At 67.8% G+C, this 56,209-nt stretch carries 56 protein-coding genes and 1 tRNA gene (2 of these 57 only partly in view); 39 read left to right on the top strand and 18 right to left on the bottom strand.

The features are described from left to right. The 5 genes from EV666_RS00535 to EV666_RS00515 form a co-directional block, all read right to left on the bottom strand. Window positions 1-866: the 5' portion of a helix-turn-helix domain-containing protein gene (locus tag EV666_RS00535; protein WP_165909843.1), read on the bottom strand. 325 nt of this gene lie to the left of the window's left edge; 866 of the gene's 1,191 nt are visible here — the first part of the coding sequence; it begins with the start codon at window positions 864-866; its stop codon lies beyond the left edge, outside the window. A 93-nt stretch (window positions 867-959) separates the two neighbouring features. Beyond that, on the bottom strand, window positions 960-1,310 hold the full coding sequence (locus tag EV666_RS00530; RefSeq protein WP_132001314.1) for a dATP/dGTP diphosphohydrolase domain-containing protein: 351 nt from the start codon (window positions 1,308-1,310) through the stop codon (window positions 960-962). Then, window positions 1,303-1,518: a hypothetical protein gene (locus tag EV666_RS00525; RefSeq protein WP_132001311.1), complete on the bottom strand. Its 216-nt coding sequence runs from the start codon at window positions 1,516-1,518 to the stop codon at window positions 1,303-1,305. Before EV666_RS00525 ends, EV666_RS00530 begins: the two co-directional genes overlap by 8 nt. Before the next feature lie 4 nt (window positions 1,519-1,522). After that, a complete protein-coding gene (locus EV666_RS00520; RefSeq protein ID WP_132001308.1) occupies window positions 1,523-2,023 on the bottom strand; it encodes a phage regulatory CII family protein in 501 nt (166 codons plus the stop codon). Next, on the bottom strand, window positions 2,020-2,271 hold the full coding sequence (locus EV666_RS00515; RefSeq protein ID WP_132001305.1) for a hypothetical protein: 252 nt from the start codon (window positions 2,269-2,271) through the stop codon (window positions 2,020-2,022). Before EV666_RS00515 ends, EV666_RS00520 begins: the two co-directional genes overlap by 4 nt. 383 nt (window positions 2,272-2,654) lie before the next feature. On the opposite strand from EV666_RS00515, the gene EV666_RS00505 reads away from it, so the two are divergent. The 9 genes from EV666_RS00505 to EV666_RS00470 all read left to right on the top strand — a co-directional run bounded on the left by EV666_RS00505 (window position 2,655) and on the right by EV666_RS00470 (window position 7,457). Continuing rightward, window positions 2,655-3,539, top strand: coding sequence for a S24 family peptidase (locus EV666_RS00505; RefSeq protein ID WP_245514129.1), 885 nt, complete (start codon window positions 2,655-2,657; stop codon window positions 3,537-3,539). A 569-nt stretch (window positions 3,540-4,108) separates the two neighbouring features. Further along, window positions 4,109-4,372, top strand: a complete 264-nt coding sequence (locus EV666_RS00500) for a hypothetical protein (protein WP_132001299.1) — start codon at window positions 4,109-4,111, stop codon at window positions 4,370-4,372. Next, window positions 4,369-4,635 carry a hypothetical protein gene (locus EV666_RS00495; RefSeq protein WP_132001296.1) on the top strand — a complete coding sequence of 89 codons (267 nt, stop codon included), beginning with the start codon at window positions 4,369-4,371 and terminating at the stop codon, window positions 4,633-4,635. The genes EV666_RS00500 and EV666_RS00495 overlap by 4 nt, the downstream gene beginning before the upstream one ends. Beyond that, entirely contained in the window at window positions 4,632-4,757 is a 126-nt protein-coding gene (locus tag EV666_RS18745; protein WP_280990817.1) for a hypothetical protein, read from the top strand. The genes EV666_RS00495 and EV666_RS18745 overlap by 4 nt, the downstream gene beginning before the upstream one ends. A gap of 143 nt (window positions 4,758-4,900) precedes the next feature. After that, window positions 4,901-5,152 (top strand): DUF2312 domain-containing protein, encoded by a 252-nt coding sequence (locus EV666_RS00490; protein ID WP_132001293.1) that lies wholly within the window; start codon window positions 4,901-4,903, stop codon window positions 5,150-5,152. Between the two features lie 5 nt (window positions 5,153-5,157). Beyond that, window positions 5,158-5,502 (top strand): hypothetical protein, encoded by a 345-nt coding sequence (locus EV666_RS00485; protein ID WP_132001290.1) that lies wholly within the window; start codon window positions 5,158-5,160, stop codon window positions 5,500-5,502. Next, window positions 5,499-6,608, top strand: coding sequence for a DNA polymerase III subunit beta (gene dnaN, locus EV666_RS00480; RefSeq protein WP_132001287.1), 1,110 nt, complete (start codon window positions 5,499-5,501; stop codon window positions 6,606-6,608). Before EV666_RS00485 ends, dnaN begins: the two co-directional genes overlap by 4 nt. Window positions 6,609-6,743: 135 nt before the next feature. Then, on the top strand, window positions 6,744-7,196 hold the full coding sequence (locus EV666_RS00475; protein ID WP_132001284.1) for a deoxycytidylate deaminase: 453 nt from the start codon (window positions 6,744-6,746) through the stop codon (window positions 7,194-7,196). Window positions 7,197-7,199: 3 nt separating this feature from the next. Next, entirely contained in the window at window positions 7,200-7,457 is a 258-nt protein-coding gene (locus EV666_RS00470) for a hypothetical protein (RefSeq protein WP_132001281.1), read from the top strand. Here EV666_RS00470 and EV666_RS00465 read toward each other — a convergent pair. Beyond that, window positions 7,379-8,707: a tyrosine-type recombinase/integrase gene (locus tag EV666_RS00465; protein WP_165909842.1), complete on the bottom strand. Its 1,329-nt coding sequence runs from the start codon at window positions 8,705-8,707 to the stop codon at window positions 7,379-7,381. The genes EV666_RS00470 and EV666_RS00465 overlap by 79 nt on opposite strands. Before the next feature lie 118 nt (window positions 8,708-8,825). Continuing rightward, window positions 8,826-8,912, bottom strand: a tRNA-Leu gene (locus EV666_RS00460). A gap of 245 nt (window positions 8,913-9,157) precedes the next feature. On the opposite strand from EV666_RS00460, the gene EV666_RS00455 reads away from it, so the two are divergent. After that, window positions 9,158-9,625: an acyl-CoA thioesterase gene (locus tag EV666_RS00455; RefSeq protein ID WP_165909841.1), complete on the top strand. Its 468-nt coding sequence runs from the start codon at window positions 9,158-9,160 to the stop codon at window positions 9,623-9,625. 110 nt (window positions 9,626-9,735) lie between these two features. Here EV666_RS00455 and EV666_RS00450 read toward each other — a convergent pair whose 3' ends face one another. The 5 genes from EV666_RS00450 to obgE form a co-directional block, all read right to left on the bottom strand. Continuing rightward, a complete protein-coding gene (locus EV666_RS00450; RefSeq protein ID WP_132001272.1) occupies window positions 9,736-10,185 on the bottom strand; it encodes a (deoxy)nucleoside triphosphate pyrophosphohydrolase in 450 nt (149 codons plus the stop codon). A 94-nt stretch (window positions 10,186-10,279) separates the two neighbouring features. Continuing rightward, window positions 10,280-11,038 (bottom strand): SIMPL domain-containing protein, encoded by a 759-nt coding sequence (locus tag EV666_RS00445; protein ID WP_132001269.1) that lies wholly within the window; start codon window positions 11,036-11,038, stop codon window positions 10,280-10,282. After that, a complete protein-coding gene (gene argJ / locus EV666_RS00440; protein WP_132001266.1) occupies window positions 11,035-12,276 on the bottom strand; it encodes a bifunctional glutamate N-acetyltransferase/amino-acid acetyltransferase ArgJ in 1,242 nt (413 codons plus the stop codon). The genes EV666_RS00445 and argJ overlap by 4 nt, the downstream gene beginning before the upstream one ends. A gap of 173 nt (window positions 12,277-12,449) precedes the next feature. Then, complete coding sequence (locus EV666_RS00435) at window positions 12,450-13,502, bottom strand: peptidylprolyl isomerase (protein ID WP_245514169.1); 1,053 nt, start codon at window positions 13,500-13,502, stop codon at window positions 12,450-12,452. Between the two features lie 201 nt (window positions 13,503-13,703). Beyond that, window positions 13,704-14,738, bottom strand: a complete 1,035-nt coding sequence (obgE, locus tag EV666_RS00430) for a GTPase ObgE (protein ID WP_132001263.1) — start codon at window positions 14,736-14,738, stop codon at window positions 13,704-13,706. Window positions 14,739-14,945: 207 nt separating this feature from the next. Between obgE and EV666_RS00425 the strand changes: the two genes are divergently transcribed. The 13 genes from EV666_RS00425 to EV666_RS00365 all read left to right on the top strand — a co-directional run bounded on the left by EV666_RS00425 (window position 14,946) and on the right by EV666_RS00365 (window position 31,941). Beyond that, window positions 14,946-15,914 carry a DMT family transporter gene (locus tag EV666_RS00425; RefSeq protein ID WP_132001260.1) on the top strand — a complete coding sequence of 323 codons (969 nt, stop codon included), beginning with the start codon at window positions 14,946-14,948 and terminating at the stop codon, window positions 15,912-15,914. A 345-nt stretch (window positions 15,915-16,259) separates the two neighbouring features. Beyond that, window positions 16,260-18,035: an ABC transporter ATP-binding protein gene (locus tag EV666_RS00420; protein WP_132001257.1), complete on the top strand. Its 1,776-nt coding sequence runs from the start codon at window positions 16,260-16,262 to the stop codon at window positions 18,033-18,035. Window positions 18,036-18,280: 245 nt separating this feature from the next. Next, entirely contained in the window at window positions 18,281-18,631 is a 351-nt protein-coding gene (locus EV666_RS00415; protein WP_132001254.1) for a diacylglycerol kinase, read from the top strand. A 103-nt stretch (window positions 18,632-18,734) separates the two neighbouring features. Then, window positions 18,735-19,700, top strand: coding sequence for a DUF808 domain-containing protein (locus EV666_RS00410; RefSeq protein WP_132001251.1), 966 nt, complete (start codon window positions 18,735-18,737; stop codon window positions 19,698-19,700). Between the two features lie 172 nt (window positions 19,701-19,872). After that, the gene (locus EV666_RS00405) at window positions 19,873-20,847 is read left to right on the top strand and encodes a hypothetical protein (RefSeq protein WP_132001248.1); all 975 of its coding nucleotides are present in this window, start codon (window positions 19,873-19,875) and stop codon (window positions 20,845-20,847) included. 193 nt (window positions 20,848-21,040) lie between these two features. Continuing rightward, a complete protein-coding gene (locus EV666_RS00400) occupies window positions 21,041-21,871 on the top strand; it encodes a polyphosphate kinase 2 family protein (protein WP_132001245.1) in 831 nt (276 codons plus the stop codon). A gap of 833 nt (window positions 21,872-22,704) precedes the next feature. Beyond that, window positions 22,705-23,781: an ABC transporter ATP-binding protein gene (locus tag EV666_RS00395; protein ID WP_207906314.1), complete on the top strand. Its 1,077-nt coding sequence runs from the start codon at window positions 22,705-22,707 to the stop codon at window positions 23,779-23,781. Between the two features lie 2 nt (window positions 23,782-23,783). Then, window positions 23,784-24,845, top strand: coding sequence for an ABC transporter ATP-binding protein (locus EV666_RS00390; protein WP_132002698.1), 1,062 nt, complete (start codon window positions 23,784-23,786; stop codon window positions 24,843-24,845). Window positions 24,846-24,930: 85 nt separating this feature from the next. Then, the gene (locus EV666_RS00385) at window positions 24,931-26,487 is read left to right on the top strand and encodes an ABC transporter substrate-binding protein (RefSeq protein WP_245514127.1); all 1,557 of its coding nucleotides are present in this window, start codon (window positions 24,931-24,933) and stop codon (window positions 26,485-26,487) included. Between the two features lie 107 nt (window positions 26,488-26,594). Continuing rightward, window positions 26,595-27,524 carry an ABC transporter permease gene (locus EV666_RS00380; RefSeq protein ID WP_376886177.1) on the top strand — a complete coding sequence of 310 codons (930 nt, stop codon included), beginning with the start codon at window positions 26,595-26,597 and terminating at the stop codon, window positions 27,522-27,524. Further along, the gene (locus tag EV666_RS00375; RefSeq protein ID WP_132001236.1) at window positions 27,524-28,402 is read left to right on the top strand and encodes an ABC transporter permease; all 879 of its coding nucleotides are present in this window, start codon (window positions 27,524-27,526) and stop codon (window positions 28,400-28,402) included. Before EV666_RS00380 ends, EV666_RS00375 begins: the two co-directional genes overlap by 1 nt. 53 nt (window positions 28,403-28,455) lie before the next feature. Next, window positions 28,456-30,180: a class I adenylate-forming enzyme family protein gene (locus EV666_RS00370; RefSeq protein WP_132001234.1), complete on the top strand. Its 1,725-nt coding sequence runs from the start codon at window positions 28,456-28,458 to the stop codon at window positions 30,178-30,180. 30 nt (window positions 30,181-30,210) lie between these two features. Continuing rightward, a complete protein-coding gene (locus EV666_RS00365) occupies window positions 30,211-31,941 on the top strand; it encodes an AMP-binding protein (RefSeq protein ID WP_132001231.1) in 1,731 nt (576 codons plus the stop codon). A gap of 39 nt (window positions 31,942-31,980) precedes the next feature. Here the strand turns inward: EV666_RS00365 and EV666_RS00360 are convergent, their stop codons facing one another. Further along, window positions 31,981-32,748 carry an enoyl-CoA hydratase/isomerase family protein gene (locus EV666_RS00360; protein WP_132001228.1) on the bottom strand — a complete coding sequence of 256 codons (768 nt, stop codon included), beginning with the start codon at window positions 32,746-32,748 and terminating at the stop codon, window positions 31,981-31,983. A 264-nt stretch (window positions 32,749-33,012) separates the two neighbouring features. Here EV666_RS00360 and EV666_RS00355 point away from each other — a divergent pair, with 264 nt between their 5' ends. From EV666_RS00355 to EV666_RS00295, 13 genes are all read left to right on the top strand, one after another. Next, the gene (locus EV666_RS00355; protein ID WP_132001225.1) at window positions 33,013-33,627 is read left to right on the top strand and encodes a ribonuclease D; all 615 of its coding nucleotides are present in this window, start codon (window positions 33,013-33,015) and stop codon (window positions 33,625-33,627) included. Window positions 33,628-34,023: 396 nt separating this feature from the next. Beyond that, window positions 34,024-34,776, top strand: a complete 753-nt coding sequence (gene lptC / locus EV666_RS00350; protein ID WP_132001222.1) for an LPS export ABC transporter periplasmic protein LptC — start codon at window positions 34,024-34,026, stop codon at window positions 34,774-34,776. After that, on the top strand, window positions 34,773-35,507 hold the full coding sequence (gene lptA, locus EV666_RS00345; RefSeq protein WP_132001219.1) for a lipopolysaccharide transport periplasmic protein LptA: 735 nt from the start codon (window positions 34,773-34,775) through the stop codon (window positions 35,505-35,507). The genes lptC and lptA overlap by 4 nt, the downstream gene beginning before the upstream one ends. Before the next feature lie 64 nt (window positions 35,508-35,571). Next, the gene (lptB, locus tag EV666_RS00340) at window positions 35,572-36,384 is read left to right on the top strand and encodes an LPS export ABC transporter ATP-binding protein (RefSeq protein WP_132001216.1); all 813 of its coding nucleotides are present in this window, start codon (window positions 35,572-35,574) and stop codon (window positions 36,382-36,384) included. Between the two features lie 161 nt (window positions 36,385-36,545). Further along, entirely contained in the window at window positions 36,546-38,072 is a 1,527-nt protein-coding gene (gene rpoN / locus EV666_RS00335) for an RNA polymerase factor sigma-54 (protein ID WP_132001213.1), read from the top strand. A gap of 158 nt (window positions 38,073-38,230) precedes the next feature. Beyond that, window positions 38,231-38,839, top strand: a complete 609-nt coding sequence (hpf, locus tag EV666_RS00330; RefSeq protein ID WP_132002692.1) for a ribosome hibernation-promoting factor, HPF/YfiA family — start codon at window positions 38,231-38,233, stop codon at window positions 38,837-38,839. Window positions 38,840-38,995: 156 nt separating this feature from the next. Beyond that, window positions 38,996-39,481 carry a PTS IIA-like nitrogen regulatory protein PtsN gene (gene ptsN, locus EV666_RS00325; protein ID WP_132001210.1) on the top strand — a complete coding sequence of 162 codons (486 nt, stop codon included), beginning with the start codon at window positions 38,996-38,998 and terminating at the stop codon, window positions 39,479-39,481. Window positions 39,482-39,859: 378 nt separating this feature from the next. After that, window positions 39,860-41,491, top strand: a complete 1,632-nt coding sequence (locus tag EV666_RS00320; protein ID WP_132001207.1) for a fumarate hydratase — start codon at window positions 39,860-39,862, stop codon at window positions 41,489-41,491. Between the two features lie 3 nt (window positions 41,492-41,494). Then, window positions 41,495-41,827, top strand: coding sequence for a hypothetical protein (locus tag EV666_RS00315; RefSeq protein WP_132001203.1), 333 nt, complete (start codon window positions 41,495-41,497; stop codon window positions 41,825-41,827). 174 nt (window positions 41,828-42,001) lie between these two features. Further along, a complete protein-coding gene (gene aroA / locus EV666_RS00310) occupies window positions 42,002-43,354 on the top strand; it encodes a 3-phosphoshikimate 1-carboxyvinyltransferase (RefSeq protein WP_207906304.1) in 1,353 nt (450 codons plus the stop codon). A gap of 1 nt (window position 43,355) precedes the next feature. Further along, window positions 43,356-44,039: a (d)CMP kinase gene (gene cmk / locus EV666_RS00305; RefSeq protein WP_207906303.1), complete on the top strand. Its 684-nt coding sequence runs from the start codon at window positions 43,356-43,358 to the stop codon at window positions 44,037-44,039. A 104-nt stretch (window positions 44,040-44,143) separates the two neighbouring features. Further along, window positions 44,144-44,989 carry an MIP/aquaporin family protein gene (locus tag EV666_RS00300; RefSeq protein ID WP_207906302.1) on the top strand — a complete coding sequence of 282 codons (846 nt, stop codon included), beginning with the start codon at window positions 44,144-44,146 and terminating at the stop codon, window positions 44,987-44,989. A 181-nt stretch (window positions 44,990-45,170) separates the two neighbouring features. After that, complete coding sequence (locus EV666_RS00295) at window positions 45,171-45,806, top strand: DUF2939 domain-containing protein (RefSeq protein WP_165909840.1); 636 nt, start codon at window positions 45,171-45,173, stop codon at window positions 45,804-45,806. Window positions 45,807-45,876: 70 nt separating this feature from the next. On the opposite strand, the gene hrpB is transcribed toward EV666_RS00295, so the two are convergent. Then, window positions 45,877-48,408, bottom strand: a complete 2,532-nt coding sequence (gene hrpB, locus EV666_RS00290) for an ATP-dependent helicase HrpB (RefSeq protein ID WP_132001194.1) — start codon at window positions 48,406-48,408, stop codon at window positions 45,877-45,879. 298 nt (window positions 48,409-48,706) lie between these two features. On the opposite strand from hrpB, the gene EV666_RS00285 reads away from it, so the two are divergent. After that, window positions 48,707-49,045 (top strand): con-10 family general stress protein, encoded by a 339-nt coding sequence (locus EV666_RS00285; RefSeq protein WP_132002682.1) that lies wholly within the window; start codon window positions 48,707-48,709, stop codon window positions 49,043-49,045. 220 nt (window positions 49,046-49,265) lie between these two features. Here the strand turns inward: EV666_RS00285 and EV666_RS00280 are convergent, their stop codons facing one another. The 4 genes from EV666_RS00280 to EV666_RS00265 form a co-directional block, all read right to left on the bottom strand. After that, a complete protein-coding gene (locus EV666_RS00280; protein WP_165909839.1) occupies window positions 49,266-50,147 on the bottom strand; it encodes a phosphodiester glycosidase family protein in 882 nt (293 codons plus the stop codon). Window positions 50,148-50,359: 212 nt separating this feature from the next. Then, window positions 50,360-51,178 carry a hypothetical protein gene (locus EV666_RS00275; RefSeq protein ID WP_132001188.1) on the bottom strand — a complete coding sequence of 273 codons (819 nt, stop codon included), beginning with the start codon at window positions 51,176-51,178 and terminating at the stop codon, window positions 50,360-50,362. 370 nt (window positions 51,179-51,548) lie between these two features. Next, window positions 51,549-54,662: a DNA polymerase I gene (gene polA / locus EV666_RS00270; protein ID WP_132001185.1), complete on the bottom strand. Its 3,114-nt coding sequence runs from the start codon at window positions 54,660-54,662 to the stop codon at window positions 51,549-51,551. 162 nt (window positions 54,663-54,824) lie between these two features. Beyond that, window positions 54,825-55,418, bottom strand: coding sequence for a TetR/AcrR family transcriptional regulator (locus EV666_RS00265; RefSeq protein WP_132001182.1), 594 nt, complete (start codon window positions 55,416-55,418; stop codon window positions 54,825-54,827). A gap of 148 nt (window positions 55,419-55,566) precedes the next feature. On the opposite strand from EV666_RS00265, the gene EV666_RS00260 reads away from it, so the two are divergent. Beyond that, window positions 55,567-55,974: a PaaI family thioesterase gene (locus tag EV666_RS00260; RefSeq protein WP_245514126.1), complete on the top strand. Its 408-nt coding sequence runs from the start codon at window positions 55,567-55,569 to the stop codon at window positions 55,972-55,974. Window positions 55,975-56,000: 26 nt separating this feature from the next. Beyond that, window positions 56,001-56,209: the 5' portion of a PaaI family thioesterase gene (locus tag EV666_RS00255; protein ID WP_207906301.1), read on the top strand. Its footprint extends 226 nt past the window's final position; the window shows 209 of its 435 coding nt (coding positions 1-209); its start codon is at window positions 56,001-56,003; its stop codon lies beyond the right edge, outside the window.

The following is a 56,209-nucleotide window of genomic DNA, read 5'->3' as shown; positions in this document are numbered from 1 at the left end:
GCCCGCCACTGCTCCGACCCCTCGCCTGCCAGAAACCCGTTGGCCGATGCGCCGGCCTCACCGGCCTTGCGCAGCTTCCGGGCCTCGGCCACGTCCAGCCAGACGCGCCGGGCGATCCAGTTGGCGATGTCGATCGGCATGGTGCGGCCAGCAGCCTTGCGGCTGTCGAGGTATTCGCCAACCGCCGCCAGCGCCGCCCGGCGATCCGATCGCGACAGCCTGCGCCACGCCTCCCGGGCCTGGCTGATCCGCATGTCGGCCGTCGCCCCGTACCGGGCCAGCAGATCCGCGAACGTTTCGTCGGCATGCTCCCGGTCGTCTTTCCGGCCAGCCTCTCTCTCGCCCGCGCCCCGCGCGGAGAGTGAGGGTTCCCTTTGGGTTCTTTTGGGTTCCAGACTCCCGCGCGCGTGGTGTCCCCTATTTTTGTCACCCATGTCCCCTATTTCTGTCGCAGATGTCACCTTTCTCCCGTCGTCAGACCCATCGCCGGAAATAGGGGACATTTCCGCCACCTGTTCATCGTAAGTATCTGATTTTGTTGACGCCGATTCTGCGATAGGTGACACCATGTCCCCTTTCATCGCAGACATGGATTCCGCGCCGATCAGCATGCGGTAGCAGCTGCGGCGGCGGTCGCCTTCCAGCCGGCCAACCTCGATCAGCCCGGCCTCGCGCAGGCCGGCGATGTAGCGCTTGACCTGCCGCTCATCGACACCGGCCTCATCCGCCAGCAGGGCGATCGACGGCCAGCAGGTATGGTCATCGTCATTGGCCCGGTCGGCCAACAACAGCAGCACAAGGCGGATGCCCGGCCCGTCCAGCTTGCGGGCCTGCGCCTTGGCCCAGGTCATTGCATTGATGCTCACGGCGATACCCATTCGACGCACAAAAGCGCCGGCAAAAATCCGCTTGGCGGACCCCGTTACAAATCAGATGGTTAGGTTCAGTTCAGGGGGAGATCAGCTGCCCGGCGGCCCTGTCGGCGGGCAGGTCAGGCGCGGCCGGTCATCCTGCTCCGGGTAGCGCAGCACGGAGGCCGCCAGCATCATGGCGCGCGCCGCAATGTGCAGCGCCTGCGCCTGGCCGCTTTCCGGGTCCGTATCCGCCCCGGCCCAGAAGGCCAGCAGATGCCGCTGCAACGAGGCGTAATCGGCGCTCCACGGGCGCGGCGCGTTGATGTCGCGGCCGGCGTGCTTGGCGGCGCTCGCCGCGAACAGCCCGGCCACGGCCAGCAGCACGTCTGGCGGCAACAGGTCGGTCGCCGGTTTCGGCGCGCCGGCGACAGCCTCGCCATATGCCCTGTCAGCCATGCCGGCCTCCCCTGCGCCATTCGGCCTGCGCCGTCAGCGCCGGCAAGCCCAGCCGCGCCCGCGTGGCGTTGCGCGCTGCATGAATCTGGTCGCGCAGGCCGCAGTTCTCCTTTGCGCACGCGCCCGGCGGCGTGGCGGCCGGCCATTTGCAGACCCAGCACACGTCATCTTCCTGCGCCGGGGCGGCGCTTTGTTTCAGGCGCGCCATCGCCCTACTCCTGCTCTGTCAGGTCAGCGCCGCCGCGCGCCTTGATCACGGCCATGTCCTGATGGAAGCGCTGGCCGCTGGAGATCATGTCGCCGATCGTGCGGGCGATGATTTCGGCTTCCGCAGGCGTCACGATCCGGTCGGCCAGCGCGTCGGAAACGGCGCTCTGCATGGCGGCGGATTTGGCGGTGACGCAGGCGAAATTGGCGAGGATTGACCGGCGCATGGCGTCGCCCGGGCTTTCCGGCGCGGCGACCGTGCGCCCGTTCAGCGCCGCCAGGGCGGACGTGACGGTGGGCAGGCCGCAATCCGCCTCCAGCACCACAACCGCCGGCAACGGAATGGTCGCGGTTTCGCCGGGGCACTGCCAGCGCGAGGCCTGCGTGTCGCTGTAGCCGGTGAGCTGGGCGCAGCGCTCGATGCCGCCGCACAGTCGGATCAGATCGCGCGTCGCGCCCTTGATGCGATGGCGGATGATGTCCGGGGTCAGGATGGTGGCGCTCATGCCGCCTCTCCCGCCCCGACCACGCCGAAATGCGCCAGTTCCGGCACGATACGGAGCAGTTCGTCGCTGGGGCGCACATGCGCGGCGATGACGCCGTCGCCCGCCTGCGAAAACGCGACCGTGCAAATCCCGTCGCGCGCCGCCAGTTGCTCGACGCCGAGCATCTGCATGGGCGAGAGCGACGAAAAATCGAACATGTGCAGCCAGTCCGGCCGCGGGAAGGTGATGGTCGCAGTCATGTGCGCCATGGCGGGCTCCAGCAGGAATGAGAAACGGGGGAATCCGGGCGCGCATCCCCGCTGCGCGGCGGGGTTGAGTGCGCGATAACCGGATGGGGGTGGGCAAAAAGGCCGGAGGCGGCGAAGCCTCCGGCCAGTTCAGCCAGGCCCGCGAGGGAGGCAGACGACGGGCCGGCGTTCGGAGCGGTGAGTGCTGGCAGACGAAATTTTGCGATGGTCATGCCGCGTCACCCCACCAGATGGCCGTTTGAGCGACGGAAGAAATCGCTTGGGGCTAACGGGATGCCGCGCGCGTTCGCGCCTTCGAGGAGCTTTTGTTGATGACGAGACGGGATCAGCCCATCAGCGCCACCGCGCTCCCGCGCATAAGTCCAGCGATATACCCGCGAAACATGGACGCCACAGATCTCTGCCACGACAGCATGGCCGCCACATTTCGCGATGATTGTTTCCGCCACTGTGCTCATGGTGACGGATATTGCGATTATCGCTCAATGATTGTCAACGCAGATATTGCGCAATACGCACACGACAAAGTTTGCGAAATCCGCGATAAGCAATGGATGGCAATCGCTTTTTCACCGGACTGGTTCTCTGAACAGTTTGCCCGCACCGGCAAAAGCCAGGCGGAGCTTTTCCACTTCCTATCGGGCCGGCTAGGCCTCGACCGGAGCCAAGTGAACAAATCGATCCTCGGCAAACGCAAAGTGCAGCCACCCGAAATGCCCTTGGTCTGGGAATTTTTCGGCCTGGACCCTGCCGACATGGCCACCGCGATGAGCGCCAGACACCTGCCTGGGAGCACGCCGGCTCCACAACCTTCACCCAACGCAACAAGGCCAGAGTTTCAGCCATTTGCGCCCGCGCCTCGCATCCCGGTATTCGGGCACGCCGCAGCAGGGGATGACGGCCGGTTCATCATGAACGGCCAGCGGATCGCAGATACGTTCTGCCCACCTGTCCTGTCTGGCGTCGAAGGCGCGTACGCCGTTTACGTTCATGGCGAATCTATGGAGCCGCGCTTCCGGGCCGGCGAGACGGTATGGATCAACCCACATCAGCCCGTGCGGCAGGGAGACGATGTCGTCGCCCAAATACTTGACGCTGATGAGGATGACGGCTCTCCGCCCAGCGCCTACGTGAAGCGGTTTGTTTCAAGGGGAAGCGAACTGGTATTGCACCAGTTCAATCCACCAGATGGCGAGACGTACGAACTACGCTTCCCAGAGCAAAGGGTAGTCTCTGTCCATCGCATCGTATTCGCCGGGATTGGATAACCACCCCCGCCTGATGTAACGCCGTCATTCGCGGAGAATGGGATCAAGGACCGCGCGGGTCAGGAGCCTATGGCGCTTGGCCTGATCTGTCACAGCCAGACGCAGTTAGCAGCGTCTGCAAATTCATTGGCGCGCACCCTTCAAAAGCTTTGCTGGCTGAGCGCCTGGACGCGTAGGCGCACATCGCCAGTCCGGCCGCACGATGATATTCCGCAGTGCCCCATGTGGGCCGCATTCGCGGCAAACGGCCCTCCGCGCCAGATCGCCAAATGTATGGACGCCACACTCCTGAAGCCGCTTGATTTCAGGCAGCCGCCATTCCCGTCTCCGCCCGCAGTCGTCGCACTCCACCACAATTCGTGATGCATCTGCGAGCAATCTCCGCGCCTCATGCGTCATCCCAGCCCCCGATGTTCTCTTTACGTTCTATTTACGTAGCGGCCATTCGCGCGCCTGTCGAATCGATTTTCGACCGAACGGGGAAATTCATAGCGCTCGAAATGTTGCGATAATCGCTTGACATAAATTGTGCGATATTCGCAATATGCCATCCGCAACAGGAGGCATACATGCGCCGCACCACCATCCCCCACCGCACAATCACCCACGACGGCCCCATCTGGCCGCGCCCGCGCCATCTGATGACTGACGCGGCTGAAATCCGCCGCCGCATGGCGCAGGAGGCCCGCGACGCCATGGACCGGGCCGGCGCCGACGCCGTCATCACCCGCAGCGACTTCCTGCAGCGCGGCTGGACGGAGGCGCAGGTCTCCGCCCACCTGCCCGCCGCAATCGACGTCGCCGCCACCGGCTCGCGAAGGGACGCGGCATGAGGCGCGGCAGGGCCAAAGCTGCGCAGGCGAAGCCAAGCCTACGCACCGGCTACTACTGGGCAAAATGGCAAACTGCAGTCGAGGGCACGCGGGATGCCAGCACGCTGACGCCATCCGACACATGGGAAATCGTCCAGCTCACCGATCTGGATGAAGACGCCGCCGTCGCCGTGGCGGGCGTTGAGAAGTGGCAACGCCGCGACTGCTTCATCTGGGGCCGTCGCGTCGCAGACCTGCACCCACCAGAGGGAGAGTGCGCATGATCCTCGCCATCCTCGCCCTCCGCGCGACCGCCTTCATCGGCCGCGCCGCCGCCGAACTGGCCGCCCTTGGCCTGTTTGTCGGAGCCATCGCGCTCTGGAGCGCCATCGCCGCCGGGGCGTGACATGCCCACGCCGGCGAACCTCGCAACCGCAATCGCCTGCGCCCTCGCCGTTTTCGCGCCGCTTGTGATCGCAAGCCAGATCGCGCAGCGGCTGCGGCGGCGGGCCAACCACGGGGCTGACCATGACCAATCATGAGCCAGGCATGGCTGACATCGCCGATTCCGGCGTCGCCGCCGACGAGCTGAAGCAATTCATCGAGCGCCTTGAGCGCCTCGAAGAGGAAAAGGCCGGCATCGCCGGCGACATCAAGGAAGTTTTCGCGGAACTGAAAGGGCGCGGCTTTGACGCCAGGGCCGTCCGCCAGATCCTGCGCATCCGCAAGAAAGACAGCGCCGAGCAGCAGGAAGAGGAAGCAATCCTCGAACTGTACCTGCAGGCGCTGGGCATGAGGTGACCGACATGAGCAAGCTCAGCGTCATAACCATCACCACCAGCCGTGGCGGCCGCGCGGAAATCGATATCGATAATCTCCGCCAGACCCTCATGGGCGTCATCGAAGACGCCGAGGGCATCGCTGACGATGCCGGGGATGACCAATCCGATAAAATCGTGGAGCTGGAAGGCCACATCGAAGAGCTGGAGGGCGACGGCAGTTTAATCGAGCACGCGGCCGCCGAAATCCGCTACGGCAATCTGGATGAGGCGCTGGTTTACATCGCCCGCGCCATCCCGGCCCTCGACGGCCTGCCCCACCTTGTCGCGAAGGAGCTTGCCCGCCGCGAGGCCAGGAGGGCTGAGGCATGAAGCTGATTGTGGAGCGCGACATGCTCGCGCAGACGATCAAATCCATTACCCGCGTCGCCGACCGGCGCGGCAACATCCCGATCCTGTCCAACGCGCTGCTGCGGGCCGAGGCGGAAATGCTCACGGTCACCGCCACCAATCTCGAAATGATGGCGAGCAACGCCATTTACGCCGACATCAGCACGCCGGGCGCAATTACCGTGCCGTTTCCGTTGCTGGAAAGGATCGTGAACCGCCTGCCCTCCGGCGCGCAGATCGGCATTGAATGCGACGGCGCGGCCATGACCCTGCGCGCCGGGCGCTCGCGCTCGACGCTGCAAACCCTTCCGGCCGCCGACTTCCCGGATTTTTCCGAAAGCGCCGATGGCCACAGCTTCACCCTGCCCGCCGCAACCGTTGAGCGGCTGGTCAACGCCACGCGCTTCGCCATCTCGACCGAAGAAACCCGCTACTACCTGTGCGGCATGTACCTGACGCCGCACGGGCGTGATGGCGAGCGCCGGCTATGCGCCGTTTCCACGGACGGCCACCGCCTCAGCCGCATATTCGCGCCGCTGCCGGAAGGCATGGAGCACATGCCCGGCGTCATCATCCCCACGGCGCTGGTCGATGAGATCGGCCGCATGGCGAAGGACACGCCGGGCGAAATGTCGTTTGACGTGTCGACGGCGGCCATCCGGGTGCGCAGCGGCAGCGCCGACCTGATCGGCAAGCTGGTCGACGGCACATATCCGGACTGGGAGCGCGCCATGCCATCCAGCCGGCCGAAACATGCCCGGCTCGATGTCGCCGAGCTGGCCTCAGCCGTCACCCGCGCCTCGGCCGTGCTCGACAGCAAGAGCGGGCCCTCCAGGCTGACGCTGGCGGAGGGCGAGATCACCGTCACCACGACCGGGGCCAATGGCGAGATCAACGAGACGGTCGACGCGGAATTCGACGGCGACCCGACCTCGATCATCTTTGCATCCGGCTACATCAGCACCGCGCTTGATGCGATCGGCAGCGGTGAGATCGTGCTGGGCGTGGATACCGGGATGGATCCCGCGCTCATCACCCGCCCCGACGATCCCGAACACGTCATCATCCTCATGCCGAGGCGCATGTGATGGGCGAAGACCCCGGAATTCTCGGCGTGATCGCCGGCTGCGCTTTCTGGAGCGCCGCCGCCATCGCCATCCCCGTCATCATCTGGAGGCTTATGCGATGAGCAAGCCCACTTATGACGTCGACAAGGTGAGCCCATGACCTGGAACGCCAGATGGATGGGCGAGGCCAGCAACATCGCTACGTGGTCAAAGGATCCGCGCACGAAGGTCGGGGCCGTCGCCGTCAAGGGGCGTCACCGCCTCATGGATGGCTACAACGGCATTCCGGCCGGCGTGGATGATGACCCATGCCGCATGGTCCCGGACGCAAAATACGACTGGACGCTACATGCAGAGGCCAACGTCGTCGCCAAGGCGGCCAGGCACGGCGTCTCACTGGATGGCGCAACGGTCTACGTCACCCACAAACCATGCTGCCAGTGCGCGGCCCTGATGATCAACGCCGGCGTGGCCCGCATCATCTACGGCGACGGCAGGACCAACATGCCGGATCATAAATTCGAGATAGCCGGGATCATGTGCAGCGAGGCCGGCGTGTCGCTGGACCGGGCTGAAGCAAAGCGCTCACCGGCGCCGATAAGGGCGTGAACCATGGCAAGCCAACCGCCCCTCTCAAAGGTACAGCGCATCGAGCGCGCCCTGGTGCTGGCGGCCTATATCGTCACGCGCCACGGCGAAAAATATGCGGGCTACATCGACCGCCTTGAGGCGGAGCTGGCCGAGGCGCGAAAGGTCGATCCCATGGCCCGGGCGCAGGCAATCCTCGACCGCTACACCCGCGCCGGCGGCGTCAATGCGATTCCCACGAGCCAGTCCCGCTTGCCCTCAAGTGACAGGCCGTCGCCATAGCGCGGCCTGGCCCGCTCATGCCCCATAAAGTCGGCGATGGCGTTCTCCGGCGCGGCCGCCGCCATCAGCCGGTCCTCAAAAGCATGCCGCAGCGAATAGAGGCTTGTCCCGTCCGGGCGCAGATTGAGCGTGTCCAGCGTCTTGTTGACCGCCGCCGACAGGGAGTTGCCCTTGTCCCAATAGCGCGGGAATCCGTCCGGCTGCTCCTGCATGGCCATCAACGAAACGCCAACCAGCGGGATCTTGCGCGCTGACGACAGGGTTTTGATCTCCCGGCCGTCAGGCTTGACCTCAATATAGGGGACGGGGCCTGACAAATGGATATGATCGCGCTTGAGCCCGCAGGCCTCTGATGGCCGAAGCCCTGTCTCAATCATCAGATAGAGAATGCGCCTTGCCTGCTCATTGAGGGTGTCGAGCGCGCCCGTCGCCAGCAACCTGTCCTGGATGAAATCGGGCGTGTAAGCCGGCCGCTTGTTGTACCGGGCGGCAGCCACCCGCATCCTGGCGAACACATCTGGCAGGCCCAGCCGGCGATCATCGACGGTCGCCCGGAACATCGCCGCGACGCGGCCGATGGCCTTGTTGGCCGTATCGGCGCTGATCTCCCCGCTGGCGACGCGCGTGCGCAGCGCATCCCGGTACGTGGCGATATGGTCCGCCGTCAGGTCGGCCAGCTGGCGATCCCCGCCCGTGCCGACGATAAAATTGTCCAGCGCCGTCTGCCTGTTGATCTCCCAGCGGTCCATTTGCGCTGCTGATTTGCCTGCGAGGTCAACGGCGATGATGCGTTTGTATTCGGTCAGCAGATCGCTGAGGCGCAGCCCCGGCGGCTCAGCCCCGCCCAACACGGCCGTGACTGTCCGGCTGACGTCAGCCCGCTTGCTGGCGGCGAGAAACTCAAAACGCCGGAGCATGTCCTCAATGTCGAGTGAAATGGGGGCGCCGGAGGCGGGGGCATAGGCGAAGCCATATCGCCGCGCATCGGCGACAGCGCGATCAAACCTCTCCAGCGCATCGCTGACCTTGCCCGAGGACAAATCGCGCCAATACGTGTGCAGGACTTCATCGAGCCGCTGCACTTCCCGCGCCGCGCGAATGCCGCGCGGATCATCAGTCACCCTGATGCCGGTGCTGAGCTGTATGAGGCTGCGATTATCGAGATGTGCGTATTCTGCCGGTACGCGCCGGATGAGATACCAATAGCCCTTGCGCTTGTTGGGGCGCGCTGCGAGCGGGCGCGGCGGCATGGCGTCTCCGGAGCATTGTAAGGCCAATAGTAAGGCCTCAATCATTACAACGCACTGGGAGACTGGTCAACTCATCTTAATAAGCGCTTATATATCAATAACTTAGCGCCAATTCAAATGGTGCCCAGGAAAGGACTCGAACCTTCACGAACTTGCGTCCACTGGCACCTGAAGCCAGCGCGTCTACCAATTCCGCCACCTGGGCCCGACTTCCGGGAGCGGCTGGCGCTCTCGTCGTCCGGTGAGCGTTCGTTTAGGCCCCGCCCGCGTGGGTGTCAATGGACAAATCCCGCTTCCCGCCGAATGGCGCGACTATCCACAGGAAGCCGGTTTTTCCGCCCTGACCTGTGCATTTCCCGCAGCTGTGCGACGATGCCCCGGGAGAGAACAGGCGCTGGCTCCGCGCGACGCGCGCGCCTGTCACACGCCTTTGCTCAGGAAAGGGTTTTCATGGCCGAGCAGCCTGCCGTCAGGCGGCCGGCGCGCCCCGGGCGCGCCGCCTTCCAGCACTTCACGCCGATTCAGACCCGCTGGCTGGACAATGACGTCTATGGGCACGTCAACAATTCCGTCTACGGGCACTATGTCGACACCGCCATCAATGACTGGCTGATCGGCAATGGCATTGTCGATTTGCACGGCGCCCATGGCCTCATCGGCCTCGTGGTGGAAACCCGCTGCCTGTTTTTTGACAGCGTGGCGTTTCCCGACAGGCTGGAGGCGGGATTGCGCGTCGCCGCTCTGGGCAGGTCATCGGTGACGTTCGAGGTTGGAATTTTCCGTCAGGGCGAGACGCTGGCGTCGGCGCTTGGCGTCTGCGTGCACGTCTATGTCGACCGGACGACGCGGCGTCCGACGCCATTGCCAGAGGCCGAGCGCGGCAAATTCGCGACGCTACTGGCGTCGGCGTCAGATTGACGGACGCCGGCTGGCAACACGGCGGGCGAAACAAAAAAAGCGCGCCGGTTCCAGACCGGCGCGCTTCAGGCATGGCCGTTTATCAGCCTCCGCTCGCGTTGGCCCCTGCCTCAGGCCTGGAGCGCGATGAGATGCGGTATCAGCGGTTCATCGGCGGGCGGCATCGGGTAGTCGCGCAGGCGGGCCGGCGCGACCCACTTGAGCTCCTGCCCTTCCCGCGCGCTCACGAACCCGTCCCAGCGGCGGCAGACATACAGCGGCATCAGCAGGTGGAAGTCGTCATAAGCGTGGCTGGCGAAGGTCAACGGCGCCAGACAGGCCTCCTTCACCGTAATGCCCAGTTCCTCGTGCAACTCCCGGATCAGCGCAGCCTCCGGGCGCTCCCCCGCCTCCAGCTTGCCGCCGGGAAACTCCCATAAGCCGGCCAGCGCCTTGCCTTCCGGACGTTTGGCGATCAGCACGCGGCCATCGGCGTCCAGCAGGGCGCAGGCGACCACGAGCACCATCCGCAACGGTTTCGGCGCGGCGGGCGGCAGGGATTGCGGGGCGACGTCGCTCATTCGGCAGTCCCGTTCATTGCAGGTCCAGTCTCGCCAGGGTCCAGTCTTGCCAGAGTCCAGTCTTGCCAGGGTCCAGCCTTGCATCGCTCCAGGCTCATTCAATGGTCCACGTGGCCTGAACAGACGAGGTGATGGTCATCTCGCCGGCCTCCACGGGAGCAGCCGCCGGCGCGGCCTCGGCCCGCATCATCTTCATGGCGCCATAGGGGCGCGGCATGGGAATCTGGCCGGCGCTGATCATCTGCAACTGGCCAAGCTTGCTGCCGGCGGCTTCCACCAGGCGCTGCGCCGTGGCGCGGGCGTTGCGCACCGCCTCGGCCTGCAACTCATCCGCCACTTTCTTGCGGCCGGAATAGTCGAACGTCAGGCTGTTGATGTTGTTGGCGCCCTCGCCCGCCGCCGCCGTCAGCAGCGGCCCGAGCTTGTCCAGATCACGCACCCGCACGCTGACCGAATTGGTGGCGGTGAAGCCATCCGGCTCCTGGGTGTATCCCGAAGCGTCGCGCCTGTTGCGGAAATTCTGGGAGATCGACACCGTGTTGGTCTGCACGTCGCGACTCTCGACGCCGGCCTGGCGCACGGCGGCGATGACTTTCGCCGCCGCCTGGGAATTGCCATTGAGCGCTTCCGCCGCCTTCGGCGCCCGGGTGGTGACGCCAATTACGATGGTCGCCATGTCCGGCGTCACGTCGCGCGTTGCGGTTCCGCTGACGCTGACGATGCGCGGCGGCTGGCGCGCGCCTTCGCTTTCGGCCCTGGCCGGCGCGCCCATGGCCAGCAGCAGCGATGCGGTGGCGAGCGGCGCGGCGAGAATGAGGCGGGAGACTGCGGAACGGCGGACGCTGGAGGTCATGAGCGATAATCCCCGTTAATTGCGACGTACTCCTTGGTGAGGTCGCAGGTCCAGACGGTGGCCGAGGCCCGGCCGAGGCCGATGTCGACCGTGATCGCTATTTCATCTCCGCGCATGTAGGCGGAAGTTTGCTCTTCGTCATAGGCCGGGTCGCGGGCGCCCTGGCAGGCGACCCGGATGTCGCCGAAGGAGATCGACAGGCGGTCGCGGTCAGCCGGCTCGCCGGCCTTGCCCACGGCCATCACCACCCGGCCCCAGTTGGCGTCCTCGCCGGCGACGGCGGTTTTCACCAGCGGCGAATTGGCGATCGACATGGCGATGCGGTGGGCCGAGCGCTCACTCTTCGCCCCCTGCACGTTCACGGTAATCAGCTTGCGGGCGCCCTCGCCGTCACGGGCCACCTGCTGGGCCAGATCACGCAGCAGCGTCGTCAGCGCCTTGCGGAACGGCGCAAGGCGCCTGTCGCCAGGGGCGGTGATCTGCGGCGCGCCGCGAGCCGCCGCCGCGCCGGTGGCGAACAGCAGCAGGGTGTCGGAGGTGGAGGTGTCGCCGTCGATGGTGACGCAGTTGAAGGTGCGGTCGGTGGCCTTGCGCAGCAACGCCTGCAACACCGGCGCGGCGATCGGCGCGTCCGTCGCCACGAAGGACAGCATGGTGGCCATGTCCGGGGCGATCATGCCCGCGCCCTTGGCCATGCCGTTGATGGTGACCCTGACGCCGCCAAGCGTGGTGGTGACCGTCGCCACCTTGGGAAAGGTGTCGGTGGTCATGATGGCCTGCGCCGCCTCGCGCCACTGGTCCGGCGTCGCGCGGCTGGCGCAGTCGTCCAGCACGCCCTCGAATTTTTCCGCGTCCAGCGGCTCGCCAATCACCCCGGTGGAGGCGAGGAACACCTGGGAGGCGCGGCAGCCCGCGGCTTTCGCCGCCAGTTTCGCGGTCAGCTCAACGGCCTTGCGACCCTTCATGCCGGTGAAGGCGTTGGCGTTGCCCGAATTGACCACCAGCACGCGGGCTTCGCCGCCAGGCAGCCGGTCGCGGCACCAGTCCACGGCGGCCGACGGGCATTTGGACCGGGTCAGCACGCCGGCGACGGCGGTCGGCGCATCAAACAGCGCCAGCATGACGTCAGTTCGCCCCTTGTAGCGAATTCCAGCCTCGGCGGTGGCGAAACGCACGCCGTCGACCGGCGGCAATTCGGGGCTGGTTTTCGGCGCGAGAGGAGAAATGGCAGACGACATCGGTCGCTCCTGAGGGTTGCGCGCAGCGTCCCGGAAAAAGAGACGCCGGTGAAATTTGAAACGTTCGGCGACGCGCCCGCCGGCCTCCCGCCAGACGTTCGTCCTGACAGACCGGCTGCTGCGCGCCGGGCCCGGGCCCCGGGGAAAGCGGCGCTCTCGCCCGCGTGGCCGCTTTAGCGTTTGGCGCCGCCGTTGGCCGGCGGCTTTGGCGCGGTTTGCGCCTCGTCCTTGCTGGTCGCCGGAGGCGCGAACCGCTCGATCTTCGCCTTCGACCGCAGGTTGAGCACCAGATCCTGCTGGGCCTTGCGGGCAAGATAGGCTTCGACCTCGGGCTTCACCTCATCAAACGACGGGGCTGGCCGGGTGCGCCGTTCCTCCAGCTGGATCACATGCCAGCCGAACTGGGTTTTGACAGGCGCGGAAATTTCCCCCGGCTTGAGACGGAAAGCCGCTTCCGAGAATTCCGGCGCCATGCGGTCGCGGGTGAACCAGCCGAGCTCGCCGCCGCTTTTCGCCGCGCCCGGATCGGTGGACATGTCGGCGGCGACCCGGGCGAAATCCTCGCCGGCCTTCAGGCGGGCGATGGCCGCTTTCGCGTTCGCTTCGGTGTCGACAAGGATGTGGCGGGCGCGAACCTCTTCTTCCGGCTTCAGATCGCGCAGGGTCTGCTGGTAAGTCTTTTGCGCCGCCTCTGGCGTCACCGCCTTGCGCGCTTCGTGCGCCAGCAGTTCATCCAGCAGCAGCTTGTTGCGGTTATACGCCGCCTTGCGCTCGAATTCCGGCGTGGTGTCGAGTTTCTCCGCCACGGCGGCGCGGCTGCCGAGCTGGAGGTCGATCAGGTAGCTCAGCACATAGTCCTGCCGGTTTTCCTCCGACACGCGCGGCAGGCGATCCGCAAGGTCTTCCATCGCCAGGCGCACGTCGCGCTGGGTGATCGGCGCGCCGTCCACGCGGGCCAGAACCGTATCGTCCGGAACCGGCGCGGCGGCGGGAGCGGCGGTGGCGGGCGCGGCGGCGCCAGGAGCGGACGTGGCGGCCGGCGCGGCGCCGCGCGACGGCATGCTGCGGATGACGCCGGAAAGGTCGCCGCGCGCCGGATCCTTCGCCAGCAGCGGGCCGGCGAGCAGCGAGCCGCCCAGCAGGCTCGCGGCGACGAGCGCCAAAACGGCCGGGCGTGCGGAGCGACGGAGGCGGACGTTCATCAGCGGCTGGTCCTGCATCTGCATCAAGGGCGTATCCTGCCTGGGGCGCATCGCGTTCGCATGGCGTTGAAGGCCGGCGCCGGCGGCGCAGGCTGCCGGCATGAGTGTCTGATCGCGCCGGATTTTGCAAGCGAAGACGGGGCCATGGCCCTGCCGGAAGCCGCCGGCGCGACGGTCCCGTTCAGCGCGTCCGGCTTCCCTGGAATCCGGTTCAGGGCGGCCGGTTCACGGCGTCCAGGCGGGACGGGGCGCGGCCTCCAGCTCCGCCTGCCGCGCGGAATCGATAACATCGCGCAAAGCGCGCAGCACCAGCTCCACCCCCTCGCCGGAGGCCGCCGAAAGCATCAGCGGCCGTTGCCGGCTCGCCGCCGCCAGATCGGCCAGCCGCGCCGCGCGGGTTTCATCATCCAGGGCGTCGATCTTCGACAGGGCGACGACCTGCGGCTTCTCGGCCAGGGCGTTGCTGTAGGCGGCGAGTTCGTCGCGCACCACCTGGTAAGCGCCAGCGACGTCCTCCTGGGTTCCATCCACCAGATGCAGCAGCACCCGGCAGCGCTCCACGTGACCAAGGAAGCGGTCGCCAAGACCAAGCCCCTCGTGGGCGCCCTCGATCAGGCCGGGAATGTCGGCGAGCACGAACTCGCGCCCGTCGAGCCCGACGACGCCCAGCCCCGGATGCAGCGTGGTGAACGGATAGTCGGCGATTTTTGGCCGGGCGGCCGAAACGGCGGCGAGGAAAGTGGACTTGCCGGCGTTGGGCAGTCCGACCAGGCCCGCATCGGCGATCAGCTTCAGCCGCAGCCAGATCCATGCCTCCTGGCCTTCAAGGCCGGGATTGGCGCGGCGCGGCGCCTGGTTGGTGGAGGTTTTGAAATGGGCGTTGCCGAAGCCGCCGTTGCCGCCGCGCGCCAGGCAGATTTTCTGCCCGGTTTCGGTAAGGTCCGCCAGCATCGTCTCGCCATCCTCGGCGAAGATCTGCGTGCCGGCGGGCACCCGCAGCACCACGTCGTCGCCCTTGGCCCCGGCGCGGTTGCGGCCCATGCCGTGCATGCCGGCGCGCGCCTTGAAATGTTGCTGATAACGATAGTCGATGAGGGTGTTTAGATTGTCGACGCACTCCACCCACACATCGCCGCCGCGCCCGCCGTCACCGCCATCGGGGCCGCCGAATTCAATGAATTTCTCACGGCGGAAGGAGACGCATCCCGCGCCGCCATCGCCCGAGCGAATAAAGACTTTCGCCTGATCCAGAAACTTCATGGCTTCCCGTAATTGAGTATGGGCCGGACTGCAAACGGCTGCCGGTTCGTTCACGACGACCGGTGGGCGACCGCCCTTCATACCCTGGCCAGACCCTTTCGCATATCAGCCCCCGCCTGACCGGGCATTGCGCTGGCGTTTTGGCCGGATATGGTCAAAATCCAGGCAACGGCCCAAACGCCCTGCATTGAACCGCCCGGGAACCGGATGTCCACACAATCCACGTCAGCATCCGCCAGTCCATCGCCCGCCGGTTCGCCCCCGCTGGGGGCGGCGCCGGTCGCGCCGTCCAGCCGCCTCGGCGTTGGCCTGATGGTCATGGGCGTGTTTCTGTTCGCCCTCAACGACGTGCTCGGCAAATGGCTGGTCGGCTCCTATGGCGTCGGCCAGATCCTGATCGTCCGCAGCATCACCTGCCTGGTCATTCTGGCGCCGTTCTACTGGCGCACCGGGCTGACGCCGCTGCTGCGCGCGCCCCGCCCTGGCCTGCAAATCCTGCGCGGCCTGTTCTCCGCCATGGAGGTGGCGCTGTTCTACACGGCGGTGATCTGGCTGCCGCTGGGCGACGCGGTGACCTTCTACATGGCCGGACCGATCTATGTGGCGGCGCTGGCCGCCGTGCTGTTGCGCGAGCGCACGGACACGACCGGCTGGCTGGCGATCACCGCCGGCTTCATGGGCGTGATCGTCGCGCTGGAGCCGGGCGGGGCCAGCTTCACCTGGCCGGCGCTGATCGCCCTCGCCGGCAGCATGCTGTTCGCCTGCTCCATGATCATCACCCGCTACCTGCGCGGAACACCGGACGTGGTGCTGGTGACCGGCACCATGCTTGGCGCGCTGGTCATCGGCTTCATCATGCTGCCGTTCGGCGGCTGGAAAGCGGCGCCGGCCGTCGATCTGGCGCTGATGGCGTGGCTCGGCGTGGTGGCGCTCATCGCCCATGTCTGCGTCAACCGCTCGCTCAAACTGGCGCCGGCGACGGTGGTTGTTCCCTACCAGTATCTGCTGATCGTCTTCGCCATGGCCCTGGCCTGGGTGGCGTTTGGCGAGCAGCCGCGGGTCACCGCCATGGCCGGCTCGGTGATCATCGTCGCCGCCGGCATCGTGGTGTTCCTGCGCGAGCGGCGCCTGAATGGCCGCATCGACGCCAACGCGGCGACGCCGCCGCTGCCCTGAGGCTCGCGACGGCAGACGCCCTGGCGCGCGCGGCGCCGGGCCAGCGACGCGGCGTTGACGCGCCGCCAACCGGCGCCCATGCCCCTGCGCCAGCAACCGCGAGGCGGCGCCCCGGCGCGCCCTCCAGCCCAGGACAGCGACATAAAATGACGCCAGTTATTTATATTGTTACAATTTAAAATTGGCGCATCCCCGTTCCAGACGGCACGAAAACTGAAACTGACCGGATCAGTTCTGCGCTTTCACAACTATATCTGTCGACTATGACGCGCTGCGGCGTTATGAGCGACCGGCGCGACGCTGGCGGTTCCGGAGCCTGCGCCGCCCACCCCGGGTTTGTTGTCGATGATTGATTTGCTGAAGCGCTTCGCTTCCTACTACCGCCCGCACAAGGGCCTGTTCGCGCTGGATTTCGGCAGCGCCATCGTCGCTGGCCTGCTCGAGCTCGGCTTCCCCATCGCGGTGATGCTGTTTGTTGACCGGCTGCTGCCGACCAACCGGCTCGGCCTCATCACCGTGGCGGCGGCCGGGCTGCTGGCTGTTTACGCCGTCAGCGCCGGCCTCCAGGTGGTGGTGACCTATTGGGGCCACATGCTCGGCGTCAGGATCGAAACGGAAATGCGCCGGCGGGCGTTCGATCACCTGCAAAAGCTGTCCTTCGGCTATTTCGACAACGTCAAGACCGGCCATCTGGTGGCGCGGCTGACCAAGGACCTGGAAGAGATCGGCGAAGTGGCCCATCACGGGCCCGAAGACCTGTTTCTTGCGGTGATGACGCTGATCGGCGCCTTCGCGCTGATGCTTGGCGTGCACGCGCCTCTGGCCGTCATCACGGCGGTGATCGTGCCGCTGACCGCTTTCATCACCATGCGCTATGGCGCGCGGATGACGTCCACCTGGCGCGCCATCTACGGGCGCGTCGCCGACTTCAACGCCCGCATCGAGGAGAACGTCGGCGGCATCCGCGTGGTGCAGGCCTTCGCCAACGAGGACCACGAACGGGCCCTGTTCGCCCGCAACAACAGCGCCTACCTCGCCACCAAGCTCGAAGCCTACCGGGTGATGGCGGTGTCCCAGTCCCTGTCCTACCTCTCCATGCGTTTCGTCCAGGTGGTGGTGATGCTCGCCGGCGCCTGGTTCGTGGTGCGCGGCGAACTCACCGCTGGCGGCTTCGTCGGCTTCCTGCTGCTGGTCAACGTGTTCTTCCGCCCGCTCGACAAGATCAGCATGGTCATCGAGATGTACCCCAAGGGCATCGCCGGCTTTCAGCGCTATCTGAAGCTGCTCGACACCCGGCCGGAGATCACCGACCGGCCTGGCGCCGTAACGGCAGGCCGCCTGCGCGGCGATATCGCCTATCACAACGTGCGTTTTGGCTACGCGGACGGCGCGCCGATCCTCCAGGCCGTGGATTTTTCCTGCCGCGCCGGCGAAACCGTCGCCTTTGTCGGCCCGTCTGGCGCCGGCAAAACCACGATCTGTTCGCTGCTGCCGCGTTTTTATGAGGCGGACGCAGGAGCCATTACCATCGACGGCGTCGACATCCGCGACATGACCCTGCGGTCATTGCGCGAAAACATCGGCATCGTCAGTCAGGACGTATTCCTGTTCGCCGGAACCCTGCGCGAGAACATCGCCTATGGCCGGCTGGAGGCGCGCGAGGATGAAATTCTGGCGGCGGCCCGCCATGCCCGTCTCGAGAGCCTGATCGCCGATTTGCCAGCGGGCCTCGACACGGTTGTCGGCGAGCGTGGCGTCAAGCTCTCCGGCGGCCAGAAGCAGCGCGTCGCCATCGCCCGGGTGTTTTTGAAGAACCCGCCGATCCTGATTCTCGACGAGGCCACCAGCGCCCTCGACACCGAGACGGAGCGGGCGATCCAGCAATCCCTGGCCGACCTGTCGCGGGGACGCACGACGCTGGTCATCGCCCACCGCCTGGCCACCATCGCCGACGCCGATCGGGTGCTGGTGGTGGAGGACGGCAGGATCGTCGAACAGGGCGATCACGCCACCCTGCTGAACCGCGCCGGCGGCCGCTACCGTCGCCTGCACGCGGCTCAGGCCAGCGCCACGACATTGCCCGACGATCTTCTTGCGGCGCCGGACCGGGCACGGCCCTGACGCGTCGAATGGCCGGCGGGACCGCGTGGACCCGCCAGACGGGCGGCGGCGACGCCGGCGCCTTCGCCGCGAGGGGAACGCGGGCCATTGCAGGTTTTAGTTCGGAAGCGTCTTGCCTCCTGATGTGCTTTTCATGCAAGGCGGGGGCGCCATGTCGCGCGGACGCGCCAGACCAGCGCGGGCAGCGTCCGGTTCGACCGGGCGCATCCTCACCCCGCCAACCGCCAGGGACCCTGCCTGTACCCATGAACGCCCTGCTGAGCGCCCTGCAAAACTCACTTCGTGGCCTGGCCGTCGCCGCGCGGCGCGAACGCGCCATCCGCCAGGAACTTGTCGTGTTGCTGCTGGCGGTTCCCGCCGCTTTCCTGCTGTCTGGCCAGCTCTGGGTGCGGATCGCTCTCGTCAGCAGCGTGTTGCTGGTGCTCGCCGTGGAATGCCTCAACACGGCGATTGAAAAGTTGTGCGATCACCTGCACCCCGGCCGCCACGACGCCATCGGCTTCATCAAGGACATGGGGTCCGCCGCCGTGCTCTGCGTCACCCTGATCGCTTTCCTCATCTGGGCCGGCGCGCTCGCCATGGCGCTCTATCCGTGAATGGGTCACCAGATCGCGTCCGGCGCGCGACTATCTGGCGGGCCGTTCACCACCTAGACTGGGGCGTCGCCCTGCCCCGAAGCGTTCCATGAGTGTTCCCTGAATGAGCGGTCTGCTCGCCCTGCTTGACGACGTCGCCGCCCTGACGCGGTTGACGGCGGCCTCCCTCGACGACATCGCCGCCAACGCGGCGAAAGCCGGCTCGAAAACCCTCGGCGTGGTCATCGACGACGCGGCGGTGACGCCGGCCTATGTCAACGGCGTCCACGCCAGCCGCGAGCTGCCGATGATCGGCCGCATCGCCCTTGGCAGCCTGCGCAACAAGGTGGCCCTGGCGCCGGCGCTGCTGTTCCTCAACTGGTTTTATCCGCCCGCCATCACCGCCCTGCTGCTGGTGGGCGGCGCCTATCTGTGTTTCGAGGGCGCGGAGAAAATCTGGCATGCCCTCGCCCCCGGCGCGGACCATGCCGTCAGTGAGGACATGTCGTCCGGTGATCCGGCGTCGCTGGAGCAGGCCCGCGTCAAGGGGGCGATCAAGACCGATTTCATCCTGTCGGCGGAAATCATGACCGTGGCCCTGTCGGTCATCACCACGCCCTCGCCCTGGCTTCAGGCCGCCGCGCTTCTCGCCGTCGGCGCCATGGTGACGGCGGGCGTCTATGGCGCGGTGGCGGTCATCGTCAAGCTGGACGACGCCGGCCTGTTCATGGCCCGCTCCGGGCGCTTCGCGCCGACCCGCGCCCTTGGCCGCCTGATGGTGAAAAGCCTGCCCTTTGTGCTGGGCGCGCTGTCCGCCATCGGCACGGCGGCGATGCTGTGGGTGGGCGGCAGCATCGTGCTGCACAGCCTGCACGTGTTCGGCCTGCACGCCCCCGCCGATGTTATCGCCCGCATCTCCGCCGCGACGGGCGCGCTGGCGCCGGGTCCGGCTGGCCCTGCCGTGACGTGGCTCGCGGGCGCGGCGCTTGACGGCGTCGCCGGCCTGGCGCTTGGCCTCGCGCTGGTTCCACTGGCCAGCCGCGTCGCGGCGCCGATGTTGCGGCTTCTGGGCGGCAAAAAGCCAGGCTGACGCAGCCAGCCCCCCCAAGCCTGGGCCATGGACGCGCGCTGGCGACCACGCGCCAGCTTTCCTTATTGCTCCAGGGCGCGACAGACGCATGCGCGCCTTCATAACCGCGTCGCATTTTCTCGCACGAGCCGGTATCGTCCCGCCGACCACGACGCCGCAACAGGACCAGCCCTTGCCAACCGCCCGTCCCCTTTGGCTGATCCTCGCCGTGTCGATGTGCGGCGTTTTTCCCGGCGCCGGCGCGGCCGGGGCGCCCCAGGCGAAGGCCGGGGCCAGCGAGGCCGGGGCGAGTGAGGCCAGAACCAGCGAGGCCAAGACCAGGGCGAAGGCGGACGGCAGCGCCGCTTCGCAGGATGATGACGATAATGACGATGAAGACGACGGGGACAGCGCGCCAGGCGCGCCGCCGGATTCCTGGCCGACAACTTATGTGGACCTTGAAACCGGCTGGTCGTCGACGCCCGGCAATACGATCGGCCTTGGCCGCAACAACCTGCGTTTTCTGACCGGCGAGAAATCGCGCGGCTTTTACATGTCCGCGCCGCTCACCATCGCGCTCAGCGACCGGCTGACCGTTTTCGCCGGGCTGGATGGTTCTGGCTCCCAGACGCCGGGGGACAAATGGAGCAAGTTCACGCCCGCTTCGTGGAGCGTCGGCGGCTCGGCGGAGGTCATCGAGCAATCGGGCCTCATGCCCGGCGTCACCCTGTCGGCCTCGGCGTCACGGCCGTTCGAGCCCATCGCCCTTGGCGTGTTCAGCACCACCTGGACCGGGGGCATTGACCTCGACCTTGCCTTCGACGCCGACCAGACGCGCGGCCTCACCGCCGGCGTCAGCTACAGCCGCACCCAGGTATCCTCCAGCTTCGCCCGGGTCGGCGCGCAGCTTGGCGGATATATTGGCGGCTACTGGAGCCCATCGAAACTGGTCAATCTGTCCGCGCAGGTCGGCGTGCAGTATTTCGGCGGCGCCGAGGCCGCGTCGCTGCTGCGCCTGAAGCCGGTGACCACCCCCTATGTCCTGGTGGAGCTGGAGCACGTCGACGATGACGACAACCGGGTCTTCGCCATGAACCTCGGCCTTGGCTGGTCGCCCAAGCCCGTGGTGCAGTTCACCATCTCCACGCCGCTCTACCTCGCCCGTTGACCCCATCGCCAGTTGACGCCTCGCCCGTTGACGCCGCAGCCGGCTGGACCACCGGCTGGACCAGACAACGCCCGGGGGGGCGCGCGGATCGGACTTGCAGGCATGAAGCTCGCAGGAAGGGGCTTGCAAGCGGCCGCCGCTTTTGACGCAATCAGCGGGCAGCCGGCGCAGCGCCGATGAGGAAAGGCCCCCCATGAGCGACAGGAAGCAAAACGGACAGCGCCCCGCGCCCCCCGATGCAAGGCCGCCGACGCTGGCTGACCTCGACATGTCCCCGTCGCTTGGCGACAAACAGTACGCCGCGGAGCTCAAGAGCCTGCAACAGCGGTTCGCGCGCATCCAGCAGGCCTATCTGTACCACGGCCACAAGGGGCTGGTGGCTTTTGAAGGCTGGGACGCGGCGGGCAAGGGCGGCGCCATCCGGCGGATCGCCGCGGTGATGGACCCGCGCGGGTTCAAGGTCTGGCCCATCGCGGCCCCCGAGCCGCAGGATCAGAAACGACACTACATGGCCCGTTTCTGGGACCGGGCGCCGGCGCGCGGCGACATCTGCATCTTCGACCGCTCTTGGTATGGCCGCGTGCTGGTGGAGCGCGTCGAAGGGTTCGCCAGCGCGGCTGAATGGCGCCGCGCCTATGATGAAATCAACGCCTTTGAACAATTGATGGTTGATGACGGCGCCCGCATCGCCAAGGTGTTCCTGTACATCACGCCGGACGAGCAGTTGCGGCGCTTCCGCGACCGGCTCGACGATCCGCTGAAGCGCTGGAAGCTGAGCTATGAGGACTTTCGCAATCGCGAGAAATGGAGCGATTACGAGGCGGCGGTGAACGACATGCTGGCGAAGACTCATACCCGAACGGCGCCGTGGAAACTCATTCCGGCCAATTGCAAGCGCCATGCCCGCATCGCCGCCATGACCGAAATCGCGGACCGGCTTGAGGCCGGCGTCGATCTCGCGCCAAGGCCGGTTGACCCGGAAATCCGTCGCCGGTTTCGCAAGATTGACAACACCCGGGACTGATCGCGAAGCAGGCGCCGCGCTGGGCGCCGGAAAAACCGCGCCGCCGCCCGGTATCCACAGCGTACCCGGGCCGCAATCGCGGCTGGCTGGCGCAGGGCCGGCGAAAAGTATGGCCATCGCCCTATCAGGCTGATCTGCAAAATATTTCGCCGCATGGGCGGGCGCCGCGCCGCGCTTTGCCGCATCCTCTCGCGCACGCGGCGCCAACGTACGTATTTCCGCCCACGAGCCGGAAATGCCGCGCCAGAACAGGCGCACGGCTCAAACCGGGCCTGCCTGTGGACAGGATCGTTTCCCCTCCAGGGCGCGCGGGCCGCGACGCCGTGAGCATTGACAGCCCTCCACATGTGATCTCTGATAAAAAATATAAACAAGGACGACAGGTCACGGACCAGGTCCAGATAACGCCCGACTGGAAACCGGCCGCATGGCCGTCACCGGTCCGGGGAAGGCGCTCCGAGGGGGGAACGCCACTGCAGCCTGCCTGCTGCGCCAGCATTCCTGCGCGATGCGGCTCCGCGTCGGTCGGGGAAGTGCGCCAAAAGTCGGGGCGACGCCTGAAGAACTGCCCTGATGTTTCTGGAGCACGCGCGGCGCCGCGAGCCGGCCGGCAATCTGCGCGCCCGGCGTTCTTCATGGGAAGCAACCGCTGCGACCCACGGGAAGAACGCCCGGAACCCATAAGACAGATCAGAATTCCGCTGCGGCGCGGCGGGCATTTGCTCTGTCAAAAAACAGACGGGAGGGCCGTCATGACCGATATTCCGGCGAAGCTGTCGTTCGCCACAGGCGAAGGGGGCCAACTGGCGGGCGGCGCATCCGTGGCCGGGCGCATGTCCGCGGCCAGGTCGGCCGCCGGCGCGGCGCCCCTGCTCGACGTGCGCGATCTGTCGACGGCCTTTCTCACCAGCAATGGTGAATTGCCCATCACCCGCCAGATCAGCTTCAGCATCAGGGCCGGCGAGCGTGTCGGTCTGGTCGGCGAAAGCGGTTGCGGCAAATCGGTCACCGGCCTGTCGCTGATGCGGTTACTGCCGCCACAGACCGCCCGCGTCACCGGCGAGGCGCGCCTCGCCGGCCAGGACCTGATGACCCTGTCCCCCCGCCAGATGCGCGCGGTGCGTGGCCGCGACGTCGCCATGATCTTCCAGGAGCCAATGAGCGCCCTGGATCCGGTGTTCACCGTGGGCGAGCAGATCGCGGAGGCGTATCGCGTGCACTTTCCCGTCAGCCGGGCGGAGGCGCGCCAGCGGGCCATCGCGGCGCTGGCCGAGGTCGGCATCCCGGCGCCGGAGCGGCGCTACGATGAATATCCGCAGCAGCTGTCCGGCGGCATGCGCCAGCGGGTGATGATCGCCATGGCGCTGATCTGCGAGCCGAAGCTGATCATCGCCGATGAGCCCACCACGGCGCTGGACGTCACCATCCAGGCGCAGATCACCGACCTGCTGCGCTCCCTCAGCGAACGCACCGGCGCCGCGCTCATCTTCATTACCCACGATCTGGGCGTCGTCGCCGAGACGTGCACGCGCATGATCACCATGTACGCTGGCGAGATCGTCGAGGACGCGCCGGTGGACGATGCGCTGACCCGGCCGCGCCACCCGTACACCTCCGGCCTGTTGCGGTCCCTGCCCGGCCTCAGCGCCCGGCGCGGCGTGCTGCCGTCGATCCCCGGCCGCGTCCCGGCGCCGGGCCGCATGCCGGATGGCTGCCGGTTCCGTGAACGCTGTGGCTACGCCATCGCCGGCTGCGAGGCCGCCCAGGCGCTGCTGCCCATGGCCGCGGACCATGTGGCGCGCTGCTGGCGCGCCCGCGACCTGTGGCTGCCGGGGTCGGTGGACGACATGGCCGCCGGCAGCCCCGTCGCCCACAACCTCGCCGCCGCCACAGGGGAGATCCGCCCATGAGCATGGGGCGCCACGCCACGCATTCCGCCGCTCCCGCCACGGACGCCGCCGCCGGCGGGCCGCTCGCGACGCCGGGCGACCGCCCGCCAGTGCTGCGCGTGGAGGATTTGCGCATCCGCTTTCCGGTCAACAATGGCCTGGAGACCGTCAAGGCGGTCGACGGGGTGGATTTCGAGGTGCGCCAGGGCGAAACCTTCGGCGTCATTGGCGAGTCTGGCTCGGGCAAGACCACCATCGGCCGGGCCCTGGCCTGCCTGCTGCAGCCCACCTCCGGCCGCATCCTGCACGATGGCGTCGATCCGGCGACCCTGAGCCGCTCGGCCTTCCGCAGGCGCCGGCGCGACTACCAGATCATTTTTCAGGACCCCAACGCCGCGCTCAACCCGCGCATGACCATTCTCGACAGCGTCATGGAGCCGCTGCGGATCGCCGGCGAAGGCGATGACGCCGCGCGCCGGCGCGCCGCCACCGAGGCGCTGGTCCGCGTCGGCCTGGCGCCGGAAGCGGGCGTGCGCTATCCGCACCAGCTTTCTGGCGGCCAGAAGCAGCGCGTCAACATTGCCCGGGTGCTCACCCTGCGCCCCCGCATGATCGTCTGCGACGAGGTGGTGGCGGCGCTGGATGTGTCGATCCGTGGCGACGTGCTCAACCTGTTCGCCGACCTGCAGCGCGAATTTGGCCTCACCTATGTGTTCATCACCCACGACATTTCGGTGGTGTCGCACATCTCCGACCGCATCGCCGTCACCTATCTCGGCAAGTTCATGGAGCTGGGGCCGGCCGATGCGGTGACGGAAAAACCGCTGCATCCCTACACCCAGGCGCTGCTGTCGGCCGAGCCGGTTCCGTTGCCGTCCAGCATGCGGGTCAACCGGCGCATCATGCTGGAGGGCGAAATCCCAAGCCCGGTGTCGCCACCCTCCGGCTGCCGCTTCCGCACGCGCTGCCCGTCGGCGCAGACACGCTGCGCGGCGGAGGAGCCGGCGTGGCGCGAGCTGCGGCCGGACCACTGGGTCGCCTGCCATTTCGCCACGCCGGAAGGACCGCCGCCGCCCAACGCCTGACCGGCGCGACCGCACACAGGTTTCAGCCAGACAACAAAAGGCGCGGCCCGAACCGGGGCCTCACGCCGCAGCAGGGGAAACGTCCATGAGCCATGATCTTGCCCGCGCGCCGCTCGCCAGCATGCTGGACCGCCGCGCCTTCCTCGCCCTGGTCGGCGCGGCCGGCGCCGCGACGCTGGCCGGCGGCTCCGCCCTCGCCGCGGAACCGAAGCGCGGCGGAACGCTGCGCCTGTCGGCCCTCGCCAATCCCTCGTCGCTGGACCCGGCCACCGGCGGCTCCGGCTTCGACCATTGCTATCTCTGGACAATTTACGACACGCTGGTCGAGTGGGACTACGACACCCTGAAGCCCAAGCCAGGCTTGGCGAAATGGTCGTTCCCGGATCCGAAGACCATGGTGCTGGATCTCCAGCCCAACGTAAAATTCCACGACGGCGCGCCGCTCGACGCAGAGGCGGTCAAATTCAATCTCGACCGCAACCGTCAGGACCAGCGCTCCAACGTCAAGGCCGACCTCACCAGCGTTGAAGACGTGGTGGTCACCGGCCCGCTGCAGGTGACGCTGAAGCTGAAGAACGCCGACACGGCCCTGCCGGCCATCCTCTCCGACCGTTGCGGCATGATGATCTCGCCCGCCGCCGTCAAAACCCACGGCGCCGCCAGCGATCGCAACCCCGTTGGCGCCGGCCCGTGGAAATTCGTGAGCTGGGCCGACAACCAGAAGGTCGCTGTCACCCGCAACGACAATTACTGGCGCAAGGACCGGGGCTTCGTCGACGCCATCGAGTTCAACATCATTCCCGAACAGGCGACGGGCCTGCGCTCGGTGGTCGCCGGCCAGAATGACATGGCGTTCGCCCTGCCAGCGCGCCTGAAGCCGGTGATCCAGCGCGCGAAAGAGTTGCAGGTCGTCTCGGCCCCGACCCTTTACTGCATCCAGTTCTACTTCAACACGAAGCGCAAGCCGCTGGATGATCTGAAGGTGCGCCAGGCGATCAACTTCGCCATCGATCGCGACGCCTTTGTGCGCGCCACCATGGCCGGCCTCGGCGAGGCGGCGACCATGACCCTGCCGAAATCGCACTGGGCCTGGTCCGAGGCGGCGTCGAAGCTTTATCCGCACAGCGTCGACAAGGCGAAGCAGCTGCTGGAGGAAGCCGGCCTCGGCAAGGGCTTCGAACTGACCGTTGGCTCCTACACCGACCAGGATTCAGTGCGCCGCGCTGAGGTGTTGCAGGAGCAGCTGGGCAAGGCTGGCATCCGGCTGAAGTTCACGCGCGGCACCGTGGCCGAGATCAGCGCCAACTTCTTCAATCAGGGCTACGACATGCTGCTGTCCGCATGGACCGGCCGGCCAGATCCGAGCATGACCTACGCCCTCGGCTTCGACAAAGGCGCCTATTACAACGCCAGTCGCGAAGCCACCGATGAGCTGAGCGACCTGATCCGCCGCAGCCGGGAGAGCGAGGACCTGAAAGAGCGCGCCGCCGTGTTCGACAGGATCCAGCAGATCACCATGGGCCAGGCGCTCTCGGCGCCGATCGCCTTCCAGTACGAACTCGACGCCCTGTCGCCGAAGGTGAAAGGCTACAAACCGGATCTGCTCGGCAAGCCGAAGTTCGAGTTCGTCAGCCTGGAGTGAGCCTCCGTCACCGCGCCCGTTTCCGGCGGCCGGTCGCCTGAGGCCCCGCCGCCGGAGCCTCTCCACCCTCACGACGGTATGAGATGCTCGCTCCAGCCAAACGCAGAATGATCCGCAGGCGCCTGCTGCAGGCGATCCCGGTCATCATTCTCGCCACCTTCTTCGTCTTCGGACTGCTCAAGCTCGTGCCTGGCGACATCGCCGTCACCCTGGCCGGCGACAACGCCACCGACGCACGCATCGCCGAGATCCGCGCCATGTATGGCCTCGACCAGCCATTCCTCGTCCAGTACGGCGGCTGGTTGCTGAAGGCGGTGCAGGGGGACCTGTCGAAATCCCTGCTGTCCGGCGAGGCGGTGCTCACCTCCATCGCCCGTTGTCTGCCCAACACCATGCTCATCGTCGTGCTGGCGTTGCTGCTGGCAATGGCGATCGGCATTCCGCTGGGCATTCTGGCCGCCAGCCGTCCCGGCGGCTGGATTGACGGCTTCGTCATGTCGGTGGCCTCGCTCGGCGTCGCCATTCCCAACTTCTGGCTGGCGATGCTGCTGGTGGCGTGGCTGTCGCTCAGCATGGGCTGGTTTCCGGCCACCGGCTCGGTCCCCTTCACGGAAAACCCTTGGGAATCGTTACGTCACGCCATATTGCCCGCCGTGGCGCTGGCCTCGGGCGGCGTCGCTGAGGTAGCGCGCCAGTTGCGCTCGTCGCTGGTGGAGGTGCTGGCGTCGCAGCAGGTGCGCACCCTGCACGCCAAGGGCGTCAGCCCCGCCTCCATCCTCTGGAAGCACGGGCTGAAGAACGTCAGCGTCAACCTGCTCACCGTCATCAGCCTGCTGGCCAACCGCATCCTCGCCGCCACCGTGGTGGTGGAGGCTGTGTTCGCCATTCCCGGCATGGGCGGACTGATCGTCAACGCCGCCATCCAGCGCGACTTTCCGGTGGTCCAGGGCGTGGTGTTCGTGATGGTGCTGATCGTTGTCAGCATCAACCTGCTGACCGACGTGCTCTACAGCGTGCTTGACCCGAGGATTTCATGATGGCGGACATCACGTTGTCCACGGTCCCCGCCCGCCCGCGCCGTCTCGGCGGCTTCGCCCGCTGGCTGCGCACGGACCGGCGCGGGGCCATTTCGCTGTTCTTCCTGCTCGCGCTGGTCGCCGTCGCCATCGCCGCGCCCCTGCTGGCGCCGTACTCGCCGACCGAACAGAACATCGATGCGGCGCTGGCCCCCATGTCGGCGCAGCACTGGCTGGGCGCCGACGACCTCGGTCGCGACACCCTGAGCCGCCTGCTCTATGGCGCCCGCGCCAGCCTGTACGCCAGCGTGCTGGCCGTGGTCATCGCCATTGCCATCGGCGTGCCGGTGGGGCTGATCGCGGGCTATGCCGGCGGCTGGACCGACGAGATCATCAGCCGCGTCATCGACAGCCTGCTGTCGTTTCCGGCCATCGTGCTGGCCATCGCCGTTACCGGCGCGCTCGGCATCGGCCTCACCAATGGCATGATCTCGGTCGGCATCGTGTTCTCGCCCATGCTGGCGCGGCTGGTGCGGGCCCGGACGCTGGTGGTGCGCAACGATCTCTATGTGGACGCGGCCCGCTGCTTCGGCCTGCCCACCTGGCAGATCCTGTGGCGGCACGTGCTGCCCAACACCATCCAGCCGGTGATCGTCCAGGTGACGCTGCTGCTGGCGGCGGCGCTGCTGGCCGAGGCCAGCCTCAGCTTTCTCGGCCTCGGCATCCAGCCGCCGGAGCCAAGCTGGGGCGCCATGCTGGCCCGCGCTTACCAGAACATGGAGATCGCGCCCGAGCAGATGTATCCGCCCGGCCTCATCATCATGTTCACCGCCCTCGCCTTCAACACCCTCGGCGAATCCCTGCGCACCGCGCTTGATCCGACCATGAAGCGCCTGTGAGCGGCCATAAGGCTTCGACGCACGACACGACAATAAAACCGCGTGAGGAAACAATGACGCCCGAGGAACTGTTCGCCGACATGCTGGCGCATGGCGAGATGGTGCTGGAACGCCTGGATGACGTCGCCGCGCGGCTGCCGGACAAGACCTTCATCCATTATGGCGAGGACAATGTCCGCCTGAGCTTCGCGGAGTTTCGCGACCGGTCCGACGCCATCGCCGCCGGGCTCGTCGCCATGGGCCTGCCGCGCGGGCAGCCGGTCAGCGTGCTCACGCGCAATTCGCTGGTGGCGGCGCTGGCCATGTTCGGGATCTGGCGGGCCGGCGGCGTCTATGCGCCGGTGAACTTCAACTTCACCGGGCCGCTGCTCTCCTACCAGCTGCGCGACACCAACCCGTTCGCGCTGATCACCGACCCCAGCTTCGCGCCGGTTCTGGGCGGCATTGTCGATGAAATCCCGCTGCAACGCCTGATCGTCCACACCCCGGCGCCGGCCGATCACGACGCCACGGGCGAGCGCTTCGGCCCCGAATTCAGCCGCCTGGAGGTCAGCGAATTCGCCGCGCTGCTGCGATCGCCGGGGCCGGCGCCGCGTTTCGTCTTCCGCCCGTTCGATCCGGCCAATATCGTCTACACCTCGGGCACCACCGGCCCGTCGAAGGGCGTGCTCCAGCCCTACCGCTGGCTCAACAATTACCTGCACATGATGCGGCGGATGACCACCGCCGACGACGTGATCTATTGCGACTTGCCCATGTATCACGTGGGCGGCGCCTTCTTCCTGCTCGCCAGGGCGGTCTGGCAGGGCAACACCGTTGGCCTGTGGGACAAGTTCAGCCCCAACAAATTCTGGGACCGCATCGCGGAATGCGGCGCCAGCACCTGCGTGCTGCTCGACGTCATGGTGCCCTGGCTGATGTCGGCGCCGCCGCGCGACAACGACCGCGCCAATACCCTGAACAAGGTGCACATGCAGCCGTTGCCGCCCAACCATCATGAGGTGGCGCGACGCTTCGGCTTCGACTTCGTGACTTCCGGCTTCGGCCAGACCGAATCCGGCCTCGGCTTCGCCGGCGTCATCGACCAGTTCGATGATGCGGAAGGTACCCCGGGTCATCTCTGGAAGGGCTATTCCAAAGCCGACCTGCTCGCCCGCTGCCGCGAGGCCGACCGGCCGGTTCTGGACGGCGCCGGGCCGGTTCCGAAGGGCTTCATGGGCGCGCCCAACCAGGTCTACGAAGTCGCCATCCTCGATGAGGACGACAACCGCCTGCCGCCTGGTGAAGTCGGCCAGTTGGCGTTCCGCCCGCGTTATCCGGGTCTGCTGCTGCTGGAATATTTCGGCAAGCCGGAAGCCACGGCCAGGGTGCTGCGCACCTGCTGGTTCCATACCGGCGACGCCTGCCGCGAACTGCCGGAGATGCCTGGCGTCTACAGTTTCGTCGACCGCATGGGCGGCTTTTTCCGCGTGCGCGGCGAGAACGTCTCGTCCTACGAGGTGGAGGCGCTGCTGGCCCGCCACGACAAGGTGCGCGCCGCCGCCGCCGTGCCGGTGCCGGCGCGCGAGGGCTCGGAGGAGGACATCGCCGTGTTCATCGAGCTGGTCGAGGGCGAGATCATGGACGAGGCGGAGCTGCGCGAGCACGCCCGGGCGATGATGCCGAAATACATGCAGCCGGCCCATGTGCGCTTCATCGACGCCCTGCCGCTGACGCCGACCAGCAAGATCGAGAAGTACAAGCTGAAACGCCAGATCATGGAAGAACTCGGCCTCTGATCCGGCAGCCGGAACAACCAGGAAGAACCCATGACCCGGAACGTGGAAAACCAGACAGCGCCGGCGACCGACGAGGACGCCTATCTCGCCCACCTGCGCGACCTGCATGACAAAGCGTGGCCCGCCGGCGTTCCCCGCACGCCGACATACGTGCACGGCGAAATCCCGCTCAGCGAATATCTGCGCACATGGGCGCGGCTGCAGCCGGACCGCGACGCGCTGATCTTCTACGGTCGCCGTTACACCTGGCGCGAGCTGGACGACCTCAGCGACCGTTGCGCGGCGCTGCTGCAACGCCTCGGCGTCCGGGCCGGCGACCGCGTCGCCGTGTTCATGCCCAACTGCCCGCAGTTCCATGTGGTGTTCTTCGGCGTTCTCAAGCTTGGCGCCGTGCATGTGCCGGTCAGCCCGCTGTCGCGCGCCTTCGAGCTGGCCTATGAGCTGAACGACACCGGCGCCGAAGTCATCGTCGCGCTGGACGAGCTCAGCAGCGTCATCGACGCGGTGCGCGGCGAAACCAGCCTGCGCGAGGTCATCGTCACCGGCTTCGCCGACGTCCTGCCCGAGGAGCCGGAAATTCCGGTTCCCGCCTCGCTGCTGACGGCGCGGACGCTGCCGGCCGGCGCCACCGACCTGATGCCGGCGCTGGCGGCGATCACCGACGCGGCGCCCCTGCCCCCGCCGGACATCGACGCCGTCGCGGCGCTGAACTACACCGGCGGCACCACCGGCATGCCCAAGGGCTGCATTCACACCCAGCGCGACATGGTCTACACCGCCGCCGCCAATTACGGCGTCTCGCTGCGCATGTCGCCGGACAATGTCTCCCTGTCGTTCTTCCCAGAGTTCTGGATCGCCGGCGAGAACGCCGGGCTGATCTTCCCCACCTTCGCCGGCTCGACCCTGGTGCTGCTGGCGCGCTGGGACCCGCTGGGCGTGCTGGCGGCCATCGACCGCTACAAGGTCAACACCATGGCCATGCCGGTCGACGGCGCCGTCGAACTGATGGATCATCCGCGTTTCGGCGATTTCGACCTGTCGTCGCTGGCCCAGGTGCGCGTCGTGTCCTTCGTCAAGAAGCTCAACGCCGAATATCGCGGCCGCTGGAAGGCGCTCACCGGCCTCACCCTGGTTGAGAGTTCGTGGGGCATGACCGAGACCCACACCTCCAACACCTTCACGGTCGGCTTCCAGAACCACGATTTCGATCTGAACACCCGGCCCGTGTTCGTCGGCCTGCCCGTGCCGGGCGCCGAATTCAAGATCACCGATTTTGAGACGGGTGAACTGGTTCCCCTCGACGGCGAAGGCGAAATCCGCGTGCGGACGCCGTCGCTGCTCAAGGCTTACTGGAACAAGCCGGAAGCGACGGCGGAGGCGCTCGGCGACGGCTGGTTGCGCACCGGCGACATCGGCTGCATCGACGCCGACGGCTTCCTGCACTTTCTGGGACGCCGCAAGGAAATGCTGAAGGTGAAGGGCATGAGCGTGTTCCCGCCCGAGATCGAGGCGGTGCTCGGCCAGCACCCGGCCATCCTCGGCTCTGGCGTCATCGGGCGCGCCGATCCGGACAGGGGCCAGGTTCCGGTCGCCTTCATCCAGCTGAAGCCGGAAGCGGCGAACGAAGTCACGGCGGCCGACATCGAAGCCTGGTGCCGCGAACGCATGGCCAGCTACAAGACGCCTGAAGTACGCCTGGTGGAGGCCCTGCCGATGACCGCCACCGGCAAGGTGCGCAAGCAGGACCTCAACGCCGATTGATGCGTGGCAAGGCCAGGGGCGCGCCCTGGCCCACGCCCCTCATTTTTTGACGAAACGGCTGATCGCCTCGCGGAACGCCGGCGTCTGCATGCAATGGGCCATGGCTTCCAGTTCGGCGTCGAGCTGGGCCGCCGCCGGGGTCCGCGACGACTGCTGCACCAGCTGCTTCGTCAGGCGGATGGCGTCCGGCGTATTGCGCGCGAGCCGGGCCGCCAGGTCGGCGGTGGCGGCCTCAAGCTGGTCGGCCGGAACCACCTGGTTGACCAGGCCCAACTCCAGCGCCTGCTGCGCCGTCAGACTGTCGGTGGCGAGGAACAGCTCCAGCGCCTTGCGGGAGCCAACGCGCTCGACGATGCCGATGGAGCCGCCGCCATCCGGCGTCACGCCCAGCTTGTTGTAGGCGGTGGTGAAGCGGGCGCTGTCCGCGGCGATGCAGATGTCGCCGAGCGCCGCGATGGAAAAGCCGGCGCCGGCGGCGGCGCCATGGACGCTGGTGAGCACGATGCGCGGCCCGTCGCGCAACGCCATCAGGAACACGTGCAGCGCCTCCAGCAGTTCGCGCACCATCGGTTCAATATTGTCGATATGGGAAACGAAGCAGCGGATGTCGCCGCCGGCGCAAAACGCCGGACCATTGCCGCGCAGCACGACGACGCGGATGTCCGGGTTTTCCGTGATCCGCGGCGCCAGCGTCGCCAGATATTTTGCTTCGTCCAGACCGATCGAATTGTAAGCCTGCGGCCGGTTGAAGGTGACGGTGGCGATAGCGCCGTGAATATCGAGCAGTGCGGACGGTTCGGCGGTCACGGCGGCTTTCTCTCCCCAACGGTGTTCCGGTTCCTGTTGCCAGCAGCCATGGCGCGTTTCGCCAGATCAGGCAAGCGGCGCGCCCCCGGCTGACAGGCCCAGGCGTCCGTCCTGTGGCGCGAGGGGAATTTGCGGTGACTGGGCGCGGCGCGCGGAGTATGAAACCATTCCAGACGGAGCCTGACGCCGTCGCCACATCATGCAACACATCATGATGGAGCGTTTCCCTCCCTGAACGGGACGCTCCAGGGAGCATTGCAGCCCATGACCAACCGGGTCCACCGCGGCGATCTGCCCGCCGACGTCGATTTTGGCGCTTCCGTCGCCATTGACACCGAAACGCTCGGCCTGAATCCGCTGCGCGACCGGTTGTGCGTGGTGCAGCTCTCCGACGGCAAGGGCGACGCCCACGTGGTGCAGATCCTGCGCGACGGCCCGCCGCCGGAGAACCTGATTCGCCTGCTCGCCAACCCGGACGTGCTCAAGATCTTCCATTTCGCCAGGTTCGATCTGGCTGTGCTGGAGCGCTATCTGGGCGTGATGACCACGCCGGTCTACTGCACCAAGATCGCCTCGAAGCTGACGCGCACCTACACCGACCGCCATGGCCTGAAGGATCTGACGCGCGAACTGCTCGGCGTTGACCTCTCCAAACAGCAGCAGTCGTCGGACTGGGCGGCGGAAACCCTGAGCGACGCCCAGGTCGCCTACGCCGCCTCCGACGTGCTGCATTTGCACGCCCTGAAGGCAAAGCTCGACGCCATGCTGGCGCGCGAGAACCGGACGGAGCTGGCCAGGGCCTGCTTTGAATTTCTGCCGACCCGGGCGCGCCTTGATCTGGCCGGCTGGCCGGAAACCGATATTTTCGCCCATACGTGAACGCGCTCCGCGCCTTCGCGCGCGCGGTTCTCCCCCGCGCGGCGCCAACGGGCCTCGCCCTGCGCCGCCGCCTCCGGTCCGGCGCAATTGTTCCATTTTGGGGACCCATTGTCGCCGAAAGCCACCTGCAAGGTGCAGCGTCCCAAAATCTGGAAACCATTTCGGCATAAGGATTGGCCGGGACAACCGGATGGCGCGTCGGGAGAGGGCGGCCAGGTTTGCACGGGGCGCCGCGTCTCGCATTTGTGACGCCAGTCGCCCATATAAGGGAATTGCGCGGCCAGGGGGCCTTTTCCTGTCCCCCATGCGCCACGCGGGAACATGCGCGTTTGCGCGGCGTGAACCGGCGCGCGAACGCCCCTGCCGCGCAGTGCGGCAGGCGCGGGAAAGTTGACAATGAGCGACACGATGAGAGCGGGCTATCCCGCCATGGGGCATGGTCTGCTGGATGGCGAGCGTCTGAACGCCTACCGCGCCGCCCTGCGCCACTCCCGCCTGGTCCGCACCCTGCGCCTGATCATTCCGGCGGGCGCGACGGCGGCCGTCATCGCTCTGGTAGCCTGGAGCCTGTTCCGGCCGCTGGGCAATCTCGCCGGTCTGGAGATGGGCCCGGTGGCGCTCACCGGCACCAAAGTGACGATGGAAAAGCCGAAGCTGACCGGCTTTCGCAAGGACGGCAAGCCCTACGAGGTCACCTCCCTCGCCGCCTCCCAGGACGTGCGCAAGCCAGGCATCGTCGAACTGGAGCAGATCAACGCCCGCCTCGGCGCCATTGGCGACAACGCCACGCACATGGTTTCCTCCCATGGCGTCTACGACATGAAGTCGGAAAAGCTGGAGCTGTCTGGCGGCATCGACGTGCGCACCGACAATGGCGACAAGGCCCGGCTCCAGGCCGCCCACATCAATCTGAAGGGCGGCGAACTCGAAACGAAGCAACCCGTGCAGATCACCACCGCCAATGGCGGCTCCGTTAACGCAAATTCCATGCGCGTCACCGACAGTGGCAAGGTAATCGTGTTCGAAGGCCGCGTGCAGACTGTGCTATATCCGCAGCAGGACGGCCAGAAGGGCGCGTCCGCTACAACCTCCGGCCATGCCCCCGCGACGGGCGCCGCCGGAGAACCGGATACGGGTGACCAGCAATGATGCGCCGCTTTGCTCCTGACAGTTGTCCGCCAGCCGGGGCTCCCGCCGCGAGCCGTCGCGGCCTGCCGCCGGACATGGTCTGGCGCGGCGCGCTGGCGGCGTGCATGGGCATCGCCGCGTTGCTGCCCGTCGCCCCGGCCAGCGCCCAGCCGAAAAAGCCGCATGCCGCCGCCGCGCCCGCCCCTGCCCAGAATCAGGGTTTCGCCGGCTTTGGCGGCGCCAACAGCAAGGAGCCGATCAAGATCGACTCCGACCGGCTCGACGTGTTCGACAAGGAAAAGAAAGCGATCTTCGCCGGCAACGTCGTCGCCGTGCAGGGCGAGACCACCATGCGCTGCAAAACGCTGACCGTTTTCTATGAGCAGGGCGTCGGCGCCCAGGGCGGCGCCAGGCCGGCGCCCGGCGCCCAGGCCGCCGGCGGCGGCGACAATGGCGTGCGCCGTCTGGAATGCGCTGGCCCGATGACCGTGGTCTCGAAGGACCAGATCGCCACGGCCGACAACGCCATCTACGACAAAGGCGAGCAGAAGGTTTACCTGAACGGCAACGCCAAGCTGAGCCAGGGCGAGAACGTCACCACCGGCGACCGGCTGATCTATGACCTGAGCACCAGCCGCGCCTCCGTCGAGCGCAAGCCCGGCCAGCGCGTGCGCGCCTTGCTGGTGCCAGGCAACGATGACAAGCAGCAGCCCGGCAAACCGGCCAAAGCGCAACCCGGCAAACAGCACTGACATATTTTTGGCGAAGCGGACGCCTGACCATGACGCCCGCTTTGTGAAGCACAGGTTTGACAGGATGTATGACAGCACGGACGCCCCGACCGTCGGGTCCGGCGAACAGCACTGGACACACGCCGATCACGCCGCGCGCCTGGCGTCGGCCCCCGGCGGGGTGCTGTCCGTCGACGGGCTGCAAAAGAGCTACGGTGGCCGCACCGTCGTCAAGGGCGCCAGCCTGTATGTGCGCAATGGCGAGGCGGTGGGCCTGCTCGGCCCCAACGGCGCCGGCAAGACCACGATTTTTTACATGATCACCGGCCTGGTGCGGGCGGATCAGGGGGTCATCGGCCTTGATGGCTACGACATCACCCGTCTCCCCATGTATCGCCGCGCCCGCCTCGGCATTGGCTATCTGCCGCAGGAAGCTTCGATTTTCCGCGGCCTGTCGGTTGAAGACAATATCCGCGCCGTGCTGGAGGTCACCCAGCCGGACAGGAAACTGCGCGAGCGCGAACTGGACCAGCTGCTGGACGAGTTCCAGATCGCCCGTTTGCGCAAGGCGCCGTCGATTGCCCTGTCCGGCGGCGAGCGCCGCCGCTGCGAGATCGCCCGCGCCCTCGCCGGCCGGCCGTCGTTCATGCTGCTCGACGAACCCTTCGCCGGCATCGATCCGATCGCCGTCGGCGACATCCAGGAGCTGGTCAGCCAGCTGACCCGTCGTGGCATCGGCGTGCTGATCACCGACCACAACGTGCGCGAGACCCTCGGCATGGTCGATCGCGCCTACATCATCCACTCCGGCCAGGTGCTGATGGAAGGCCGCGCCGAGGACGTCATCGCCAACCCGGACGTGCGGCGGCTGTATCTGGGCGAGGATTTCCGGCTTTGACGCCGGCCGCCTTTTCCGGCTTTGACGCCGCCCCCCGGGCGCCGCAACCGGGCGCATCGACACGGGGCCCGCGCTGATATAAGCAAGAACCGCGCCAACTCCCGGCGCCGGGCCGACCATCCTGCCGGCCGGGCCCCGGGCGGATCCACGCGGTAGGCCGGATGTCGTTCTCGCACAGGCTTGAAATGCGCCAGGCCCAGAGCCTGGTCATGACGCCGCAGCTTCTGCAGGCGATCAGGCTGCTGCAAATGTCCAGCCTGGAGCTCTCGGCCTGGATCAGCGACGAGCTGGAGCGCAACCCCTTTCTCGAGGCTGAAAGTCCTGACAGTCCCGCGCGCCAGGCGGAAGACAACCGCCGCGCTGGCGTCGACAATGCGCCGGCGGCGGCTGAAGGCGACGCTGAAAAGGCCGAACGTCCGTGGGACGCAGCCGAGCTGGAAACCAGCCGCGCCGCCCTGGAAAGCAACCTAGACGCCAGCCTCGACAACACCTTCGATCCTGACGGACCATCCCTGGCTTACGCCGGCCATGCCCTCTCCGCCGGCCGTGGCCGGCCTGACGATTTGGACCCGTTCGCCCGGCTCGCGGCGGCCCCGGACCTGCGCGCGCATCTGCGCGGTCAGCTCGGCGCGGCGCGCATCGCCCCCCGGCTCCGGCTGATCGCCGCCGTGCTCATCGACGCCATCACCGACGCCGGCTACCTCGACGGCGACACGGCGGCCGATCTCGACGGCCTTGGCCAACGCCTCGGCGTCACTCGCGCTGAGGTCGATGCGGCGCTGGCGCTGGTCCAGGGCTTCGATCCGCCCGGCGTCGGCGCCCGCGATCTCGCCGAGTGCCTCGCCATCCAGTTGCGCGAAAAAGACCGTTACGACCCGGCCATGGCAGCCATGGTGGCGCGGCTCGACCTGGCGGCGAAGCGCGATTTCGCCGCCCTGCGCCGCATCTGCGGCGTCGACGACGCCGATCTCGCCGACATGCTGCGGGAATTGCGCGCCCTGGAGCCCCGGCCCGGCCGCCCGTTTGAAACCGCGCCGGTGACGCCGCTGGTCGCCGACGCTTTGGTGCGGCGGGGGACAAAGGGCGACTGGATCGTCGAACTGAACAGCGACGCCCTGCCCCGCGTTCTGGTCGATCGCGCCTGGTACGCCCGCGTGGCGCGCGCAGCCCGGGGCGAGGCGGAAAAAGCTTTCGTCAGCGACGCCTGGCAGAGCGCCAGCTGGCTGCACCGCAGCCTCGACCAGCGCGCCCGCACCATTCTCGCCGTCGCCACGGAAATCGTCCGCCAGCAGGAGGGCTTCTTCGCCAGGGGCGTCGCCCATCTGCGGCCCATGACGCTGAAATCGGTGGCTGACGCCATCGGCATGCATGAATCAACTGTGTCGCGCGTCACCGCCAACAAGTCGCTTGGCTGCGAGCGCGGCGTCTTCGAGATGAAGTATTTTTTCTCGGCCGCCATCGCCGCGTCCGGGGCCGGCGAAGCCCACGCCGCCGAAGCCGTGCGCCACCGCGTCCGGCAACTGATCGAAGCGGAGAAGCCCGACGCTATCCTTTCGGATGACGCCCTCGTTCGCATGCTGCGCGCCGACGGCGTCGACATTGCCCGCCGCACCGTCGCCAAATACAGGGAGTCCCTTCGCATTCCCTCGTCGGTCGAGCGCCGCCGGCGCAAGGGCGCGGTGGGCTGAGGCGCCGCGACGGGACGACGACAGGGCCCCGTCGCCATTTTGTATCCGTTGACTTGGCCGGGCCGCGTTCCTACGATTCAAATACCGGAGAGACCATCGCAACTCGCCGCTTCGACGGCGCAGGGCGGCCGTGTCGCCCTGCCGCATGGGAGGTTGATATGACGCTACGCGTATCTGGCAAGAACATGGACATCGGCAGCGCCCTTCGCGGGCAGATTGAGGTCCGCGTCAACGCTGCGGTGGAAAAATACTTTGGCGGCAATGCCTCCGGACACGTGACCCTGACCCGCGATGGCGGCGGCTATCGCACCGAGTGCGGCCTGCACCTGGATTCGGGCGTCACCCTTGAAGCTTCGGGTATCTCCCACGATCCGGTGATCAGCTTTGATCAGGCGGCGGACCGGATGGAAAAACGCCTGCGCCGCTATAACGCCCGGCTGAAATCCCGCCAGGCGGCGAACGACGCATGGGCCAGCCCGGTGCTGAATGGCGCCGGCGAGGCCGATGACGGCGACTATGTGTCGGCCACAGTGTTCGCGGAGCCCGGCGATGAGGCGGATCAGGAAGATTTCCATCCCGTGGTGGTGGCGGAGATGACCAAGACCCTGCCCGTGCTGCCTGTCAGTTCAGCGGTGTCCCAGCTCGACATTACGGGCGCGCCCATTCTTCTTTTCCGCCATGCTGGCACTTCCAGGCTGAACATCGTATATCGGCGCAATGACGGGACGATCGGCTGGGTCGATCCTCCCGCCTCTGAAAAGGCGTGAATGCCGGCGCGGCGCGGACCATCGGGTCAGCGCCGCAACTGATTCATTGCCCAGGAGCAGGGTGGACGGAAGGGTCCGTCGCCCGGCGCTTCGCTTTTTGATGGATGTCGCCGGACGGCTGCGCCGCAGTCCGCCCGTCGCCGCACGCGAGACAACATGCCCCTGACAGATCTTCTGACACCCGAGGCTGTGATCCCGGCCCTCAAGTGCAACAGCAAGAAGCAGGCGCTTCAGGAACTGGCGGCGCACGCGGCCACGCTGATTCCCGATCTGACCGAGCGGGAAATCTATGACACGCTGGTGCAGCGTGAACGCCTTGGCTCCACGGGCATTGGCGATGGCATCGCCATTCCTCACGGCAAGCCCGAGAAGCTGGATCGCGTGGTCGGCCTGTTCGCCCGCGCCGAGCGCCCCTTTGACTTCGACGCGCTCGACGGCCAGCCGGTTGACCTGATGTTTCTGCTGCTTGCGCCGGAGAACGCCGGCGCCGATCACCTGAAGGCGCTGGCCCGCGTGGCGCGCGTGCTGCGCGAGCCGGCCATGCTGGAGCGCATCCGGGCCACCCGTGATCCGGACGCGCTTTACGCCCTGCTGACCGAGACCAACGGCGCCGCCCAGCCCGCCAGGGCCGCGCTGGCCTGAGGCCGCAGCAAGCGGGACAGGCGCGCGCGGACAAGGCGCGCAGCCGGCTCATTGCCTGGCGCCGTCGCGGCGCCGCTACGGCCGCGCCCGCGTCAGCAGTCTGGAAGTATACTAATTCTCTTTATCAAACGCCGCGCAGCGCTTATGCATGCAGCAGAGGCCCTGGAGCCGGCTCCGCCCGGATGGATCTGGCGTCGCCCCGTCCGTCCGGACGTCGCGACCGCCCCTTCCATGAGTTGAGCCGCCCCGGGGCCGCCTGTTGACAACCAGGCGCCTGCCCGGCGGCGAAACGGTTTCCCGCCGCCGGCGCGGGCGCGCAAACAAAGGGATGGGCGTTGTCGCTGTCCGGCTCCGGACACAGGCGCCCGGCGTTGATTCATGTCTGATGCGTCCGGCCTCGCCGCCACCTCGACCCTGTTTCCCCTCGGCCCCGATACGACGCCCTACCGCAAGGTCACGGACGCCGGCGTGAGCGTCGAGAAGATCGGCGACCGCGAGTTCCTGAACGTCGCTCCGGAGGCGATCACCGCCCTGGCCGAAGCGGCGTTCATGGACATCAACCACCTGCTGCGCCCCGGCCACCTCCAGCAGCTGGCCAAAATCCTCCAGGACCCGGAAGCTACCGGCAACGACCGCTTCGTCGCCTACGACCTGCTGAAGAACGCCAACATCGCCGCCGGCGGCGTGTTGCCCATGTGCCAGGACACCGGCACCGCCATCGTCATGGGCAAGAAGGGGCGTATGGTCTGGACCGACGGCGGGGACGAGGAAGCCATCGGCAAGGGCATCAGGGACGCCTATCTGAAGCGTAACCTGCGCTATTCCCAGCTCGCGCCCCTGTCGATGTTCGAGGAAAAGAACACCGGCTCCAACCTGCCGGCGCAGATCGACATCTATGCGGAAGGCGAAGACGCCTACAAGTTCCTGTTCGTCGCCAAGGGCGGCGGCTCGGCCAACAAGACCTTCCTGTTCCAGGGCACCCCGGCGCTGCTCACCCACGACCGCATGATCGCCTTTCTGAAGGAAAAGATCCTGACGCTCGGCACCGCCGCCTGCCCGCCCTACCACCTCGCCATCGTCATCGGCGGCATGAGCGCCGAGCAGAACCTGAAAACGGTCAAGCTCGCCTCCACCCGCTACCTCGACGACCTTCCCACCTCCGGCTCGGCGGACGGCCACGCCTTCCGCGACGTCGCCATGGAGGAGGAAATCCACAAGCTGACCCAGAGCCTTGGCGTCGGCGCCCAGTTCGGCGGCAAGTATTTCTGCCACGACGTGCGCGTCATCCGCCTGCCGCGCCACGGCGCCTCGCTGCCGATCGGCCTCGGCGTCTCCTGCTCGGCCGACCGCCAGGCCAAGGGGAAGATCACCCGCGACGGCGTGTTCCTCGAGCAGCTTGAAACCAACCCCGCCCGCTTCATGCCGGAGGTGGACGAGGCGACGCTGGGCGGCGACGTCGTGAAAATCGACCTCAACCAGCCGATGAGCGAGATTCTCGCCACCCTGAGCAAGTATCCGATCCGCACCCGCCTGTCGCTCAGCGGCCCGATGATCGTCGCCCGCGACCTGGCCCACGCCAAAATCCGCGAGCGGCTGGAGCGTGGCGACCCGATGCCCGAATATCTGCGCAACCACCCGGTGTATTACGCCGGCCCGGCCAAGACGCCGACCGGCTATGCCTCCGGCTCCTTCGGCCCCACCACCGCCGGCCGCATGGACGCCTATGTGGACCAGTTCCAGGGCGCCGGCGGCTCCATGGTGATGCTGGCCAAGGGCAACCGTTCCTCCCAGGTGCGCGAAGCCTGCCAGAAGCACGGCGGCTTCTACCTCGGCTCCATCGGCGGCCCCGCCGCCCGCCTCGCCCAGGACTGCATCCGCAAGGTCGAAGTGGTGGAATATCCCGAGTTGGGGATGGAAGCGATCTGGCGTATTGAGGTGGAAGATTTCCCGGCCTTCATCGTCATCGACGACAAGGGCAACGACTTCTTCCGCGAACTGAACCTGAGCTGAGGCATGAATCGCGCACACCCCGCCCTGGCCATCGCCGCCCTCCTGTGCCTGCCCCACGCCGCGGCCGCCGCGCCCGTGAGCCAGACCTGCCAGCGCGACGCCCTGGTCATGCTGTCGGAAGTGCGCGAGGCCCGCGCCGAACTTGCCGAGGCGGCCACCGCCTCGGACAGGGAGCGCTGCGCCGCCTGGCGCAAGCAGGCGGCGACGCTTCGCAAGGCCAGCGCTTTTTACAAGCGCTGCCAGACCGGGGCGGAGCGTGATCGCAACGTGGCCAACGCCAACGCCGGCGTCGCCCAGTACGACGGCGCCGTCAGAACCCAGTGCGGCGGTAAATAGCCTTCCGCGAAGGCGGCGCGCTGGCGACGCAGCCCCGCGCGACGGCGGTGAACGGCGTCGCGCCAGCCTCCCGGCAAAGCCGGCTCCCACTTTGCGGCGACTTGCTTTACAAGCCATGACGCGCCGGCGCCGCATTGCCGGCATCGGTCCGTCGCCTGAAAGCAGGAAATCCCCGTGAGCGCTCATTCAACGCCGGTTCCCTCCGCCTCCCGCCCGTCCGGCCCGCTGCAAGGCGCCGTGCGTGTGCCTGGCGACAAGTCCATGTCGCACCGGGCGCTGATCTTCGGCCTGCTGAGCGTGGGCGAAACCCACGTTACCGGCCTGCTGGAAGGCGATGACGTGCTGGCGACCGCCGCCGCGGCCCGCGCCCTCGGCGCGGATGTGGTCCGCACCGGCGAAGGCGCCTGGACCGTGCGCGGCGTCGGCGTCGGCGGCCTGGCGTCCCCTGCGGAAACACTGGATTTCGGTAACGCCGGCACCGGCTCGCGTCTGATGATGGGCGTGGTCGCCGGCCATCCGGTCACCGCCACCTTCGACGGCGACGCCTCCTTGCGCAAACGCCCCATGCGCCGGATCATCGATCCGCTGCTGAAGATGGGCGCCCGCGTCGTCGCCGAAGCGGAAGGCGGGCGCTGCCCGCTGACCCTGGAAGGCGCCCGCGAAACCGTTCCGGTGGTTTATGAAACGCCGGTGGCCTCGGCCCAGATCAAATCGGCGGTGCTGCTGGCCGGCCTCAATGCCCCAGGCAGGACCACGGTGATCGAGCGCGAAGCCTCGCGGGACCATACCGAGCGCATGCTGCGCCACTTCGGCGCCACGGTCGAGGTGGAGCCCTGGGGCGAACACGGCCGCAAGATCACCCTGACCGGCCAGCCGGAGCTTGCCGGCTCGGACATCGCCATTCCCGCCGACCCCTCCTCCGCCGCCTTTCCGCTGGTGGCGGCGCTGATTGTTCCAGGCTCCGGGATCACGCTGGAAGGCGTGATGATGAACCCGCTGCGCACCGGCCTGTTCACGACCCTGCGCGAGATGGGTGCCGACATCGAGGCCATCAACCAGACCAGCGAGGGCGGCGAGGACGTGGCCACCCTGCGCGTGCGCGCCAGCGCCCTGAAGGGCGTCGACGTGCCGGCCGAGCGGGCGCCGTCCATGATCGACGAATATCCGGTGCTCGCCGTGGCGGCGGCCTTCGCCGAAGGTGAAACCCGCATGCGCGGCCTCTCCGAACTGCGCGTCAAGGAATCCGACCGTCTCGCCGCCATCGCCGACGGCCTGACGGCGGCGGGCGTCGTCAACCGCATCGAGGGCGACGACCTGATCGTCACCGGCGGCGCCGGACGGGTGCGCGGCGGCGGCGTGGCCGCCACCCATCTCGACCATCGCATCGCCATGTCGTTCCTCGTGCTGGGCCTTGCCGCCAGCGAGGGCATGCGCATCGACGACGCCGCCATGATCGCCACCAGCTTCCCGGCGTTCACGCCGCTGATGCGGTCGCTCGGCGCCGACATCGCCATGGACGGAGGCTGAAATGGGCGCGCCGACCGCTGCCGTCATCGCCTCCAACATCGCGCCGGTGATCGCCATTGACGGCCCCGCCGCCTCCGGCAAGGGCACGCTGGCCCGCCGCCTCGCCGCCCATTACGGGCTGCCCTGGCTGGACACCGGCCTGCTGTATCGCGCCGTCGCCGTGGGCGTGCTGAACCACGGCGCGGCGCTCGATGATGAGCCGGTCGCGGTGGCCATCGCCCGGGGGCTGCCGGCGGATTTCGCCGACAACCCCGCGCTGCGCACCGGCGAGGCCGGGGCCGCCGCCTCCCGGGTCGCCGCCCTGCCCGGCGTGCGCGCCGCCCTGCTGGACGCACAGCGCGCCTTCGCCGCCCGCCCTGGCGGCGCGGTGCTGGACGGGCGCGATATCGGCACGGTGATCTGTCCCGACGCGCCCGCCAAGCTGTTCGTCACCGCTTCGGCCGAAGCCCGGGCCGACCGCCGCTACCGGGAGCTGGCGGCGCGCGATCCGGCCGCGTCCTACGACCGGATTCTGGCGGATATCCGCAAGCGCGACGCCGACGACGCCAGCCGCGCCGTGGCGCCGCTGGTTCCGGCGGCGGACGCGGTGCTGCTCGACACCACCAGCCTCGACATCGACGGCGCCTTCGCCAGCGCCCTTGCCATTGTCCAGCGCCTGCTGGGCGCGCCCCGACCCGGCCGCTGACCCCACGCGACGTCCACAATCGGAGATTTCCGGGCTGGCGAGGCGCCGGCTACTGCTCCTGTCCATGAAGCGCGATCCGGTGGATCCGCAAGGAGCGGCAAGCAATGGCAATGGGTTCCGTCCCCGCCGGCGAATTTCTGGGCGTGGCCGTCCTGGTGTATCTGGGTAATGGAGGCGTCGCCGCCGCCCTGCTCAAGGGCTCGAAAGCCGAGGGCGCCGGCTGGCTGGCGATCACCGCCGCCTGGGGCTTCGCCGTCGTCTGCGGCGTGCTGACGGCCCAGGCCGCCGGCAGCCCTGAGGCGCATATCAATCCGGCGATCACCCTGTTCGCCGCCGCCCGCTCCGGCAACTGGTCCCTGCTGCCGCTTTATGTCCCGGCGCAGTTCCTCGGCGCCTTCGCCGGCGCGGCGCTCGTCTGGCTCACCTACCGGCCATTCTACGCCGCCACCCCCGATCCGGCCCTGAAGTTGGCCACCTTCTGCACCAGCCCGGCCGAACCCGCGGCGGACAACCCGCCCGCCGACGATGCGCCGACGCCGCCGACGGGCGCCGGGCCCAGCGGCGCCAGGTCCAGCCGCGCAAAGCCCAGCGGCGCAAAGCCCAACGGCGCCAGCGCCTCAGCCTGGCTCGCCGAAATGCTCGCCACCTGCATGCTGGCCCTGCTGGTCGCCGTCATCGGCTCGCAGGGCGTCGCCGCCGCCGGCCTGCCGCACGGCCTCGGTCCGCTGCTGGTCGGCCTGGCGGTCTGGGCGATTGGCCTCAGCCTCGGCGGCCCCACCGGCTACGCCATCAACCCGGCCCGCGATCTGGCTCCCCGCGTCGCCCACGCCCTGTTGCCGGTAGCTGGCAAGGGCGATTCGGGCTGGCGCTACGCCGCCGTGCCGACGCTGGCGCCGCTGGCCGGGGCGTTGCTGGCGGCCGGGCTCACGCGCAGTTTCGGCATTGGCTGAGCCGGCGCCCCCGCGGGTTGACCCGCCGCGTTCCCCCAGTCCACCCTGCCCCAGGGCTGTTTTGCCCTGAAACATTTCCGTCCGCCGGGGGGCAAAACGTTTCGCCGCCGCCCCATGACGGTTAATGATGGGCCGTGACCGATTCGCCCGGCCCTCACATCCCAGACCGGAGACTGCGCCAATGCCAGCGCTGTTGCGCTCGTACACCTTCTGGATTGCCGCCGCTGTCATTCTCGTTCTGGCTTATATGGCGACGCCGTTCATCGCCGCGGCCCACCTGGCCGAAGCCGTGCGCAACCGCGATGCGCCCGCGATTCTGGCCCAGGTCGACAAGGGTTCGCTTGGCCGCTCCCTGACCCGCCAGGTGCTGCGCGCCTATCTGGCCATTCACGGCAAGGAGCAGGCGGCGAGCCCGTTCGCGCAGCAGATCGCCGCCGGCCTCGCCGCCAACGCGCTCTACCCGGTGCTGCACCAGATGACGACCCCGGCCGCCCTCTCCGAACTGCTGGAGCGCGGCTGGCCCGACGAGGGCGGCAAGCCAAAGCCTGTCGCGCGTCTCGGCATCGACGGCATCGGCGGCGCGCTGGCCAAGATCAACGACGCGTCATTCACCGGCCTGACCCACTTCCGCATGAATGTGGACGTCGACGGCGACCCCAAACGCCGCCTCGGCTGGCGTTTCCGCATCAGTGGCTTTCGCTGGAAGCTTTACGCCATCGACCTGTCGCCGGAGATCCTGCACGATATCGTCGCCCGCCTCCCCGTTGCGGAGCGCATGAAGATCGAGGACAAAAGCGGCGAGCGGCGCGTCTTCTGAACATCGCCGCGCGTGGCGGATCGCGACGCCGCCGGCGCGCCGCGCTCCCTGCAGGCGCCAGACCGGTGTCTCAGACCCCGGACGGGCGCCCGGCGCGCCGGGTCGCCGGCGCCTTCGCCGGATCTTCGGGCCAGAAGTGCTTTGGATAACGTCCACGCATGTCGGCGCGCACGTCCGCCCATGAGCCGCGCCAGAAACCTGGCAAATCACGGGTGATCTGGATCGGCCGTTGCGCCGGCGACAGCAGATGCAACGCCAGCGGCGCGCCCGCCACGTATGGATGCGTTTCCAGACCGAACAGCTCCTGCACCTTCACCGCCAGCGTTGGGCCATTTTCGCCGCTGTAGTCGATCGGCGCGCTGGTCCCCGCCGGCGTCGCGAAATGCGTCGGCGCGGCGCTATCCAGTTCGCGCTGCAAATCCCACGGCAGCAGCGCCCGCAGGGCGTTGCTCACGTCCTCGGCGCTGATTTGCCCCAGGCTGCTGCGCCCGGCGAGGAACGGCTCCAGCCAGGCGCCGTCCAGCAGGGCGGCGTCCGACAGGTCGGGCCAGCGTTCATCGCCGGCGGCGCGGCGCATGAACAGCACCCGGTCGCGCCATTGCCGCAGCGCTTTCGACCAGGGCAAGGCGTCGAGCCCCACCACGGCGAGGCCACGCGCCAGCACGCCGGCGCAGTCATCGCCCGGCTCCGGCGCGGCGGTGGTTTCCGCCAGCACCAGGGCGCCAAGCCGCCGTTGCGCCCGCACGCGCACCGCTGACGTCTCGCGATCGAACGTCACCACGCGCCGTTCTTCGATGCGGTCGCCGCCGAGCAGCAGCACCTCCTCCGGCTCCAGCGCCGCCGCCAGCATGATGCGGGCGGAAGCCGCCGCGCCCATGGCGTCGGCGACGCATAACCAGCCGGCGCGGGCCAGGGCGCCGCCGCCCTCCAGCCGCACGCCGCGGCCATTGACCATATGAAACTGCCCGTCCCGTCCCCGCGCCCGGGCGATGCGATCCGGCCAGGCCAGCGCCAGCAACAGACCGGTGGAGGGCGCAATGCCTTCTGGCAGGCGCAGCAGCGCCGCCAGGGCCTGGCGCGCCGCCGGATCGCGCAGCGCCCGTTCGGCCTGCTTCACCCAGCCATCGGCCATGCGGCGCAGCGCCTGGGCGCGGGGGCCACGATCACGGCCGAAGCGCTCCAGCCGCTCCGCCAGATCGATGCTGTCGCCGCCGGCGCCCCGTTCGCCGATCAGCGCGGCGATGCTGGCGGCGGCGCGGCCATGGCCCGCCGCCGTCGCCGCCAGCACCATGCGGGCGAGACGCGGCGACAGCGGCAGTTCCGCCAGCGCCCTGCCCAGCGGCGTGGCGCGGCCATCCGCATCGCGCGCGCCCAGGTCTTTCAGAAACGCCGCCGCCTCGTTCAGGGCCGGGCGCGGCGGCGGGTCGCAGAACGCCAGGGTCGCCGGATCAGCGACGCCCCACATGGCGCAATCCAGCAGCAGCGGCGCGAGGTCGGCGTTGAGAATTTCCGGTTTGGCGAATGGCTCCAGCGCCGCGTCCGCCGCTTCGGCCCACAGGCGGTAACATACGCCTGGCGCGGTGCGGCCGGCGCGCCCGCGCCGCTGGTCAGCCTCGGCCCGGGAGGCGCGCACGGTTTCCAGCCGGGTCATGCCTACCGCCGGCTCGTAACGCGGAACCCGCGACAGGCCGCTGTCGATGACGACGCGCACGCCGGCGATGGTGATCGATGTTTCGGCGACGGACGTGGCCAGCACCACCTTGCGCCGCCCCTCCGCCGCCGGGGCCACGGCCCGGTCCTGCGCCGCCGGCGGCAGCGCGCCATAAAGCGGCGCCACGTCCACCAGCTCGCCGCCAGGGAATCCGGCCAGTCGCTCCGTCAGCGTTCGCTGGACGCGCATGATCTCGCCCTGCCCCGGCAGGAACACCAGAATGGAGCCGGGATGGGCGCGCAACGCCCGCATCGCCGCGTCGGCCATATCCTGCTCCAGCGGCGCGTCGCCACGCCGGCCCAGCCAGTGCGTCTCCACCGGATAGCTGCGCCCCGGGCTTTCCAGCACCGGCGCCGGGGCGCCAGCGCCGCCAAGCAGGCGCGCGACCCTGCCGCCGTCGAGCGTCGCCGACATCACCACCAGACGCAGATCGTCGCGCAGGCCGTTCTGTACGTCGAGCGCCAGCGCCAGGCCGAAATCCGCATCCAGCGAACGCTCGTGAAACTCGTCGAACAGCACGCAACCGACGCCGGTGAGTTCCGGGTCATCCAGCACCATGCGCGCGAACACGCCCTCGGTGACCACTTCGATGCGGGTGCGTGGCCCAACACGCGATTCCAGCCGCACGCGCAGACCCACCGTCCCGCCGACCTCTTCGCCCAGGATCGCCGCCATGCGGGCGGCGGCGGCGCGGGCGGCGAGACGGCGCGGCTCCAGCACGATGATCTTGCGCCCCCCCAGCCATGACGCGTCGCTGAGCGCCAGCGGCAGACGCGTGGTCTTGCCGGCGCCGGGCGGCGCGATCACCACGGCGGACAGACCGGCGGCCAGCGTTTTGCGCAGCGGCGCGACGATCTCCTCAACGGGCAGGACGTCAGAGACAAGCGACAAAGTTAAGCATCCTGAGTACGTTAGCGGCAATGCGACCTGCAACTTTCCGAATACCCATCTAAACGACGTTGTTTTCGGAACAATCGTGCGCGGCGATTGTTGTACCACCACGGGATGGCGTCGACGCTTTTTCCTCACAGGTCAGGCAAGCTGATCTGACGACAGCTGGCTGGCGGATCCACCGGGCGCGGGCGGAGCCGCCAGGCGCAATAACCAAAACACCCTGCATGGAAAATTGAATGCTGCGGTTCGCCAGAGCGGGCAAGGCCCGGTCATGGCTGCAGCCGGGGAAAACATGATGACAGAGAACACCGGAAAATCCCGCCGGGGTTTCGCCTCCATGGATCGCGAACGGCAACGGGAAATCGCCAGCAAGGGCGGGCGCAGCGTGCCCGAGGAAAAGCGCAGCTTCTCACGGGACCGCGGCCTTGCGGCGGCCGCGGGACGCAAGGGCGGCCAGAATGTCAGCCCCGAGGATCGCAGTTTTTCCCAGAACCGGGAGCTGGCGTCTCATGCCGGACGCAAGGGCGGCCAATCCTCGCAACCCTTGCGCAGCGCCGGCCGGAGCGCCGGTCCGGACGACATGGTCAAAGGCCCTGTCGTCGCTGGAGCGGAAAGCCCGCTGACCGAGGCGTGAACCGGAAACACATCTGAACAGAAGTGACCCATGTTCCATGGACATGGGTCCTTTTTATTGGCTGTTCTCACGCCTGGTTGCGCCATGGGCCAGCCCCGATGTTTTTCACACCGCGCGGCCTGACGCATCTCCGGCAGGAGGCCCGCGTAAAATCCGCCCGGCTTCTTCAGTCTGATGCGCCCTGTTCGGGAAACTGAGCCTCCGCCTTCCCGAAAGGGCGCTAGCGCGCCGCCGATTTTGACCCGGCCTTCGCCGGGGGGCGCACGACCGGCGTCGGTCCCGACGCCCTGGGCGCGACTCCGATGATTGGCCCCACCGGATACAGCCAGTCGCGGCGCCCCACGTCCGGCGCATAGATGCTGGAGATGGAGCCGTCGAGATAAAGGGCGTCCGGCGTCTTCAGGGCGTCGCGGAACAGGCGGGCGAAGGAGCCGAAGCTGACCGGCTGGTCCGAGATGGCGAACACCACGGTCCCGCCGCCCCGGACGCCAACGCCATTGCGAATCTTGAGCGACTGCCCCTCCCCGGCGAAACGCGGATGCAGCTTGCCGTCGATCACCAGCATCGGCCCCGACTGGGTGGCGTAAAGCGCCCGTGGCTTCTGGCGCAGGTACCGCTCGGTGGTCAGAACGCCGGCCCCGGAGGCGGTGACATAGAACACCCCATTTGGCTTCATATGAAAATTGCCAGAGCCACGCCGGGTGTTGGCGGCGCGCAGCTGCTTGCCCCCCTCCACGAACAGGCCGACCGGCCCGCGATCATCGCCGTACATGCCGCCATTGATCGCCATCACCAGTTCCCGGCCGGCGGGACTGTCGACAAGGCGGCTCAGGCGGCCGTAAGGCTGGCCATCGGCGCCGCGCAGGTACATCCGCACCTGATGGTCGCGCAGGGAAATTTCGCAAACCACATGCCCGACGCTTTCAAACGTCAGCTTGCGGCACAACCCGTCGGCGTGGACCACGCCCGTCGCGGCGACGCCGCCGGAGGTCGCGACGGCCGCAAGGAGCGAGGCGCGGACGACAACCGCGCGAAGGCCCTGCCGCCGGCCGGACCAGGCCTCGCCGCCATGATCCGGGTCCGGCGCAACCGCTCCGCGCAAAACGGCGCCCGCCCCACCGGCAGGTTGCCCTGACAGGAGCGACCGGAAAGCGACCCGCCACCGGCGAACATTACAAATCTCGCGAAGCATGGAATATCCGTCGCCGGAAAGTTGAAACCCTGGGTCCGCAGCCAGCGCGACCGGGAATCGGCCGTCATGGCTGCGCTCGCTTGTGTCGCGACTTGTCGGCAGCATGATGGCGCGGCGGCGCATCAGGTTCGCATCTGGTCCAGCATGCGGCACAAATCGGCGCGAATGGTGCGGCGCGCCAGCGCCTGCATCGGGCGCGCCGTTGCGGGATCAGCGAAGCGCGCGGCCATGGAGCGCCCTGGCGTCACGGTCACGCCGTCGCCGTCGCGCGGCTCCACCCTGGAGGCCGGATCCTGAAGGGCGCGGGCAATGTGCTCCGCCCCGCCCAGACAGATAAAATCGTCATCGCGACGCAAGGGCGCCGTCGCCTGCTCCAGCGCCAGCGCTTCATCGATGATCCGGTCGCGGCGGTCCTCCGGCATGGCGGCCGCCCATGCGAAAGCCTCCGCCGCCAGATCGAACAGTTGCTCGCTGCGCTGCGAAGGCGCCGAGGCGTCGGCGCAGCGCGGTCCGTCAATGGTCAGCACGGCCATGGTGTAGATCGCCACCAGCGACGCCTGCTCCCGCAACCGCGCCCGGTCGCGCCGGGCGCTCCTGGCCGCCGAGCGCATCAGTTCGCGGCTGTAGACGAAACCGAGATAAGCGCTGCCGCCATCACGCAGGCGCCGGTCCTGCCACCCCCGCGCCAGCCGCCCCCGGCCGGCGTCGTGCTCGCGCTCCAGCGCATCGCCCAGCGCCGCATATTGCTTGTGATCAAGCAGGTCGTCGAACCGGTCGATCATCTTCTGGCTGGCCGGCGCGGACGCACGGGCCTGAGGATGCGTCCGGGTCGCCGCCGCGCCAACGCTGGCCCAGCCCACCGCCATGGCGACCGCAAGGACCGCCCGCATCGCCAGGCGTCGGCCGCGGCTGCTCACATATGGCGTCATGCGCCGGCTCATGCCCGCTTCTCCTGTCCCCCAGGGGCGCTCCGCGTCACGACGGCCGCCGGGGCGCATGAGGGGATAAACTTCACAACGCATATCCCGGAATATGCGAACATATGTCAGCGTCGCCATGATCGCATCGCATCCTGCCCCCCGCTCATCCGCCCGTCCCGCTTCCCCGGAAACCTCGCGACAACCTCCGACAACGGCCAGGGGTCTGAAGCGCTGAACATATGGCGCGGCGAATGGTTCCCGCCGCGACCATCCCGAAACCCATGCGCGGCGCGCAAGAAACATCGCGCTGGCCGGCCGGGCGGGCTGCCGGCTGCCCCCGCGACTTTTCAGGGCGCGGGTGCGCCGGAACGCGCATTCGGGCGCCCTGACGTCAGTGCGCCTCTTCCCAGTTATCGGCGGCGCGCGCGTCCACGTGCAGCGGCACGGCCAGCGACAGCAACGGCAGCGGCGCCTGCTCCATCACCTGGCGCGCCACGGCGATGGTGCGGTCGGCCTCCGCCTCGGGAACCTCGAAGATCAGTTCGTCGTGCACCTGCAACAGCATGCGGCCGGTAAGGCCCGCGTCAAGCAGCGCGGCGTCCATGCGCGTCATGGCGCGACGGATGATGTCGGCGGCGCTGCCCTGGATCGGCGCATTGATGGCCTGGCGCTCCACCGCCGCCCGCTGCGACGGGTTGGAGGACGTGATGTCAGGATAATGGCAGACGCGACCAAACAGCGTGGTGACGTAACCATTTTCCCGGCAGGCTTTTTTGGTTGCGTCCATATAATCACGGATGCCGGGGAAGCGCTCGAAATAGCGCTTGATGTAGGCGCCTGCTTCCTCGCGCGGAATGCCGAGCTGCGCCGCCAGGCCAAAGGCGGAGATGCCGTAGATGATGCCGAAATTGATCGCCTTGGCGCGACGGCGCACCAGCGGATCCATGCCCTCGACCGGCACGCCGAACATCTCCGACGCCGTCATGGCGTGAATGTCGACGCCCTCGGCGAACGCCCGCCGCAGCTGCGGAATGTCGGCGATATGGGCGAGAATGCGCAGTTCGATCTGGGAGTAGTCGGCCGAGATCAGCTTGCGGCCCGGTTCGGCGACGAAGGCCTGGCGGATTTTCCGGCCTTCTTCAGTGCGCACCGGAATGTTTTGCAGATTGGGCTCGGATGACGACAGCCGGCCGGTCGTGGTCGCCGCCAGGGAATATGAGGTGTGAACCCGGCCAGTCTGCTGATTGACGTATCCCGGCAACGCGTCGGCGTAAGTGGACTTCAGCTTGGCGAGCTGGCGCCATTCCAGGATGCGGCGCGGCAGTTCGTGGCCGTCGTCGGCCAGCTCCTCAAGAAAACGGGCGCCGGTGGCCCATTGCCCGGTCGGCGTTTTGCGGGCGCCGGGCAGTTGCATGCGGCCGAACAGAATGTCGCCGAGCTGTTTGGGCGAGCCGATGTTGAACTTCTCGCCGGCGAGTTCATAGACCTCGTCCTCAAGTCGCGCCAGCGACTGGGCGAACTCGCCGGAGAGGCGCGACAACATCTGCCGGTCGATGGCGACGCCGCGCTCCTCCATGGCCGCGAGCACGGCGACCAGCGGGCGCTCCAGGCTTTCGTAGACTTGGGTTCTGCCTTCAGCGACGAGGCGCGGCTTCAGCACCCGCCACAGGCGCAGGGTGACGTCCGCGTCTTCGGCGGCGTATTCGGTCGCCCGGTCGATGGGCACGAGGTCGAAAGTCACCGCATTGCGGCCGGAGCCGGCCACATCCTTGAACGGAATGCAGGTATGGCCGAGCAGGCTCTGGGCCAGCGCGTCCATGCCATGGCCGCCGGGACCGACGCGGCCGGCGTCCAGCACATAGGACATCAGCATGGTGTCGTCGTAACCGCTGACGCGCACGCCATAGCGGGCGAACACCAGCAGGTCGAACTTGAAGTTCTGCCCCACCTTGAGGACGTTCGGGTCCTCCAGCAGCGGCTTCAGCAGGGCGATCGCTTCGGCGTGCGGCGTCTGGTCCGGCAGCAGGCCTTCGCTGAACAGATCGGCGCCGCCGCGATGCTGCAACGGGATGTAACAGGCCTTGCCAGGCGCGGTCGCCATGGAAACGCCGACCAGGTCGGCGGCCATGGCGTCAAGTCCATTGGTTTCGGTGTCGACGGCGACGACCCCGGCCTCACGGGCGGCGGCGATCCAGCGTTGCAGCCCGGCGGCGTCGGTAACCGTTTCATAGCCGCTGCGGTCGACGGGCGTACCCGCGCTCTCCAGCCGGCGCGCGGCGGCAAGCGCCGCAGGCATGTCAAGCGCCGCAGGCATGGCAACCGCCGCGGGCATGGCAACCGCCGCAGGCGTGGGGGCGCCGGGGGCCGCCGGCTCCATCGCCGGCGCCAGCGCCGCCACAGCGCCGCCGCTTTGGTCCGATGCGCCTTCGTTGGCCCCAGCCGCGGGGCCCTTCGCGCCAGCTGGCCCCGGCAGTTGCGGCGCGCCCATCGGCGAATAGACGCCTGCCACAAGCTCCGGGTCGGGCTCGATGGTCGCCGCATCCACGTCGAAAAGTTCCGCGGCGCGCTTCACCAGCTGGGTGAACTCCATCGCCTTCAGAAAGGCGACCAGCCGCCTGGGATCGAAATCAACGATGCGATGATCGCCCAGCGGCGTCGGCGTCGGCGTGTGCGTGTCCAGCGTCACCAGCTTCAGGGACAGGCGGGCCACATCGGCATTGTCGAGCAGAGACTGGCGGCGCTTGGGCTGCTTGATGCCCGGCGCCGCCGTCAGCAGCGCTTCCAGGCTACCGTATTCGTTGATGAGCTGGGACGCCGTCTTGACGCCGATGCCAGGCACGCCCGGCACATTGTCGGAGGCGTCGCCCACCAGCGCCTGCACGTCCGGCACCAGTTCGGGCGGCACGCCGAACTTCTCGATGACACCTTCGCGGTCGAGCCGCCGCTCCGGCCGGTAGCCCGGCTTGCCGCGCACGCCCGATTCGAAATCGTAGAAAGTGACGCCGTCGCCAACGAGCTGCATCAGGTCCTTGTCGGCGGAGACGATCAGCGTCTGGGCGCCAGCCTCGGAGGCCTGACGGGCGTAGGTGGCGATGATGTCGTCGGCTTCCCAGCGCGGCATTTCCACCGGCGTCATGCCGAAGGCCCGCACCGCCTCCCGCATCAACGGAAACTGCGGAATCAGCTCGGCTGGCGGATCGGGCCTGTGCGCCTTGTACGCGGGATAAAGCTCACGCCGGAACGAATCCTCCGACTGGTCGAACACGATGGCCATCACCGTCGGCTTCACGCCCAGGGCGCCGTCGCGCACGAACTGCAGCAGCTTGGCGCAGAACAGCCGCACTGCCCCCGTCGGCAAACCGTCGGACGGGCGGGCATTGTAACGCCGGTCCTGGTTCATCGACTGGAAATAGGCGCGGAACACAAAGGACGAGCCATCGACCAGCAGAACCTGGTCGTCCGGCGTCAGGGCGGGGGCCGACCCCTCTGGAGCGGAAGCGTTCATGGCGCCAGTGATAGCAATTTAATCGGCGGGCAGCCATGCCTGAAGCCGGCCGATTTTTCCCATGGCCCGCCCCCGCATGACGACGATAAGGCACACATATCAATATGGTAGGGGCAAACTGCGGGTCGCGCCCACCGAACCCCGCGCCCTGGTCGTCCCCTGCTAACCGCCCTGGCCGCTGGCCCGGGCCGCGTCCAGCAGCGCCGCGATCTCCGCCGCCGCATCGGTGAGCGGCTGGCGGCTGCGGAAGACATGGGACTGGACGATCGCCCCCTCCAGCGCCGCGATCGCCAGCATGGCGAGCCGCCGGCTGCGCGCGGGGTCAATGCCGCCCGCGACCATGACCTCCTCCAGAACCACGCTCCAGCCATGGAACGCTTCGGCGCCCGCCTCACGAATGCCCGGGTTGTCGGCCGCTGTTTCCAGCAATGTGGCGGCGATGGGCGAACCGTCGTGGAAATCAGATTCCGCGATCCACACGCCGACCATGTCGAAATAGCTCGTCAGCAGCCGGGCGGGGTCCGGGTCGCGGGCGGCCAGATCGCGCAGGGTCGCGGCGACGCGTGATCCCGCGCGCCTGACGGCTTCGGCGCCAATGCCGACCTTGCCGTCCGGAAAATAATGATAGAGCGAGCCCTTCGGCGCGCCGCTATGGGCCAGGATCTGGTTGAGGCCAGTGCCCGCGTAGCCCTGCTTGCGAAAAAGCGTGACGGCGCTGTCCAGAAGCGCTTCCCGATGTTTGCGAGGCCCAGCCATGCATCCTCTATAGGCCAGCCCGCCCCGCGCGGAAATGGGCCCAGGCGCCGGTTTGCCCCGGTCATACCAGTTCGCCGGCCTCCAGTTTCTGGTGGCGCGGCGAAATTTATTATATAGACTGGTCTATATAAATAATGAGGAAACCGCCGTGCATCCCAGCAATCCGCCAGAGGGCTTCGTCCCGCACTTTCGCGATAGCGGCCTTACGGCTCCCTGGAAGCCGCTTTTCAGCCGTTTTGACGGCGACGCCGTGATCATCGGCCTGCGCGCCGGGTCGGCCCACGCCAATTCGCGGGGTCTGGTTCACGGTGGACTCATCATGGCGCTCGCCGACAACGCCATGGGGCTGAGCTGCGGCCGCGCCAGCGGCGGCTCCGGCCTCGTGACCGTGGCGCTCACCGCGGAATTTCTCGGCGTCGCCCGCCTCGGGCAGTGGCTCGAGATCCGGCCGCGCGTGCTGAAAGCGGGCCGCTCGCTGTGCTTCGCCGCCGCCGACATCGTCGCCGACGGCGTCGCCTGCGCCCATGCCAGCGCCACCTTCAAAACCGCCGCCTGACCGGCGGCCCCAGGAGAGCACACGCCATGACAGCCGATTGCCCCACCCCGGCGGACGACGCCCTGCTGCGCCGCCTGCAGGAGATCAACGCCAGCGCCGCTTTCAACCGTTGGGCGGGTTTTGAAGTCAGCAGCGCGGCGGAAGGCTACGCTGAACTGACGTTGCGCTGGCGCGAAGATTTCGGACAGTACGCCGGCTTTCTCCACGCCGGCATGATCGGGGCGCTCATAGACAC

The organism is Camelimonas lactis, from assembly GCF_004342915.1.
Classification (GTDB): domain Bacteria; phylum Pseudomonadota; class Alphaproteobacteria; order Rhizobiales; family Beijerinckiaceae; genus Camelimonas; species Camelimonas lactis.
The sequence above is the reverse complement of the archived record's forward strand: the minus strand, read 5'-3'. Positions and strand labels throughout refer to the sequence as shown.

Coding starts and splice junctions, on each gene's coding strand:
- EV666_RS00450 (WP_132001272.1), bottom strand. CDS start 10,185: ATGAGCGACGTCGCCCCGCAATCCCTGCCGCCCGCCGCGCCGAAACCG.
- EV666_RS00435 (WP_245514169.1), bottom strand. CDS start 13,502: ATGCAGATGCAGGACCAGCCGCTGATGAACGTCCGCCTCCGTCGCTCC.
- EV666_RS00485 (WP_132001290.1), top strand. CDS start 5,158: ATGAGCAAGCTCAGCGTCATAACCATCACCACCAGCCGTGGCGGCCGC.
- EV666_RS00475 (WP_132001284.1), top strand. CDS start 6,744: ATGACCTGGAACGCCAGATGGATGGGCGAGGCCAGCAACATCGCTACG.
- EV666_RS00415 (WP_132001254.1), top strand. CDS start 18,281: ATGAACGCCCTGCTGAGCGCCCTGCAAAACTCACTTCGTGGCCTGGCC.
- dnaN (WP_132001287.1), top strand. CDS start 5,499: ATGAAGCTGATTGTGGAGCGCGACATGCTCGCGCAGACGATCAAATCC.
- EV666_RS00320 (WP_132001207.1), top strand. CDS start 39,860: ATGTCTGATGCGTCCGGCCTCGCCGCCACCTCGACCCTGTTTCCCCTC.
- EV666_RS00275 (WP_132001188.1), bottom strand. CDS start 51,178: ATGAGCCGGCGCATGACGCCATATGTGAGCAGCCGCGGCCGACGCCTG.
- cmk (WP_207906303.1), top strand. CDS start 43,356: ATGGGCGCGCCGACCGCTGCCGTCATCGCCTCCAACATCGCGCCGGTG.
- lptB (WP_132001216.1), top strand. CDS start 35,572: ATGTATGACAGCACGGACGCCCCGACCGTCGGGTCCGGCGAACAGCAC.
- ptsN (WP_132001210.1), top strand. CDS start 38,996: ATGCCCCTGACAGATCTTCTGACACCCGAGGCTGTGATCCCGGCCCTC.
- EV666_RS00500 (WP_132001299.1), top strand. CDS start 4,109: ATGCGCCGCACCACCATCCCCCACCGCACAATCACCCACGACGGCCCC.
- EV666_RS00505 (WP_245514129.1), top strand. CDS start 2,655: ATGGACGCCACAGATCTCTGCCACGACAGCATGGCCGCCACATTTCGC.
- EV666_RS00380 (WP_376886177.1), top strand. CDS start 26,595: ATGATCCGCAGGCGCCTGCTGCAGGCGATCCCGGTCATCATTCTCGCC.
- obgE (WP_132001263.1), bottom strand. CDS start 14,738: ATGAAGTTTCTGGATCAGGCGAAAGTCTTTATTCGCTCGGGCGATGGC.
- EV666_RS00490 (WP_132001293.1), top strand. CDS start 4,901: ATGGCTGACATCGCCGATTCCGGCGTCGCCGCCGACGAGCTGAAGCAA.
- EV666_RS00365 (WP_132001231.1), top strand. CDS start 30,211: ATGACCCGGAACGTGGAAAACCAGACAGCGCCGGCGACCGACGAGGAC.
- rpoN (WP_132001213.1), top strand. CDS start 36,546: ATGTCGTTCTCGCACAGGCTTGAAATGCGCCAGGCCCAGAGCCTGGTC.
- EV666_RS00265 (WP_132001182.1), bottom strand. CDS start 55,418: ATGGCTGGGCCTCGCAAACATCGGGAAGCGCTTCTGGACAGCGCCGTC.
- EV666_RS00445 (WP_132001269.1), bottom strand. CDS start 11,038: ATGACCTCCAGCGTCCGCCGTTCCGCAGTCTCCCGCCTCATTCTCGCC.
- EV666_RS00410 (WP_132001251.1), top strand. CDS start 18,735: ATGAGCGGTCTGCTCGCCCTGCTTGACGACGTCGCCGCCCTGACGCGG.
- EV666_RS00385 (WP_245514127.1), top strand. CDS start 24,931: ATGAGCCATGATCTTGCCCGCGCGCCGCTCGCCAGCATGCTGGACCGC.
- EV666_RS00315 (WP_132001203.1), top strand. CDS start 41,495: ATGAATCGCGCACACCCCGCCCTGGCCATCGCCGCCCTCCTGTGCCTG.
- EV666_RS00470 (WP_132001281.1), top strand. CDS start 7,200: ATGGCAAGCCAACCGCCCCTCTCAAAGGTACAGCGCATCGAGCGCGCC.
- polA (WP_132001185.1), bottom strand. CDS start 54,662: ATGAACGCTTCCGCTCCAGAGGGGTCGGCCCCCGCCCTGACGCCGGAC.
- EV666_RS00355 (WP_132001225.1), top strand. CDS start 33,013: ATGACCAACCGGGTCCACCGCGGCGATCTGCCCGCCGACGTCGATTTT.
- EV666_RS00375 (WP_132001236.1), top strand. CDS start 27,524: ATGGCGGACATCACGTTGTCCACGGTCCCCGCCCGCCCGCGCCGTCTC.
- EV666_RS00285 (WP_132002682.1), top strand. CDS start 48,707: ATGACAGAGAACACCGGAAAATCCCGCCGGGGTTTCGCCTCCATGGAT.
- EV666_RS00370 (WP_132001234.1), top strand. CDS start 28,456: ATGACGCCCGAGGAACTGTTCGCCGACATGCTGGCGCATGGCGAGATG.
- hpf (WP_132002692.1), top strand. CDS start 38,231: ATGACGCTACGCGTATCTGGCAAGAACATGGACATCGGCAGCGCCCTT.
- EV666_RS00300 (WP_207906302.1), top strand. CDS start 44,144: ATGGCAATGGGTTCCGTCCCCGCCGGCGAATTTCTGGGCGTGGCCGTC.
- EV666_RS00395 (WP_207906314.1), top strand. CDS start 22,705: ATGTCCGCGGCCAGGTCGGCCGCCGGCGCGGCGCCCCTGCTCGACGTG.
- EV666_RS00525 (WP_132001311.1), bottom strand. CDS start 1,518: ATGGCGCGCCTGAAACAAAGCGCCGCCCCGGCGCAGGAAGATGACGTG.
- EV666_RS00530 (WP_132001314.1), bottom strand. CDS start 1,310: ATGGCTGACAGGGCATATGGCGAGGCTGTCGCCGGCGCGCCGAAACCG.
- EV666_RS00420 (WP_132001257.1), top strand. CDS start 16,260: ATGATTGATTTGCTGAAGCGCTTCGCTTCCTACTACCGCCCGCACAAG.
- EV666_RS00495 (WP_132001296.1), top strand. CDS start 4,369: ATGAGGCGCGGCAGGGCCAAAGCTGCGCAGGCGAAGCCAAGCCTACGC.
- EV666_RS18745 (WP_280990817.1), top strand. CDS start 4,632: ATGATCCTCGCCATCCTCGCCCTCCGCGCGACCGCCTTCATCGGCCGC.
- EV666_RS00425 (WP_132001260.1), top strand. CDS start 14,946: ATGTCCACACAATCCACGTCAGCATCCGCCAGTCCATCGCCCGCCGGT.
- EV666_RS00515 (WP_132001305.1), bottom strand. CDS start 2,271: ATGGCGCACATGACTGCGACCATCACCTTCCCGCGGCCGGACTGGCTG.
- EV666_RS00295 (WP_165909840.1), top strand. CDS start 45,171: ATGCCAGCGCTGTTGCGCTCGTACACCTTCTGGATTGCCGCCGCTGTC.
- lptC (WP_132001222.1), top strand. CDS start 34,024: ATGAGCGACACGATGAGAGCGGGCTATCCCGCCATGGGGCATGGTCTG.
- EV666_RS00400 (WP_132001245.1), top strand. CDS start 21,041: ATGAGCGACAGGAAGCAAAACGGACAGCGCCCCGCGCCCCCCGATGCA.
- EV666_RS00465 (WP_165909842.1), bottom strand. CDS start 8,707: ATGCCGCCGCGCCCGCTCGCAGCGCGCCCCAACAAGCGCAAGGGCTAT.
- EV666_RS00455 (WP_165909841.1), top strand. CDS start 9,158: ATGGCCGAGCAGCCTGCCGTCAGGCGGCCGGCGCGCCCCGGGCGCGCC.
- argJ (WP_132001266.1), bottom strand. CDS start 12,276: ATGTCGTCTGCCATTTCTCCTCTCGCGCCGAAAACCAGCCCCGAATTG.
- lptA (WP_132001219.1), top strand. CDS start 34,773: ATGATGCGCCGCTTTGCTCCTGACAGTTGTCCGCCAGCCGGGGCTCCC.
- EV666_RS00390 (WP_132002698.1), top strand. CDS start 23,784: ATGGGGCGCCACGCCACGCATTCCGCCGCTCCCGCCACGGACGCCGCC.
- EV666_RS00520 (WP_132001308.1), bottom strand. CDS start 2,023: ATGAGCGCCACCATCCTGACCCCGGACATCATCCGCCATCGCATCAAG.